54 protein-coding genes and 1 pseudogene (1 of these 55 cut by a window edge) are annotated in these 56,776 nt (G+C 60.4%); 38 read left to right on the forward strand and 17 right to left on the reverse strand.

All coding sequences use genetic code 11. The features are described from left to right. Window positions 1-1,902: pseudogene (locus tag QRN33_RS01350) on the reverse strand (hypothetical protein); the annotation flags it as partial. A gap of 429 nt (window positions 1,903-2,331) precedes the next feature. Between QRN33_RS01350 and QRN33_RS01355 the strand changes: the two are divergent. The 16 genes from QRN33_RS01355 (at window position 2,332) to QRN33_RS01430 (ending at window position 20,392) form a co-directional block, all read left to right on the forward strand. After that, entirely contained in the window at window positions 2,332-3,516 is a 1,185-nt protein-coding gene (locus tag QRN33_RS01355; RefSeq protein WP_285406308.1) for a beta-propeller fold lactonase family protein, read from the forward strand. Between the two features lie 519 nt (window positions 3,517-4,035). Next, window positions 4,036-5,049: a beta-propeller fold lactonase family protein gene (locus QRN33_RS01360; protein WP_285406311.1), complete on the forward strand. Its 1,014-nt coding sequence runs from the start codon at window positions 4,036-4,038 to the stop codon at window positions 5,047-5,049. 809 nt (window positions 5,050-5,858) lie between these two features. Continuing rightward, window positions 5,859-7,988 (forward strand): flagellar biosynthesis protein FlhA, encoded by a 2,130-nt coding sequence (flhA, locus tag QRN33_RS01365; RefSeq protein WP_064365467.1) that lies wholly within the window; start codon window positions 5,859-5,861, stop codon window positions 7,986-7,988. An 11-nt stretch (window positions 7,989-7,999) separates the two neighbouring features. Beyond that, window positions 8,000-9,340, forward strand: coding sequence for a flagellar biosynthesis GTPase FlhF (flhF, locus tag QRN33_RS01370; protein WP_042607545.1), 1,341 nt, complete (start codon window positions 8,000-8,002; stop codon window positions 9,338-9,340). Between the two features lie 116 nt (window positions 9,341-9,456). Beyond that, a complete protein-coding gene (fleN, locus tag QRN33_RS01375) occupies window positions 9,457-10,287 on the forward strand; it encodes a flagellar synthesis regulator FleN (protein WP_016771060.1) in 831 nt (276 codons plus the stop codon). Continuing rightward, window positions 10,284-11,024, forward strand: a complete 741-nt coding sequence (fliA, locus tag QRN33_RS01380; protein ID WP_016771059.1) for an RNA polymerase sigma factor FliA — start codon at window positions 10,284-10,286, stop codon at window positions 11,022-11,024. The genes fleN and fliA overlap by 4 nt, the downstream gene beginning before the upstream one ends. A 167-nt stretch (window positions 11,025-11,191) precedes the next feature. Then, complete coding sequence (locus QRN33_RS01385) at window positions 11,192-11,563, forward strand: chemotaxis response regulator CheY (protein WP_024012118.1); 372 nt, start codon at window positions 11,192-11,194, stop codon at window positions 11,561-11,563. A gap of 18 nt (window positions 11,564-11,581) precedes the next feature. Next, window positions 11,582-12,370 carry a protein phosphatase CheZ gene (locus tag QRN33_RS01390; protein ID WP_042607546.1) on the forward strand — a complete coding sequence of 263 codons (789 nt, stop codon included), beginning with the start codon at window positions 11,582-11,584 and terminating at the stop codon, window positions 12,368-12,370. 36 nt (window positions 12,371-12,406) lie between these two features. Next, window positions 12,407-14,680, forward strand: a complete 2,274-nt coding sequence (locus QRN33_RS01395; RefSeq protein WP_285406317.1) for a chemotaxis protein CheA — start codon at window positions 12,407-12,409, stop codon at window positions 14,678-14,680. 49 nt (window positions 14,681-14,729) lie between these two features. After that, window positions 14,730-15,860: a protein-glutamate methylesterase/protein-glutamine glutaminase gene (locus QRN33_RS01400; protein WP_064365465.1), complete on the forward strand. Its 1,131-nt coding sequence runs from the start codon at window positions 14,730-14,732 to the stop codon at window positions 15,858-15,860. After that, entirely contained in the window at window positions 15,860-16,600 is a 741-nt protein-coding gene (locus QRN33_RS01405; RefSeq protein ID WP_039763601.1) for a flagellar motor protein, read from the forward strand. The genes QRN33_RS01400 and QRN33_RS01405 overlap by 1 nt, the downstream gene beginning before the upstream one ends. Before the next feature lie 12 nt (window positions 16,601-16,612). Beyond that, window positions 16,613-17,506, forward strand: coding sequence for a flagellar motor protein MotD (gene motD, locus QRN33_RS01410; RefSeq protein WP_371919904.1), 894 nt, complete (start codon window positions 16,613-16,615; stop codon window positions 17,504-17,506). 43 nt (window positions 17,507-17,549) lie between these two features. After that, window positions 17,550-18,338 carry a ParA family protein gene (locus QRN33_RS01415; RefSeq protein ID WP_039763606.1) on the forward strand — a complete coding sequence of 263 codons (789 nt, stop codon included), beginning with the start codon at window positions 17,550-17,552 and terminating at the stop codon, window positions 18,336-18,338. Window positions 18,339-18,456: 118 nt separating this feature from the next. Next, entirely contained in the window at window positions 18,457-19,422 is a 966-nt protein-coding gene (locus tag QRN33_RS01420; RefSeq protein ID WP_285406326.1) for a CheW domain-containing protein, read from the forward strand. Window positions 19,423-19,512: 90 nt separating this feature from the next. Further along, window positions 19,513-19,998: a chemotaxis protein CheW gene (locus tag QRN33_RS01425; RefSeq protein WP_016771050.1), complete on the forward strand. Its 486-nt coding sequence runs from the start codon at window positions 19,513-19,515 to the stop codon at window positions 19,996-19,998. 1 nt (window position 19,999) lies between these two features. Continuing rightward, window positions 20,000-20,392, forward strand: coding sequence for a DUF2802 domain-containing protein (locus QRN33_RS01430; protein WP_064365462.1), 393 nt, complete (start codon window positions 20,000-20,002; stop codon window positions 20,390-20,392). Window positions 20,393-20,490: 98 nt separating this feature from the next. On the opposite strand, the gene QRN33_RS01435 is transcribed toward QRN33_RS01430, so the two are convergent. Both QRN33_RS01435 and fliK read right to left on the reverse strand, forming a co-directional pair. Next, window positions 20,491-20,820, reverse strand: a complete 330-nt coding sequence (locus QRN33_RS01435; protein ID WP_285406331.1) for an EscU/YscU/HrcU family type III secretion system export apparatus switch protein — start codon at window positions 20,818-20,820, stop codon at window positions 20,491-20,493. Further along, entirely contained in the window at window positions 20,817-22,391 is a 1,575-nt protein-coding gene (gene fliK, locus QRN33_RS01440) for a flagellar hook-length control protein FliK (protein ID WP_285406334.1), read from the reverse strand. Before fliK ends, QRN33_RS01435 begins: the two co-directional genes overlap by 4 nt. Before the next feature lie 197 nt (window positions 22,392-22,588). Between fliK and ccmA the strand changes: the two genes are divergently transcribed. The 12 genes from ccmA to QRN33_RS01500 all read left to right on the forward strand — a co-directional run bounded on the left by ccmA (window position 22,589) and on the right by QRN33_RS01500 (window position 30,747). Next, a complete protein-coding gene (gene ccmA / locus QRN33_RS01445) occupies window positions 22,589-23,224 on the forward strand; it encodes a cytochrome c biogenesis heme-transporting ATPase CcmA (protein WP_065617395.1) in 636 nt (211 codons plus the stop codon). After that, window positions 23,221-23,889, forward strand: coding sequence for a heme exporter protein CcmB (gene ccmB / locus QRN33_RS01450; RefSeq protein ID WP_039763615.1), 669 nt, complete (start codon window positions 23,221-23,223; stop codon window positions 23,887-23,889). The genes ccmA and ccmB overlap by 4 nt, the downstream gene beginning before the upstream one ends. A gap of 97 nt (window positions 23,890-23,986) precedes the next feature. Next, window positions 23,987-24,742: a heme ABC transporter permease gene (locus QRN33_RS01455; protein ID WP_038860475.1), complete on the forward strand. Its 756-nt coding sequence runs from the start codon at window positions 23,987-23,989 to the stop codon at window positions 24,740-24,742. Beyond that, window positions 24,739-24,915 carry a heme exporter protein CcmD gene (ccmD, locus tag QRN33_RS01460; RefSeq protein ID WP_039763617.1) on the forward strand — a complete coding sequence of 59 codons (177 nt, stop codon included), beginning with the start codon at window positions 24,739-24,741 and terminating at the stop codon, window positions 24,913-24,915. Before QRN33_RS01455 ends, ccmD begins: the two co-directional genes overlap by 4 nt. Further along, on the forward strand, window positions 24,912-25,367 hold the full coding sequence (gene ccmE / locus QRN33_RS01465; RefSeq protein ID WP_016771044.1) for a cytochrome c maturation protein CcmE: 456 nt from the start codon (window positions 24,912-24,914) through the stop codon (window positions 25,365-25,367). Before ccmD ends, ccmE begins: the two co-directional genes overlap by 4 nt. A 3-nt stretch (window positions 25,368-25,370) precedes the next feature. Further along, window positions 25,371-27,359, forward strand: coding sequence for a heme lyase CcmF/NrfE family subunit (locus QRN33_RS01470; protein WP_064365458.1), 1,989 nt, complete (start codon window positions 25,371-25,373; stop codon window positions 27,357-27,359). Beyond that, window positions 27,356-27,892 carry a DsbE family thiol:disulfide interchange protein gene (locus QRN33_RS01475; RefSeq protein ID WP_064365457.1) on the forward strand — a complete coding sequence of 179 codons (537 nt, stop codon included), beginning with the start codon at window positions 27,356-27,358 and terminating at the stop codon, window positions 27,890-27,892. Before QRN33_RS01470 ends, QRN33_RS01475 begins: the two co-directional genes overlap by 4 nt. Next, on the forward strand, window positions 27,889-28,359 hold the full coding sequence (locus QRN33_RS01480) for a cytochrome c-type biogenesis protein (RefSeq protein WP_064365456.1): 471 nt from the start codon (window positions 27,889-27,891) through the stop codon (window positions 28,357-28,359). The genes QRN33_RS01475 and QRN33_RS01480 overlap by 4 nt, the downstream gene beginning before the upstream one ends. Further along, window positions 28,356-29,555 carry a c-type cytochrome biogenesis protein CcmI gene (ccmI, locus tag QRN33_RS01485; protein WP_285406352.1) on the forward strand — a complete coding sequence of 400 codons (1,200 nt, stop codon included), beginning with the start codon at window positions 28,356-28,358 and terminating at the stop codon, window positions 29,553-29,555. The genes QRN33_RS01480 and ccmI overlap by 4 nt, the downstream gene beginning before the upstream one ends. Before the next feature lie 25 nt (window positions 29,556-29,580). Further along, window positions 29,581-29,985 carry a hypothetical protein gene (locus QRN33_RS01490; RefSeq protein WP_065617394.1) on the forward strand — a complete coding sequence of 135 codons (405 nt, stop codon included), beginning with the start codon at window positions 29,581-29,583 and terminating at the stop codon, window positions 29,983-29,985. Between the two features lie 145 nt (window positions 29,986-30,130). Beyond that, window positions 30,131-30,343 (forward strand): type II toxin-antitoxin system HicA family toxin, encoded by a 213-nt coding sequence (locus QRN33_RS01495; RefSeq protein WP_042607563.1) that lies wholly within the window; start codon window positions 30,131-30,133, stop codon window positions 30,341-30,343. Next, on the forward strand, window positions 30,343-30,747 hold the full coding sequence (locus QRN33_RS01500) for a type II toxin-antitoxin system HicB family antitoxin (protein WP_064365452.1): 405 nt from the start codon (window positions 30,343-30,345) through the stop codon (window positions 30,745-30,747). The genes QRN33_RS01495 and QRN33_RS01500 overlap by 1 nt, the downstream gene beginning before the upstream one ends. 112 nt (window positions 30,748-30,859) lie before the next feature. Here QRN33_RS01500 and QRN33_RS01505 read toward each other — a convergent pair whose 3' ends face one another. The 9 genes from QRN33_RS01505 to gcl form a co-directional block, all read right to left on the reverse strand. Further along, window positions 30,860-32,059, reverse strand: a complete 1,200-nt coding sequence (locus tag QRN33_RS01505; RefSeq protein WP_281921845.1) for an MFS transporter — start codon at window positions 32,057-32,059, stop codon at window positions 30,860-30,862. Between the two features lie 408 nt (window positions 32,060-32,467). Further along, a complete protein-coding gene (locus tag QRN33_RS01510) occupies window positions 32,468-33,466 on the reverse strand; it encodes a sulfate ABC transporter substrate-binding protein (RefSeq protein ID WP_042607566.1) in 999 nt (332 codons plus the stop codon). Window positions 33,467-33,641: 175 nt separating this feature from the next. Then, window positions 33,642-34,466, reverse strand: coding sequence for an ion transporter (locus QRN33_RS01515; protein WP_285406366.1), 825 nt, complete (start codon window positions 34,464-34,466; stop codon window positions 33,642-33,644). Between the two features lie 21 nt (window positions 34,467-34,487). Then, window positions 34,488-35,402 carry an urea transporter gene (locus QRN33_RS01520; RefSeq protein ID WP_285406369.1) on the reverse strand — a complete coding sequence of 305 codons (915 nt, stop codon included), beginning with the start codon at window positions 35,400-35,402 and terminating at the stop codon, window positions 34,488-34,490. A 145-nt stretch (window positions 35,403-35,547) separates the two neighbouring features. Then, window positions 35,548-36,963 (reverse strand): pyruvate kinase, encoded by a 1,416-nt coding sequence (pyk, locus tag QRN33_RS01525; RefSeq protein ID WP_065615110.1) that lies wholly within the window; start codon window positions 36,961-36,963, stop codon window positions 35,548-35,550. Continuing rightward, entirely contained in the window at window positions 36,960-38,234 is a 1,275-nt protein-coding gene (locus QRN33_RS01530; RefSeq protein ID WP_285406375.1) for a glycerate kinase type-2 family protein, read from the reverse strand. Before QRN33_RS01530 ends, pyk begins: the two co-directional genes overlap by 4 nt. Window positions 38,235-38,388: 154 nt before the next feature. After that, window positions 38,389-39,282: a 2-hydroxy-3-oxopropionate reductase gene (locus QRN33_RS01535; RefSeq protein WP_016771028.1), complete on the reverse strand. Its 894-nt coding sequence runs from the start codon at window positions 39,280-39,282 to the stop codon at window positions 38,389-38,391. Between the two features lie 160 nt (window positions 39,283-39,442). Continuing rightward, a complete protein-coding gene (gene hyi / locus QRN33_RS01540) occupies window positions 39,443-40,225 on the reverse strand; it encodes a hydroxypyruvate isomerase (protein ID WP_252875796.1) in 783 nt (260 codons plus the stop codon). Window positions 40,226-40,403: 178 nt separating this feature from the next. After that, complete coding sequence (gcl, locus tag QRN33_RS01545) at window positions 40,404-42,179, reverse strand: glyoxylate carboligase (RefSeq protein ID WP_041479607.1); 1,776 nt, start codon at window positions 42,177-42,179, stop codon at window positions 40,404-40,406. Window positions 42,180-42,447: 268 nt separating this feature from the next. On the opposite strand from gcl, the gene QRN33_RS01550 reads away from it, so the two are divergent. Beyond that, entirely contained in the window at window positions 42,448-42,900 is a 453-nt protein-coding gene (locus QRN33_RS01550) for a GlcG/HbpS family heme-binding protein (protein WP_285406383.1), read from the forward strand. A 201-nt stretch (window positions 42,901-43,101) separates the two neighbouring features. Next, window positions 43,102-43,560 carry an REP-associated tyrosine transposase gene (locus tag QRN33_RS01555; protein ID WP_285406385.1) on the forward strand — a complete coding sequence of 153 codons (459 nt, stop codon included), beginning with the start codon at window positions 43,102-43,104 and terminating at the stop codon, window positions 43,558-43,560. A gap of 101 nt (window positions 43,561-43,661) precedes the next feature. Here QRN33_RS01555 and QRN33_RS01560 read toward each other — a convergent pair whose 3' ends face one another. Continuing rightward, window positions 43,662-44,267 carry a TetR/AcrR family transcriptional regulator gene (locus tag QRN33_RS01560; RefSeq protein WP_042607576.1) on the reverse strand — a complete coding sequence of 202 codons (606 nt, stop codon included), beginning with the start codon at window positions 44,265-44,267 and terminating at the stop codon, window positions 43,662-43,664. A 135-nt stretch (window positions 44,268-44,402) separates the two neighbouring features. Between QRN33_RS01560 and QRN33_RS01565 the strand changes: the two genes are divergently transcribed. After that, window positions 44,403-45,317: a DUF808 domain-containing protein gene (locus QRN33_RS01565; RefSeq protein WP_285406389.1), complete on the forward strand. Its 915-nt coding sequence runs from the start codon at window positions 44,403-44,405 to the stop codon at window positions 45,315-45,317. Between the two features lie 174 nt (window positions 45,318-45,491). Here the strand turns inward: QRN33_RS01565 and QRN33_RS01570 are convergent, their stop codons facing one another. Both QRN33_RS01570 and mlaY read right to left on the reverse strand, forming a co-directional pair. Beyond that, on the reverse strand, window positions 45,492-46,280 hold the full coding sequence (locus QRN33_RS01570; protein WP_024012144.1) for an MlaA family lipoprotein: 789 nt from the start codon (window positions 46,278-46,280) through the stop codon (window positions 45,492-45,494). Further along, window positions 46,273-47,571 (reverse strand): lipid asymmetry maintenance lipase MlaY, encoded by a 1,299-nt coding sequence (mlaY, locus tag QRN33_RS01575; protein WP_064365440.1) that lies wholly within the window; start codon window positions 47,569-47,571, stop codon window positions 46,273-46,275. Before mlaY ends, QRN33_RS01570 begins: the two co-directional genes overlap by 8 nt. A 224-nt stretch (window positions 47,572-47,795) precedes the next feature. Between mlaY and QRN33_RS01580 the strand changes: the two genes are divergently transcribed. Next, window positions 47,796-48,164 (forward strand): hypothetical protein, encoded by a 369-nt coding sequence (locus QRN33_RS01580; protein WP_116659179.1) that lies wholly within the window; start codon window positions 47,796-47,798, stop codon window positions 48,162-48,164. 88 nt (window positions 48,165-48,252) lie between these two features. On the opposite strand, the gene QRN33_RS01585 is transcribed toward QRN33_RS01580, so the two are convergent. Next, on the reverse strand, window positions 48,253-49,848 hold the full coding sequence (locus QRN33_RS01585; protein ID WP_285406393.1) for a glycoside hydrolase family 17 protein: 1,596 nt from the start codon (window positions 49,846-49,848) through the stop codon (window positions 48,253-48,255). 297 nt (window positions 49,849-50,145) lie between these two features. On the opposite strand from QRN33_RS01585, the gene QRN33_RS01590 reads away from it, so the two are divergent. The 3 genes from QRN33_RS01590 (at window position 50,146) to QRN33_RS01600 (ending at window position 53,204) form a co-directional block, all read left to right on the forward strand. Then, on the forward strand, window positions 50,146-50,997 hold the full coding sequence (locus QRN33_RS01590) for a glycine betaine ABC transporter substrate-binding protein (RefSeq protein WP_042607581.1): 852 nt from the start codon (window positions 50,146-50,148) through the stop codon (window positions 50,995-50,997). A 240-nt stretch (window positions 50,998-51,237) separates the two neighbouring features. Then, window positions 51,238-51,549 carry a DUF485 domain-containing protein gene (locus tag QRN33_RS01595; protein ID WP_042607582.1) on the forward strand — a complete coding sequence of 104 codons (312 nt, stop codon included), beginning with the start codon at window positions 51,238-51,240 and terminating at the stop codon, window positions 51,547-51,549. Beyond that, window positions 51,546-53,204: a cation acetate symporter gene (locus QRN33_RS01600; RefSeq protein ID WP_064365437.1), complete on the forward strand. Its 1,659-nt coding sequence runs from the start codon at window positions 51,546-51,548 to the stop codon at window positions 53,202-53,204. The genes QRN33_RS01595 and QRN33_RS01600 overlap by 4 nt, the downstream gene beginning before the upstream one ends. Before the next feature lie 664 nt (window positions 53,205-53,868). Here the strand turns inward: QRN33_RS01600 and gltA are convergent. Further along, on the reverse strand, window positions 53,869-55,158 hold the full coding sequence (gene gltA / locus QRN33_RS01605; protein WP_042607584.1) for a citrate synthase: 1,290 nt from the start codon (window positions 55,156-55,158) through the stop codon (window positions 53,869-53,871). Window positions 55,159-55,522: 364 nt separating this feature from the next. Between gltA and sdhC the strand changes: the two genes are divergently transcribed. The 3 genes in view from sdhC to sdhA are tightly spaced (at most 3 nt apart) and all read left to right on the forward strand, a layout consistent with a single transcriptional unit that may run on beyond the window. Further along, complete coding sequence (sdhC, locus tag QRN33_RS01610) at window positions 55,523-55,897, forward strand: succinate dehydrogenase, cytochrome b556 subunit (protein WP_016773673.1); 375 nt, start codon at window positions 55,523-55,525, stop codon at window positions 55,895-55,897. Beyond that, a complete protein-coding gene (sdhD, locus tag QRN33_RS01615; protein WP_008049683.1) occupies window positions 55,891-56,259 on the forward strand; it encodes a succinate dehydrogenase, hydrophobic membrane anchor protein in 369 nt (122 codons plus the stop codon). Before sdhC ends, sdhD begins: the two co-directional genes overlap by 7 nt. Before the next feature lie 3 nt (window positions 56,260-56,262). Beyond that, a protein-coding gene (gene sdhA / locus QRN33_RS01620; protein WP_042607585.1) for a succinate dehydrogenase flavoprotein subunit crosses the window boundary here: on the forward strand, window positions 56,263-56,776 show its 5' portion. 1,259 nt of this gene lie beyond the right edge of the window; 514 of the gene's 1,773 nt are visible here — the first part of the coding sequence; it begins with the start codon at window positions 56,263-56,265; its stop codon lies off the right edge, out of view.

Here is a 56,776-nt window from a genome sequence, read left to right on the forward strand (position 1 = left end):
GTCGTTCGGGGCTTGCTTGATTTTCGGCTCTTTCAGATCCAGCGCCACGCCGACATCGAACTTCAACGGCTCGGCATAACTGGTCCTCCCATCGGCACGCTTGATTTCGTACCTGGCCACCACCGTCCCGCCTTCGTTGCCCTTGATCATCGCGGCCGGGATGGGGAACGGTACTTCCTTACCGGCGGTAAATTCGTTCAGCTTGATCGAGTCGGGATACTCACCGGTGATCGAGCCGACCCAGAACATGAACACTTCATCGCCTTTGACCGTTTCCGTGTAGATGACCGTCGCGGTAGTGCCGGGGGTGTCGGCGGGCAGGACGCCGTCCACCACGCCGGCCACCACCGGTTCGGGCAGTTCCCGGCGTGGTTTGCCGACTCGCAGGATGTCGGTGTGGATCGACTCGCGAATGGCGTGGGAGGCCTGGTACGCGTCCAGCTTGGCGAACGCCGCGCTCGGGATCAGGAGTTGGTAGTAGAACTCCGCCGTGCCGCCGTTGACCGGGGTCAGGTGGTTGCTGTCAATACTGTACGACAGCGGTTTGGCTGCGACGATGTCGTTGTGGGTGATGGGGCGCGTTGGCAGAGCAGGCAGGTACGGCTTCAGGCCGGAGGTGGTGCCGAGCATGATCGGCTGCAGGACATAGCCTTCGACGAAGGAGGTATCGAATGGAATGTCCATGAGTACCACGTCCAGCGGTGGGTTCAGGGCACCGGAATCCTCGTCCAGCATGATCGGTTCGGCCAGGCGCTGGACTTCGCCGATGGCGCGGATAAATTGGCCGTTGGATATCAGGTCGGCGCTGCCATCGGCTTTTTTCAGGCGGTAAGACACGGTGATCTGGGACTTGGCCAACTGACGCAGCACGGCATTGGGGGCCTTGGTTTCAACAACGCTCGGCACGCTGATCAACGGGAGGCCTTCTATTTCCAGATCAATCGGTGGACCTTCGACCGGCGTGCCCTTGATCTTGATGAACGGGATGTCACCGATTTTGAAGTTGGCCTTGTCTGTGGCGACCACTTGCACGGTGCCATCGGCGTCGCCCAATTGGTCGACGTCCAGCACGTCGTTTACTGCCTCCTTGAGCAACGGCGCGCCCAGCCGGGTCGCATGAACGGCCACCACCACACGCTGTTCAGGACTCCAGTCCTCGGAACGGTTGAAAACCTTGTCGTACACCTCGAACACCACGGCCACTCCGGGGATCCCTGGACCACCGGCATCACCCGCTTCACGGATGATATCTTCTTTGATTTTCACGATGATCGGCGCCGTGCCTTCGGCCTGCTCCTGAGTCAGTGGAGCACCGGGCACGAAGATTCCACCCCAACTCACGCGGCAAATATCGCCGGCCGCGGCGAAGGGATAGGGGGGTGTGCCGTCGGCCTTGCCAATGCTGATGTCCACGCCAGCGGCCACGTTGTTCTTGTGGATGCCGCCGTCAAGAATCTCCTGCGGAATGATCATGATCAGCCTGGAATGGCCGTCGTCACCGTTGTTATCGTGGCCACCCGGGCGCGTCAGCTTGACCAGCACCTGCATGACTTCGGACGGTTGATCTGTGCCGCCCAGCGGCTTGACGGAATAGGACACCGCAAACTCGCCGTCGACCATGTGCCGCGAAGGCACGAACATGCGCAGTTGCGTATCGACCTCATCCTTGAGGACGGTCTGGGTCAGCACGTTGTGCCCGGTGCCCCAAAATATCGTCAGCCTGTCGCCACTCGCCATATTTCCCCACGGCCCCGCCTCGCACCGCAGGCCGTGATACGGAAAGTTGTCCAGCGCGGCGGCGATGTTGATACCCCAGACATCGGGATCCTTCGACACCGGGTCCTTGCTGCGACCAGGGATGCCGAGTTCTGCGAGTAGCAGAGGTTTTTGGGGGGTGGACATGGAAACGGCTCCGACGGGAAGTGACGGAACGAGTTAACGCGCACTGGCGTGATTGCACACCTGTCAGACTTGACAGGTGTGCGGTGATATCCGACGAGCGGTCGCCTTCGGACGCTTAGCCCGAGAAAGCTTCGTCGGTTGCTAGCGCCTTACGGCGGTGACGGCGTCCATAGACCAGGGGCTTAAAGATGGTTGCGTGGAGCGGGGTGGGTAGAGGTAGTGGTCGAGGGCGCGGTCGGCGCTTGGTGGAGCTTTTTGAAGCTTTTTGGAGCGAGGGATTAATAGGGGGAGAGGAGACTCAAAGGGAGCGTCTCAACACCATTCGTCGGAAACCTGCCCCTACCTGTAATTTCTGACAGTAGCCAAACCTCCGGGTCGCGCGGGTAAATAAGGCGTCATCTCTATCAACCGCGACAGGAGTCTCACCCCATGACCGATCAAACACTCGCCTTCACCAATACGCCCTACAGCATCGCCCCGGCAGGCCGGCTCAAGAATATCGAGTTGCTTCTCACCAGCAGCGATAACGTCCCTGTTCCAAGCGCCAAGCTCAGCCTGACTCTGCCGGCCAACTTCGCTTACGCCGATGGCGGCAGTGGGCAGCGCGACTTCCTCACCGACGATGCCGGCAAGGTCAGCGTCAGCGGCGTCAAAGGTGTTCCCGCCCCCGGCGCTTACAGTCTGAGCGCTACCAGTGGCAGTGAGACCGCCAGCACCACCGTAACTGTAATGGGCCTGGGGCCGGTCGGTAGCATTCCGGTCGGGGTTAATCCACAACGGATCGCTGTCAGCCCGGACGGTACGCGCGTTTATGTGTGCAACTATTTTGGGAACACGGTCTCAGTAATTGATACCGCGACGAGCCGATTTCTGACGGATATCGCGGTCAACGATTCGCCGGGCGGGATTGTCGTCAGCCCGGACGGTGCACGCGCTTATACCCCTCACGAATCAAGCCAGACAGTTTCGGTGATTGATACGGCGACGAGCCGAGTCCTGACGTCTATTCCCGTCGACGAGGGCGCGCGCGAAATTGCCATTAGCCCGGACGGCACGCGCGTTTATGTCAGTAACTCCACTAGGGGCACGGTATCGGTGATCGATACGGCGGCGAACCGAGTTCTGACGAACATTCCGGTCGAGGCCAGGCTGGCAGGGATTGCCGTCAACCCGGGCGGTACCCGTGTTTATGTCTGCAGCAAAGCTGCTAGTGAGTCGGTATGGGTCATTGATACGGCAACGGATCGAGTCCTGACAAACATACCGGTCGGGGGCTCGCCGCGCATGATCACCGTCCGCCCGGACGGAGCCCGCGCTTATGTCTACTTGAACTCCGAGACGGTGGTGATTGACATAGCGACAGATCGAGTCCTGACGAGCATCAAGCACGGGGATGCTATAACCGGGATGGCCCTCAGCCCGGACGGTAGCCGCGCTTATGTATGTGAATATGACGGAAAGGTCTTGGTGATTGACACGGCGACGGATCGAATCCTGACGGAGATTGCGGTCGAGAGTATTCCGGCCGGGATTGCCCTGAGCCCAGACGGTACCCGCGCTTATGTCTGCATTTCCAATAGCACTGTCTCGGTGATCGATACGACGATGGTTTGAGTTCTAGCGACATAACGGTCGGCAACGGTCCGACCGGGTTCGCAATCAGCCCGGACGGTACCGGTACGAACGCTTCCGTGGCAGGGGGAGTAGGTGAAACCAAAAAACCGCTGTCCCGCTCAGGGGACTGCGGTTTTTTTATGCCTGAAGACATGGCTCGGCTGTCAGGTCGATTTCGCCTCGCTCCCACAGGAAACCTGTTTCGAATGTGGGAGCGAGCTTGCTCGAAGGAGCCGGCACTCTCACCCGAATAACTCAGCCGAACCGCATCACCCCGGCACCTCCAGATTATCCAGCACCCTTTTTCACATTAAACGTGTGCTGTCCCTGACCAAGCCTCGACGGCAATCGACCGATGTCACCGGACTTATGGCGTGCTGCGCAGGTTTCCCTTTCGTCTGAAAGCGCTTCTGACCTGTCAGGTTTTACAGGTGTGAGAAGCGTGCCTTTGCGTTTTGATTGCTGGGCGGTTTCGCACATTTGGTGCGCCTACCTTTGCGGTGGTCAAGGAGAGAGGAAATGAAAGGTAAAGATACAAAGAGTGCATTCGTAAGCTATGGCGAAAACCCTGACAGGAGCACTACCCAAAGTCTGAGTGCTATCAGCGGTGCTTGTGTCGCCAACACAGCCGCAACGGATACTGGGTCGATCGCTAGCATTCCGGTTGGGGGGCAACCTCAGTGGGTCGCTGTCAGCCCCGACGGCAGCCGTGTTTACGTAAGCAACGGTCGCGGCCATCAAGTCACGGTGATTGATGCGGCAACAAATCAAATCCTGACGAAAATCCCGAACCAGGGATTTCCACACAACATAGCCGTCAGCCTGGATGGGGCACGCGTGTATGTCAGCAATATCTACACCGCCAATGTCTCAGTGATTGACACGGCTACGTATCAAGTCCTGAAGACTGTTCCGATAGAAAATGTTCCATACGCAATAGCCGTCAGTCCGGATGGTCTCCGCGTCTATGTTGGCAATAATGAGGGCGACACCGTCTCGGTAATTGATGCAGCGACAGACCAACTCCTCAAGAACATCAAGGTCGTTAGATATGCTTCGGGAATAGCTTTGAGCCCGGATGGTACTCGCGCTTATGTCTGTGGACACGTAGATGATACGGTTTCCGTGGTTGATACGACTACGGAGCTGGTCCTGACAACAATCCCGGTTGGGACAACCCCGCGCATGATAGCCGTCAGCCCGGACGGAAGCCGTGCTTATGTCTGCCATAATCATATCTATACAGTCGCGGTGATCGATACGACGACATGCCAAGTACTGACGCGCATCCCTGTGGAAGGTCCCGGTGAGAGTATAGCTGTCAGCCCGGACGGTAACCGCGCCTATGTCTCCCATCCTGCGAGCAATTCGGTCTCGGTGATAGATACTGCTACCAATGGGGTATTGTTCACTCTCCCGGTCGGGCAGCCGTATGGGATCGCCGTAAGTCCGGACGGTAACCGAATTTATGTTTGTAGCCTATCCGGTGAGGCGGTGGTGGTCATTGCGGTGGGTAGTAGGGAACGCCACTAGTCTGTCTCAAATCACGCTTCGAGCGTTCCATGCAGAGCGTCACCAGTATCCGGTAAACCCTGTTTCATAGCTGAAGGTAGCCTTGAGCTGCCTTCAGCTCTAGTCGCTTCTGCCTTCGGTGTTCACGATATTCGATGCTTTGGACTAAAAGGACTAGGGACTAAAGGGGACAGATTTATGTTCTAAAAGCTGAAAATAAAGCTGTCCCCTTTTGTGTGCGGAATGGTTGGTGGCAGCTATGCGCGGGTCGCAGACCGGGACTCTAGAACCGGCAGACCCGAAGGTCTCCCACGTACAGCCGCCATAAAAAAACGGGTGTTGTGCGTCCAGAGATCGACGGGCTGCGAGACCCGATCGCTGATTGGTCAGCGACCGGACCACAATAGAATCCGACCCCAAAGCACAAAAGCCGGCGGATTCTGGCTTGCCTGTAGGCAATGGCGCCAAGGATTTGTAGCCTCAAAGGCGTGTCCTGAAGTGTCTTTTGAACTCCCCGGTTTAAAGGGCACTTTGTGCTGATTTCACTGGCCCCTTCGCGAGCAGGCTCGCTCCCACAGTCTGGAAGGCATTTCAATCTGACATCTGGAATGCGGTCCCCTGTAGGAGTGAGCCTGCTCGCGATAGCGGTCTGTCTGATGTGAATGCATTGACTGAAAAGTCCTCATCGCGAGCAGGCTCACTCCTACAGTGGTCGCGTTCAACACCCTGTCTGTTTCAATCAATCGCGAAAGTTGGAAAGCTTCTTGCAGTAGCCGCCCTGCGCCCGTTCGGGGCGTCAAAAGTTTGCTTTAAAGGAACGGGGAAAACCGGTGGATCGCACTCAGTTATTCAATACAGCACGCACCAACGTTGCCGACCTCAGTCGAGGCAATCTGGGCGTGCCGTTGTTGCTGCTGGTCATGCTGGCGATGATGATGTTGCCGGTGCCGCCGTTCCTGCTCGACGTCTTCTTTACCTTCAACATTGCCCTGTCGATCGTCGTCCTGCTGGTCTGCGTGTATGCGCTGCGCCCGCTGGATTTCGCTGTGTTTCCGACCATTCTGCTGGTGGCGACGCTGCTGCGGCTGGCGTTGAACGTGGCCTCGACGCGGGTGGTGATGCTCCACGGTCAGGACGGCCACGCCGCGGCCGGTAAGGTGATTCAGGCCTTCGGTGAGGTGGTGATCGGCGGTAACTACGTGGTCGGTATCGTGGTCTTCGCGATCCTGATGATCATCAACTTCGTCGTGGTGACCAAGGGTGCCGGGCGGATTTCCGAGGTGAGCGCGCGTTTCACCCTCGATGCGATGCCCGGCAAACAAATGGCGATTGACGCCGACCTCAACGCCGGCCTGATCGACCAGAACCAGGCCAAGGCGCGCCGTCAGGAAGTTGCCCAAGAGGCGGAGTTCTACGGCTCGATGGACGGTGCCAGCAAGTTCGTCCGCGGTGACGCCATCGCCGGTTTGCTGATTCTGTTCATCAACCTCATCGGCGGCATGGCCGTTGGTATCTTCCAGCACGGTATGAGCTTTGGCGACGCCGGCCGGGTTTACGCGTTGTTGACCATCGGTGACGGTTTGGTGGCGCAATTGCCATCACTGTTGTTATCGACAGCGGCGGCGATCATGGTGACCCGTGCTTCCGGCTCGGAAGACATGGGCAAGCAGATCAACCGCCAGATGTTCGCTTCGCCGAAAGCGCTGGCCGTGGCCGCTGGTCTGATGGCGGTGATGGGCCTGGTGCCGGGCATGCCGCACTTCTCCTTCCTGACCATGGCAGCGCTGGCCGCGGGCGGCGCATACCTGTTCTGGAAGAAGCAGAACGTCGCCAAGGTCGTGGCGCTGGAAGAGGTCAAGCGTCAGCAGGAGCTGCTGCCGTCGCCGGCTCGCGCCATGGAAACCAAAGAACTGGGCTGGGACGACGTCACGCCGATCGACATGATCGGTCTGGAAGTCGGCTATCGCCTGATCCCGTTGGTGGACCGCAATCAGGGTGGGCAATTGCTCGCGCGGATAAAGGGCGTGCGCAAGAAGCTCTCGCAGGACCTGGGCTTCCTGATGCCGACCGTGCACATCCGCGACAACCTCGATCTGGCGCCGAGCGCTTACCGCCTGACCCTGATGGGCGTGATTCTCGCCGAGGCCGAGATCTACCCGGATCGCGAACTGGCGATCAACCCCGGCCAGGTCTACGGCTCGCTCAACGGTATCAACGCCAAAGATCCGGCTTTCGGCCTCGAGGCGGTGTGGATCGAAATCAGCCAGCGCGCCCAGGCGCAATCGCTCGGTTACACCGTGGTTGACGCCAGCACCGTGGTCGCCACGCACTTGAACCAGATTCTGTACAAGCACTCCAGCGAGTTGATCGGCCACGAAGAAGTGCAGCAACTCATGCAATTGCTGGCCAAGAGCTCGCCGAAACTGGCTGAAGAGCTGGTGCCAGGCGTAGTTTCGCTGTCGCAGTTGCTCAAGGTCCTGCAAGCGCTGCTCGCCGAACACGTGCCGGTGCGCGACATTCGCAGCATCGCCGAAGCGATCGCTAACAACGCCGCCAAGAGTCAAGATACCGCCGCTCTGGTCGCCGCTGTGCGGGTCGGCGTATCCCGCGCCATCGTCCAAAGCATTGTAGGCACTGAGTCCGAGCTGCCTGTGATCACATTGGAACCAAGGTTGGAACAGATATTGCTCAATAGTCTGCAGAAGGCAGGACAAGGCTCGGAAGAGGGCGTTCTGCTGGAGCCAAGCATGGCCGAGAAGCTGCAACGTTCGTTGATCGAAGCGGCCCAGCGGCAGGAAATGCAAGGCCAACCGGTGATCCTGCTGGTAGCAGGCCCGATTCGCGCGATGCTCTCGCGCTTTGGCCGCCTCGCAGTCCCTGGGCTGCATGTGCTGGCCTACCAGGAAGTACCGGACAACAAGCAAGTGACCATCGTTGCGACAGTAGGGCCCAACGGCTGAGGTAGTGGTTTATGCAAGTTAAGCGTTTTTTCGCCGCCGATATGCGTCAGGCCATGAAGCTGGTTCGTGATGAGCTGGGCGCTGATGCCGCCATCATCGGCAACCGCCGCATCGCCGGCGGCGTCGAGTTGACGGCGGCACTGGATTACAAGTTGTCGGCGCTGGCGCCGCGGGTTCCGAACATGGAGCTCGAAGACGAACTGCGCAAGACCCAGTCGCGCATCGTCACCGCCCAGGCCGAACTGAGCCTGCGTGGCGAAGCCGACGGCAACACCAATCAGCAGTTGTTCGCCGGGCTGCCATTGACCGCAGGCCTGCCGCTGACCGCTGCCGAGCCGCTGAGCGAGCCAACCTACGCTGCCCCGGCGCGTCCGGCCGCAGCACCTGCGCAGGCCTCGGCGGGTGTCGATCCGCGTGCGCTGGATTCGATGCGTTTTGAATTGAACAGCCTGCGCGAGCTGATGGAAGTGCAGCTCGGCACCCTGGCCTGGAATCAGTTGCAAGGCAGCCGTCCAGCCCAGGCCAATCTGTATCGCCGTTTGCAGCGCATCGGCCTGTCGGGCCCGCTGTCGCGCGATCTGTTGGCGCTGATCACCGATATCGAAGAGCCGCGTCAGGCCTGGCGCATGCTGCTCGCGCATCTGGCGCGGATGATTGCCGTACCGGAAGTCGAGCCGCTGGAAGAGGGCGGTGTGATTGCCATGGTCGGCCCGGCCGGCATGGGCAAGACCACCACGCTGGCCAAGCTTGCCGCGCGTTATGTGCTCAAGTACGGCGCGCAGAACGTTGCGCTGGTGAGCATGGACAGCTTCCGCATCGGCGCGCAGGAACAACTGAAAACCCTCGGGCGCATTCTCAACGTGCCGGTGACCCACGTCGATCCGGGCCAGTCGCTGGTCCAGGCATTGGATCCACTGCTACGCAAACGCGTGGTTTTGATCGATACTGCCGGGCTGCAAGCCAGTGATCCGGCGTTGCGCATGCAGCTTGAGAGTCTGGCCGGGCGTGGCATTCGCTCGAAAAATTATCTGGTACTGGCAACCACCAGCCAGAAACAGGTTCTAACCGCCGCTTATCACAGTTACAAGCGTTGCGGGCTGGCCGGTTGCATCCTGACTAAACTGGATGAAACGGCCAGTCTCGGCGAAGTGTTGAGCCTGGCGATCAGTCATGAATTGCCGGTCGCGTACCTGACCGATGGCCCACGGATTCCGGATGATCTGCATCTGCCGCGCCGTCATCAACTGGTCAGCCGCGCCGTCAGCGTGCAAATGCAGGAAGAACCCAGCGAAGAAGCCATGGCTGACATGTTCGCTGATATCTATCACAGCCCGACCAAGCAGGTTGGCTGAGGTAATCATGAACAGTTTTTGTACCTACATCGATGGTCTGCCACGCATTGTTCCGATCGGGAACGCGCAGCCAGTAATGTGGCCTCCGTCTATGCAAGACAAGGTAAAGAAATAACATGGGCAGCATGCATCCCGTACAGGTGATCGCGGTGACCGGCGGCAAAGGTGGCGTCGGCAAGACTAACGTGTCAGTGAACTTGTCGCTGGCGCTGGCAGAGCTTGGCCGTCGGGTCATGCTGCTGGACGCCGACCTGGGCCTGGCCAACGTCGACGTTCTGCTGGGGCTGACGCCCAAGCGCACACTGGCCGACGTTATCGAAGGCCGTTGCGAACTGCGCGACGTGCTGTTGCAGGGCCCGGGCGGGATTCGCATCGTGCCGGCGGCCTCCGGCACGCAGAGCATGGTGCACCTGAGCCCGGCGCAACACGCCGGCCTGATCCAGGCGTTCAGCGACATCGGCGACAATCTCGACGTGCTGGTGATCGACACCGCTGCGGGCATTGGTGACTCGGTAGTCAGTTTCGTTCGCGCCGCGCAAGAGGTGTTGCTGGTGGTCTGCGACGAGCCGACTTCGATCACCGACGCTTACGCGCTGATCAAGTTGCTCAATCGCGACTACGGCATGAACCGCTTCCGCGTGCTGGCCAACATGGCGCAGAGCCCGCAGGAAGGGCGCAACCTGTTCGCCAAGTTGACCAAGGTCACGGATCGCTTCCTCGACGTCGCCCTACAATACGTCGGCGCCGTGCCGTATGACGAAAGCGTGCGCAAGGCGGTGCAGAAGCAGCGCGCCGTCTACGAAGCCTTTCCCCGTTCCAAGTGCGCGCTGGCCTTCAAGGCCATCGCCCAGAAGGTCGACACCTGGCCGCTGCCCGCCAACCCGCGCGGTCATCTGGAATTTTTCGTCGAGCGTCTCGTGCAGCAAACCGCAGGGCCTGTGATATGACCGCCAGTGGCATGAATCTTTACAAAAAGTCGGCGCGTGACGCGCAATACGAATTGATCGAGCGCTACGCGCCACTGGTCAAGCGCATTGCCTATCACTTGCTGGCACGCCTGCCGGCCAGCGTGCAGGTCGAAGACCTGATCCAGGCCGGGATGATCGGTTTGCTCGAAGTGTCGACCAAATACGACGCCAGCAAAGGCGCCAGTTTCGAAACGTACGCGGGCATTCGTATCCGCGGCGCGATGCTCGATGAAGTGCGCAAAGGGGACTGGGCGCCACGCTCGGTTCACCGCAATACCCGGATGGTCAGCGACGCGATTCGCTCGATTGAAGCTAAAACCGGCCGTGACGCTAAAGATCACGAGGTTGCGGCCGAACTCCAATTGAGTCTCGACGATTACTACGGGATTCTGAATGACACCTTGGGCAGTCGCCTGTTCAGTTTCGACGACCTGTTGCAGGACGGCGAACACGAAGGGCTGCACGAGGATGGCGCCAGTGCGCATATGGAGCCGTCACGCGATCTGGAAGATGAACGCTTCCAGGCGGCGCTGGCGGACGCGATTGCCAATTTGCCGGAGCGTGAGCGACTGGTGTTGGCGCTGTACTACGACGAAGAGCTGAACCTCAAGGAAATCGGTGAGGTCCTTGGCGTCAGTGAATCGCGGGTCAGCCAGTTACACAGCCAGTGCGCGGCCCGTTTGCGGGGGCGTTTGGGGGAGTGGCGAGCGCGCTGAAGGCAGTGTGGGGACACTGCGAAACGAGGCTGGTGCGGTGATGAGCGGCGCCGGTCTCGATCCGTTGTGCTCCAGACAAACTTTAAGTGCTGCGCCGATTGATTGAAGTGGCGCGTCCAGGTGCTGGGCGCGTTTAAGACTGCTTGGAGGTCGAATTGAACAAAGACATGAAAATCCTCATCGTTGATGACTTCTCAACGATGCGGCGGATCATCAAGAACCTGCTGCGCGATCTTGGGTTCACCAACACCGTCGAGGCCGACGATGGCACCACTGCCATTCCGGTGCTCAACAGCGGCAGCATCGACTTTCTGGTAACGGACTGGAACATGCCGGGCATGACCGGTATCGACCTGCTGCGTCACGTGCGTGCCGATGAAAAACTCAAGCACCTCCCGGTGTTGATGGTGACTGCCGAAGCCAAGCGCGAGCAGATCATCGAGGCCGCCCAGGCCGGTGTGAACGGTTACGTGGTCAAACCTTTCACGGCTCAAGCGTTGAAAGACAAAATCGAGAAGATTTTCGAACGCATCGGCTGATGAATGCGCGGGGGAGCTATGGAGCATAACGAATCTTCACAGGGCGATTTTGAATCGACCCTGAAAAAACACGCGGTCGAACTGGTCGAAAGCCTTGAAAAAGGCAGGTTCGGCGACGCGGTGCAACTGATCCATGAGCTCAATCAGACCCGTGACCGCGGCCTGTATCAGGAAGTGGGCAAGCTCACACGTGAACTGCACAGTGCGATCGTCAATTTCCAGATCGATCCGCACATGCCGCAGGCCGAGGAAGTGTCGCAAATCACCGACGCGACCGAACGCCTGGGCTACGTGGTCAAGCTGACGGAAGCCGCGGCCAACCGCACCATGGATCTGGTGGAAAGCGCCACGCCGGTGGTCAACAGTCTGGCTGATGAAGCGCAGACGTTGAGTGCCGATTGGGGTCGCTTCATGCGTCGCGAGGTCGGGGCTGAAGAGTTCCGCGAACTGGCGCGCCGGGTCGACGGTTTTCTGTCACGCAGCAGCACGGACAACCGTGCGGTGTCGAGCAACCTCAACGACATCCTGCTGGCTCAGGATTACCAGGATCTCACCGGTCAGGTGATCAAGCGCGTGACCCAACTGGTCACCGAAGTCGAAAGCAATCTGCTCAAACTCGTGCTCATGGCCAGTCAGGTCGACCGCTTTGCGGGCATCGAACATGACCGCGCCGCAATGCTCGCCGAAAAAGATCCACAAAAACATCTCTCGCAGGGTGAAGGTCCGCAGATTCATGCCGATAAACGAGAAGACGTTGTGTCCGGTCAGGACGATGTGGACGATTTGCTATCCAGCCTTGGATTTTGAAGTTAGGTTTTTAGACCTGTTAGGAGCACCCCATTAATGAGCTTCGGCGCCGATGAAGAGATCCTTCAGGATTTCCTGGTTGAGGCCGGCGAGATTCTTGAGCAACTGTCCGAACAACTGGTCGAGCTGGAAAGCCGCCCGGATGATGCAGATCTGCTCAATGCAATTTTTCGCGGTTTCCACACTGTAAAAGGGGGCGCCGGCTTCCTTCAGCTCAATGAGCTGGTGGAGTGCTGTCACATCGCCGAAAACGTGTTCGACATCCTCCGTAAGGGTGAGCGTCGCGTTGATGCAGAACTGATGGACGTTGTGCTCGAAGCACTGGACGCGGTGAACAGCATGTTCAGCGAAGTCCGTGAGCGTGCACCGATTACCGCCGCCACCCCGGAACTGCTGGCCGCGCTGGCGCGTCTGGCCGAGCCGCAATCGGCGGATGAAGCCGTGGCCGCACCGGTAGAAGTGGTGGAAGAGCCGGTCGCGGAAAACGCATCGGAAGACATCACCGACAACGAATTCGAACAACTGCTGGACTCGCTGAATGCCGTCAAGGCGCAAGCCGAGGCCCCGGCCGCTCCTGTGGCATCCGCGCCGGTTGCCGACACTGCGGCCAGCGATGAAATCACCGACGCCGAATTTGAATCGCTGCTCGATCAACTGCACGGCAAAGGCCAGTTCGCTGTCGATGCAGTCGCTCCGGCGCCAGCAGCAGCGGCTCCGGCCGCGCCTGCTGCGGGCGACAGCTCGGACATCACCGACGACGAATTCGAAGCGCTGCTCGATCAGTTGCACGGCAAGGGCAACTTCGCCGTTGACGCGCTGGAATCGGCGATCGCTTCGGCGCCGGCAGCCCCTGCTGCACCGGCCGCCGCTGCGGCCGGTAGCGACCTGATCAGCGATCACGAATTCGAATCGCTGCTCGACGAATTGCACGGCAAAGGCAAGTTTGACGCCGCTGCGGCGACTGCCGGCTCCGCATCAAGCGTCGCCACGCCAGCCGCGAAAGCTCCGGCCGCCGCTGCTGCGCCGAAACCTGCGGCCAAGCCTGAACCGAAAGCCGAGGCGCCGAAACCGGCCGCCGCTGCTGCTCCGGCTCCGGCCCGCGCGCCAGCCGCTGCACCGGCAGAAAAACCGGCCAGCGAAGCAGAAACTACCGTGCGCGTCGACACCGCGCGGCTCGACGAGATCATGAACATGGTCGGCGAGCTGGTGCTGGTGCGTAACCGTCTGGTGCGCCTGGGTCTCAACAGCGGCGACGAAGCCATGTCCAAGGCCGTGTCGAACCTCGACGTGGTCACCGCTGACCTGCAGACCGCCGTGATGAAGACGCGGATGCAGCCGATCAAGAAGGTCTTCGGGCGCTTCCCGCGTCTGGTTCGCGACCTCGCGCGGCAACTGAAGAAAGAGATCAACCTGGAACTGGTGGGTGAAGAAACCGACCTCGACAAAAACCTTGTCGAGGCTCTGGCCGACCCGCTGGTCCACTTGGTGCGCAACGCTGTCGACCACGGCATCGAGTCGCCGGAAGAACGCGAAGCGTCGGGCAAGGCCCGTGGCGGTCGCGTGGTGCTGGCGGCCGAGCAGGAAGGCGACCACATCCTGCTGTCGATCTCCGACGACGGTAAAGGCATGGACCCGAACGTCCTGCGTTCGATCGCGGTAAAACGCGGTGTGATGGACAAGGACGCAGCCGATCGCCTGAGCGATACCGAGTGCTACAACCTGATTTTCGCCCCGGGTTTCTCGACCAAGACCGAGATCTCCGACGTGTCCGGCCGTGGTGTCGGCATGGACGTGGTGAAGACCAAGATTTCCCAGCTCAACGGTTCGATCAACATCTACTCGACCAAGGGCCAGGGCTCGAAGATCGTCATCAAGGTGCCGCTGACGCTGGCGATCATGCCGACGCTGATGGTCATGCTCGGCAATCAGGCGTTCGCGTTCCCGCTGGTCAACGTCAACGAAATCTTCCACCTCGACCTGTCGACCACCAATGTCGTCGACGGTCAGGAAGTGGTGATCGTGCGCGACAAGGCGCTGCCATTGTTCTACCTCAAGCGCTGGTTGGTCAGCTCCGCCGCTCACGAAGAGCAGCGCGAAGGCCATGTGGTGATTCTTTCGGTGGGCACTCAGCGGATCGGCTTCGTCGTCGATCAACTGGTCGGCCAGGAAGAAGTGGTCATCAAGCCATTGGGCAAAATGCTCCAGGGCACTCCGGGCATGTCCGGCGCCACCATCACCGGTGACGGCCGCATTGCGCTGATTCTCGATGTTCCAAGCATGCTCAAGCGTTACGCCACAAAGCGTATTTGAATCCGGGACGGCGGCGCGATGACGCGCCGCTGCACCTAATGGAGTGTTTATGGCAGTCAAAGTCCTGGTGGTGGACGATTCGGGTTTTTTCCGCCGCCGCGTCTCGGAAATTCTTTCGGCGGATCCGAGCATCCAAGTGGTCGGCACGGCCACCAACGGTAAAGAGGCGATCGATCAGGCCATGGCCCTCAAGCCTGACGTGATCACCATGGACTACGAGATGCCGATGATGGACGGCATCACGGCGGTGCGGCACATCATGCAGCGCTGCCCGACCCCGGTGTTGATGTTCTCCTCGCTGACGCACGAAGGCGCCCGGGTCACCCTGGATGCGCTGGACGCCGGCGCGGTGGATTTCCTGCCGAAGAATTTCGAAGACATCTCGCGCAACCCCGAGAAGGTCAAGCAACTGCTGTGCGAAAAAGTCCACAGCATTTCGCGCAGCAATCGTCGTTTCAGTGCCTACAGCGCGCCGGCCCCCGCCGCTGCGCCAGCGCCGACGCCTGCCCCGGCAGCGTCGAGCTACAGCAGCCACAGCAGCCCTGTGCCGGCGCGTCCGGCGCCAGCGCCTGCTCGTGCATCCGCTGCCAGCGCTTCGTCGTCGGCCCCGAAACGCAAAGCCTACAAACTGGTTGCCATCGGCACCTCGACGGGCGGCCCGGTTGCGCTGCAACGCGTGCTGACGCAATTGCCGGCGAACTTCCCGGCGCCGATCGTGCTGATCCAGCACATGCCGGCAGCGTTCACCAAGGCCTTTGCCGAACGTCTCGACAAGCTCTGCCGCATCAGCGTCAAGGAAGCCGAGGATGGCGACATCCTGCGTCCGGGCCTGGCGCTGCTGGCGCCGGGTGGCAAGCAGATGATGATCGACGGCCGTGGCGCGGTGAAGATTCTGCCGGGTGACGAGCGTCTGAATTACAAGCCGTGCGTGGACATTACCTTCGGTTCGGCGGCGAAATCCTACGGCGACAAAGTTCTGGCAGTGGTCCTCACCGGCATGGGCGCCGACGGTCGCGAAGGCGCGCGTCTGCTCAAGCAGGGCGGCAGCTCGGTGTGGGCGCAAGATGAGGCAAGCTGCGTGATCTACGGCATGCCGATGGCCATCGTCAAAGCCGATCTGGCTGACGCCGTGTACGGTCTGGACGATATCGGCAAGCACATCGTCGAGGCGTGTATCTGATGGATGTTCTCAGCCTTATCGGCCTCATCATGGCGTTCGTCGCCATCATCGGCGGCAACTACCTTGAAGGCGGTCACCTTGGCGCGCTGGCCAACGGCCCGGCGGCGCTGATCGTGCTGGGCGGCACCGTCGGCGCCGCGCTGCTGCAATCGCCGATGAGCGCGTTCAAGCGCGCGATGCAGATTCTCGCCTGGATCTTCTTTCCGCCGCGTGTCGACCTGGCCGGCGGCATCGACCGCGTGGTCAATTGGAGCCTGACGGCGCGCAAGGAAGGCTTGCTCGGTCTCGAAGGCGTGGCCGACGCCGAACCCGACAGCTACTCGCGCAAGGGCCTGCAACTGCTGGTCGATGGCGCCGAGCCGGAAGCGATCCGGAGCATTCTCGAAGTGGATTTCTACACCCAGGAATCCCGTGATATCGAAGCGGCCAAGGTCTTCGAAAGCATGGGCGGCTACGCGCCGACCATCGGCATCATCGGTGCGGTGATGGGCCTCATCCACGTGATGGGCAACCTCGCCGATCCGTCGCAACTGGGTAACGGCATCGCCGTGGCTTTCGTCGCGACGATCTACGGCGTGGCCAGTGCCAACCTGATCCTCTTGCCGGTCGCGGCCAAGCTCAAGTCCATCGCGTTGCGGCAGTCGCGTTATCGCGAAATGTTGCTGGAAGGAATTCTGTCGATCGCCGAAGGTGAAAACCCGCGCTCTATCGAGCTGAAGCTTCAGGGCTTCATGGATTGATGGGGGATATGGATCATGGCTCGTCGCAGGCATCAGGAAGAACACGTTAACCACGAGCGCTGGCTCGTGTCCTACGCGGATTTCATCACTTTGCTGTTCGCGTTTTTCGTTGTGATGTACTCGATCTCGTCGATCAACGAAGGCAAGTACAAAGTCATCTCCGAAGCGCTGATCGGCGTGTTCACCGATTCCGATCGCTCGCTCAAACCGATTCCGATCGGCGACGAGCGGCCGAAGACCGTGACCCCGGCCAAGCCGCTGGTCAAGGATGCCGAGCAGGTCGACGCCGGTATCGCCGGGGCCAGCGATCCGCTGAAAAGCATCGCCGATGACATCAGTGCCGCGTTCGGTGACTTGATCAGCTCCAACCAGATGACCGTGCGCGGTAACGAGTTGTGGGTCGAGATCGAGCTCAATTCCAGCCTGTTGTTTGGCAGCGGCGACGCAATGCCGAGCGACATTGCCTTCAACATCATCGACAAGGTCGCAGCGATCCTGAAACCGTTCGACAACCCGATCCACGTTGAAGGCTTCACCGACGATCAACCGATCCGTACCGCGCAGTACCCGACCAACTGGGAGCTGTCCTCGGCGCGCTCGGCGAGCATCGTGCGCATGCTCGCCATGCAGGGTGTCAACCCTGGGCGTCTGGCGTCGGTGGGCTACGGTGAATTCCAGCCGGTGGCGAATAACGCCACGGTCGAAGGCCGGGCGAAGAACCGTCGCGTAGTGCTGGTGGTGTCGCGCAACCTCGATGTACGCCGCAGCCTCACCGGTACCGGAACCGCCAATGCGCAACCGGACGCGGCACTGAAGCGCGCTGGCACACAAACTGCACCGACCCCGGTCAAGACGCCGGGACGCGAGAGTGCCGTCAATTCTCCGTCGCCCGCATTAACACGCTGAAGCATGTCTCGGTCAATCAACCTGGCCGGGAGGAACGAACTGAATGAGAGTCTGGGCAGTCGCCAATCAAAAGGGTGGTGTCGGTAAAACCACATCCTCCATCGCTTTAGCCGGGTTGCTGGCCGAGGCGGGCAAGCGCGTGGTTGTGGTCGATCTCGACCCGCACGGCTCGATGACCAGCTATTTCGGTTACGACCCCGACAGCCTGGAACACAGCAACTACGACCTGTTTCTGCACAAGGGCAGCGTGCCGCAAGGCCTGCCGGGGCAGTTGCTGCTGTCGACCAGCGACGAACGCATTTCCCTGCTGCCGTCGAGCACTGCGCTGGCCACCCTTGAGCGGCAGTCGCCGGGGCAGAGTGGCCTGGGTCTGGTGATCGCCAAGAGTCTGGCGCAGCTGTGGCAGGACTTCGATTACGCGATCATCGACAGCCCGCCGTTGCTCGGCGTGTTGATGGTCAACGCCCTTGCGGCGAGCCAGCAACTGGTGATCCCGGTGCAGACCGAGCACCTGGCCGTGAAAGGTCTGGAGCGCATGGTCAACACCCTGGCGATGATCAATCGCTCGCGCAAACAGCCGCTGCCCTTCAGCATTGTGCCGACGCTGTTCGACCGCCGCACGCAGGCGTCGATGGGCACCTTGCGCGTGCTGCGTGACAAATTCCCCGAAGACATCTGGCACGGCTATATCCCGGTCGATACCCGTCTGCGCGACGCCAGCCGGGCGGGCGTCACGCCTTCGCAATTCGACGGCAAGAGCCGTGGCGTGCTGGCCTACCGCGCGCTGCTCAAGCACCTGCTCGCGCAGCAACTTGTTCCGCAGGTGGCCTGAACATGATCTTTATTCCTGTAGGAGCTGCCGAAGGCTGCGATCTTTTGATCTGGCCTGTCAGTGCTCCTGAAAAGATCAAAAGATCGCAGCCTTCGGCAGCTCCTACAGGGAGTCGCGCATGAACCGGCCGGTTAAGCTGACTTCACGTCCGCAACAGGCCTTGCAGTCCTATCTGGAAGACCTGCTGCTGGACCTGCCCGAAGACGTGCCGCCACCAGTCGAAGCGCAGCCGCCAGTCGTCGAACAGGCGCAGCCTGAAGTGATGGAAAGCGCCGAGGCCATGGACGAGTTCCAGGCGGCGGTGCTCGAAGAGCAGGCTCGCGACGCGCAGAAGTCTGTCGCTCCAATTGCCGCCCCGGCTGTTGCACCTGTAGCCAAGGCCCCGGTGGCGCTGATCGACGAACCGCGCGCGCCGCTGTCGACGCTGGCGCCGCTGCTGCAAACACAGTTATTGACCGTTCCGGAACCAGAACCAGAACCCGAGCCGGAGCCAGAACCGGCGCCGCCAGTGGCAGAGCCGCAGGTGCTGATTCCGCCACTGGTCGAAGTGCACCTGCCACCGAACAACCCGCCGCCACCGGTTGAACCCGATGGCCGTCCGGCCTGGGCTGCTGAAGCTTTCGAGTGTCTGTTGTTCGATGTCGCCGGGCTGACGCTGGCCGTGCCGCTGGTGTGCCTGGGGTCGATCTATTCGCTGGCCGGCCATGAGCTGACGCCGCTGTTCGGTCAGCCGGAGTGGTTCCTCGGAATTCTGCCGAGCCAGGCCGGCAACCTGAAGGTCCTGGACACCGCGCGCTGGGTCATGCCGGATCGTTACCGCGATGACTTCCGGCAGGGCCTGCAATACGTGATTTCGGTTCAGGGTTACGAGTGGGGGCTGGCGGTGCATCAGGTCAGTCGCTCGTTGCGCCTGGACCCGAATGAAATCAAATGGAGAAGTCATCGGGGTCAGCGGCCATGGCTCGCCGGCACGGTGATCGAGCACATGTGTGCATTGCTTGACGTATCCGCGCTGGCCGAGTTGATCGCCAGCGGCGGGGCAAAGCACTTGAGCGGCAACAAGCCGCTACATAAACCGACATAGCAGCCGACATAACAATCAGGCGATGGCATTTTTCAATGCCACCACACAGAACACACACCGCCCAGGGCGGTTTTTTCGAGGGGTCAGGGTATGAGTAGTCAGGCGTCGAATGCAAAAGGTTCTGAAGATCCGATCCTGCAATGGGTGACCTTCAAACTGGATAACGAAACCTACGGCATCAACGTGATGCGCGTGCAGGAAGTGCTGCGCTACACCGAGATCGCCCCGGTACCGGGTGCGCCGAGCTATGTGCTGGGCATCATCAACCTGCGCGGCAACGTGGTCACCGTGATCGACACCCGTCAGCGCTTCGGCCTGCACAGCGGCGAGATCAGCGACAACACCCGTATCGTCATCATCGAGGCCGACAAGCAAGTCGTCGGCATCATGGTCGACAGCGTCGCCGAAGTGGTTTACCTGCGTCAGTCGGAAATCGAAACCGCACCGAACGTCGGTAACGAAGAGTCGGCCAAGTTCATCCAGGGCGTGTGCAACAAGAACAACGAGCTGCTGATTCTGGTCGAGCTGGACAAGATGATGAGCGAAGAAGAATGGTCGGAACTGGAGAGCATCTGATTTGATTCTCGAGGTTGCGGTAATTGTTCTGTTCCTGTTCTGGGCCGGCACGCTGGCGATGTTCGTGTCGTACATCAAGGCGCAGCGGGTGATCGCTGCACAGCAGGCCCAGGGCGATGCGCTGCGTGATCAGCGCATCAAGGAACTGGCCAAACGCGTCGACGATTACCAGAACGGCAACGTGCGCATGGGCGAAGCCCTGCACGAGTTGCGCGCGGTGGTGAGCCCGTTGCCGGACAAGATCGTTGCACTGGAACAACGCGACCCGTCGAGCCTGTCATTCGCCCAGGCGGCGAAACTGGTGGGCATGGGCGCGAGCGTCGATGAACTGACTCAGTCGTGCGGCTTGACCCAGGCTGAGGCGGAGTTGATGCGCAAACTTCACAAGAACTAGAAGCAAGATCAAAAGATCGCAGCCTTCGGCAGCTCCTACATTGGATTCGCATTTCCCTGTAGGAGCTGCCGAAGGCTGCGATCTTTTGCTTTTGGGCTTTAATAATCGTCCCCGCGCGCGGTGATGTCCTTCTCGACCATCGGCGCGTTTGGGTCTTGTCCCTCGGGGGATTTGCCCTTCAGATTCCACGCAAACGCGATGATCTCGGCGATCGTGCGGTAGAGCTCTTCGGGGATGCTGTCGCCCAGTTCCATCCGCGCCAGCAGGCGCACCAGTTCGGCGTTCTCGTAGATCGGCACTTCGTAATCGCGGGCGATGCGCAGGATTTCTTCGGCCAGTTCATCGTCGCCCTTGGCGGTGAGGGTCGGGGCGTGGTTGCCGTCGTATTTGAGGGCGATGGCCTGGCGTGGGGCAGTGGAATCGTTCATGCGGTTTCGTCGACCCAGCGGTGTTCGAGGCGGGTTTGGTTGCCTTGCGGCGGGGTGCCGTGGTGGCAGTCGAGGTCGCCGACGTTGAGCCCGGAATCGAGCAAGCGCTGGCGCAGCGCAAACAGATTGTTTTCGATCAGGTCGGCGGTGTACGGCCGCTCGGCCCACAGCTGACTGGACAGGCTGCCGGCAATCAGTTGCGCCTGGATCTGCATCGGCCCGAGGGGTTCCAGATCGAAGGCCAGATCGACCCGCCACAGATGCTGTTTGGCTTCACGTTCGTCGCGGCGTTCGTGGGGTTGCGGTTCGCGCTCCGGCGCTTCTTCACGCTGAAACTTGACCTGCAGCGGCACGATGTCCTGCAAATTACGCATGGGAATTTCCAGCTGCCAGGTGCTGAGCAGGCGGCCGTCGTCGGTGACGCCAGTCTGTTCCAGGCTCGACAACTGATGGCTTTGCAGGCGCGACACCGCAGCGGCGGCGAGGCGCAGCAGTTGTTCGAGATCGCCTTCGCCTTCCAGTTTCGCCAGCAGCCGTTCGGGTAACGGAAAGCTGCTCGGCACCGGTTTAGCGCTGACCTGACCGAGGGTGCCCAAGGCATTTCGAACGAAACTCGGCAAGGCCTGCGCCAGGGTGTTGGCGGCGATGATCGCGTTGAAATTGGTGTTGCTCGGCAGGCCGGGGGTCAGTTGCGCGATCAGCTTGAGCAGGTCGGCCTTCATGTCGGGGGCAAGCGTCGGGTTTTGTCCGCCGAGCAATTTGGCTTCGAGGAACGCGCCGCTGTTGGCCAGGGCGAGTGCCACGCCTTTGGCCGTGCCCATTTGCTGCACGTCGGGCAGGCTGGCGAGCAGCTTGTCGACCACTGCGCGCAGATCGGCCGAGGTCTGATCGGTGGCCGGCGGCAGATTCTGCAGCAATTTCAGCAAGCCATCGAGCGAGCCCTGACGACTTTGCTGACCGAGCAATTGCTGACTGACCGCCAGTTGCTCCTGACGGCTGCTCAACGGCACGAATTTGAGGGTTTGCGCGTCCTGCACCTGCGCCGACAACAAGGTGCCGATGCGCAGCGGTTGCGGACTGTCGACGGTCAATGTGCTGCCGCTCAACGCAGTGTTGAGCAGGGTCACCATCGAACGGAACACCGCCGCTTGTCCTGGGGTTTGCGGCAGAGCCTGTGAGGTCACGACTTTGCCTTGCAGCAGGGTGCCGGCCGGCAACTGCGCGGTGTCGATGCGGGTGAGGGTGGCGACGCTGCTGGCAATCGCTTGCTGCACGGTGATTGCCAGATTCCCGGCCGATGGCTGGGTGATCGCCAGGTTGGTGCCCTGTGGCAACGGCAGATTGCTGCTGGCCTGCACGGTGGTCTGGCGACCGCTGTCGAGGGTCACTTTGAGCAGCAATTCAAAGGTCTGATCGGCCTGCTTGAGCGACAACACCTCGGCCTTGGCGCTTTGCCCCGCGCCTATCAAGCCCTCGACCGGCGTCAGCAGCTTGAGCAGTTCACCCATCTGCGGGCGAGCGCTCGCCGGCACGGTGGGCGGCAGCGGGAGGATGTTCATTTCGCCTGTCATACGCGGACACAACCTGAGGAAATTGCACTCTTGAGAGTAAGGCACGGCATGTATAATGCCGCGCGTCGTGCGCTTCGTTCAAAAAACCTAGCAATTGTTTGATCCAGCTCGCCAGATCGAGCGATCAAAGCATCTATGCTGCTTCTCTTTAACGGCCGCGCCAGAGCCGACTTGAACCGTATAAGGCCCGTGATCCCTTGACCAGTCCTGTCCTGCAAACCGTTGCCCTGGCGTGTGAACGCGATCTGCGGCTGCTGTTCGAACACCTCGAATTGCGCCTGGTCAGCGGTGACATGGTGCAGATCAGCGGTCCCAACGGCAGCGGCAAGACCAGTCTTTTACGTCTGCTCGCCGGTTTGATGCAACCCACCGATGGCCAGGTGCTGCTCAACGGGCAACCGCTGGCCGAGCAACGCAGCGAACTGGCGCGCAATCTGTTGTGGATCGGTCACGCCGCCGGGATCAAGGATCTGCTCACTCCCGAAGAAAACCTGTCGTGGCTCTGCGCCCTGCATCATCCCGCCGAGCGCGAGGCGATCTGGCAGGCACTGGCAGCGGTAGGATTGCGCGGTTTCGAAGACGTTCCCTGCCACAGTCTTTCCGCCGGTCAACAGCGCCGCGTAGCGCTGGCGCGGTTGTACCTGGACAGCCCGCCGTTGTGGATTCTCGACGAACCTTTCACGGCGCTGGACAAGCAGGGCGTCGCGCAACTGGAAGAACATCTGGCCGGGCATTGCGAGCGCGGCGGTCTCGTGGTCCTGACCACGCACCATACGCTGAGCCGCATGCCGGCCGGTTATCGCGACATCGATCTGGGGAAATGGGCGGTATGAGTGTCTTCGGCCTGCTGCTTGCCCGCGAATCGCGCCTGCTGTTCCGCCGCCCGGCGGAGCTGGCCAACCCGCTGATTTTCTTCGCCATCGTCATTGCACTGTTCCCGCTGGCCGTCGGCCCGGAAACTCAAGTCTTGCAAAACCTGTCCCCGGGGTTAGTCTGGGTGGCGGCGTTGTTGTCGGTCCTGCTTTCGCTGGACGGATTGTTTCGCAGTGATTTCGAAGATGGTTCGCTGGAGCAGTGGGTCCTTTCGTCGCACCCGCTGCCGCTATTGGTCCTGGCCAAGGTGCTGGCACACTGGCTGTTCTCCGGTCTGGCACTGGTCCTGCTGTCGCCATTGCTGGCGTTGATGCTCGGTTTGCCGGCCGCCTGTCTGCCGGTGCTGCTGCTGTCGTTGCTGCTGGGCACGCCGGTGCTGAGCCTGCTCGGCGCAGTCGGCGCGGCGCTGACGGTCGGCCTCAAGCGCGGCGGTCTGTTGCTGGCGCTGCTGATTCTGCCGTTGTACATCCCGGTGTTGATCCTTGGCAGCGGCGCGTTGCAGGCCGCGCTGCAAGGCATGCCGGCGACCGGATACCTGTTGTGGATGGCCAGCCTCACAGCGCTGGCGATCACCCTGACACCCTTTGCAATAGCCGCTGGCCTGAAGATCAGCGTCGGCGAATAATAATGAGGCCTGGTCAAAAATTGACCACTTCTTTCAGAAGAAAGGCATGACCCTCTGCCAGCTCGCGATGATGAGCGGCAACCGTGATGGAAACAGTATGAACTGGACCTGGTTTCACAAGCTCGGCTCGCCCAAGTGGTTCTACGGCATCAGCGGCAAGTTCCTGCCGTGGTTGAGCATCGCAGCGTTGCTGCTGATCGGCGTTGGTGTGGTCTGGGGGCTGGCGTTCGCGCCGCCGGATTATCAGCAAGGCAACAGCTTCCGCATCATCTACATTCACGTGCCTGCCGCGATGCTCGCCCAGTCGATCTACGTGATGCTCGCGGTGTGCGGCGTGGTCGGGCTGGTGTGGAAGATGAAACTGGCCGACGTCGCTCTGCAATGTGCTGCGCCGATCGGTGCGTGGATGACTGCGGTGGCGTTGGTTACCGGGGCGATCTGGGGCAAGCCGACCTGGGGCTCGTGGTGGGTCTGGGATGCACGCCTGACTTCGATGCTGATTCTGCTGTTCCTGTATTTCGGCGTGATCGCGCTGGGCAATGCCATCAGCAACCGCGACAGCGCCGCCAAGGCCTGCGCGGTGCTGGCGATCGTTGGGGTGATCAACATTCCGATCATCAAATACTCGGTGGAGTGGTGGAACACCCTGCATCAGGGCGCGACGTTCACCCTCACCGAAAAACCGGCGATGCCGGCGGAAATGTGGCTGCCGCTGCTGCTGACGGTGCTGGGCTTCTACTGCTTCTTCGGCGCTGTGCTGTTGCTGCGCATGCGCCTTGAAGTGCTCAAGCGCGAAGCCCGCGCCAGTTGGGTGAAAACCGAAGTGCAGCAGAGTCTGGAGGCGGCGCGATGAGTTTTGCTTCATTCGGCGACTTCCTCGCCATGGGCCATCACGGCCTGTATGTCTGGTCGGCCTATGGCATCTGTCTGGCGGTGCTGGCCCTCAACGTGGTGGCGCCGATTGCGGCGCGCAAGCGTTATCTGCAACAAGAGGCGCGTCGTCTGCGCCGGGAGAACGGCCAGTGAATGCGCTGCGCAAAAAACGTCTGATCATCATTCTGGCGATTCTGGTCGGAGTGGGCGCTGCTGTCGGCCTGGCCCTGAGCGCGCTGCAGGAAAACATCAATCTGTTTTACACGCCGACGCAGATCGCCAACGGTGAAGCGCCGCAGGACACGCGCATCCGCGCCGGCGGCATGGTCGAGGCCGGTTCGCTGCAACGATCCAAGGATTCGCTGGACGTCAAGTTCGTCGTCACCGATTTCAACAAGTCCGTGACCATCGCTTATCGCGGCATCCTCCCGGATCTGTTCCGCGAAGGGCAGGGCATCGTCGCCCTCGGCAAGCTCAACGCCGACGGCGTGGTGGTGGCCGATGAAGTGCTGGCCAAGCACGACGAGAAGTACATGCCGCCGGAAGTGACCAAAGCGCTGAAGGACAGCGGTCAATCCGCGCCGACGCCTGTGAAGGAGGGTTGATCGATGGCAGCCGCATTGTTTATTCCTGAACTGGGCCATCTGGCGATGATTCTCGCCCTGTGTTTTGCACTGGTCCAAGCGGTGGTGCCGATGCTCGGCGCGTGGCGCGGCGACCGTTTGTGGATGAGCCTGGCGCAACCGGCAGCGTGGGGTCAGTTTGCCTTTCTGCTGTTTGCCTTTGGCTGCCTGACCTACGCGTTCATGACCGACGATTTCTCCGTCGGCTATGTGGCGATGAACTCCAACAGCGCGCTGCCGTGGTACTACAAATTCAGCGCGGTGTGGGGCGCCCACGAAGGCTCGCTGCTGCTGTGGGCACTGATCCTCGGCGGCTGGACTTTCGCCGTGTCGGTGTTCTCCCGGCAGTTGCCGCAAGTCATGCTCGCTCGCGTGCTGGCGGTGATGGGCATGATCAGCACCGGTTTCCTGCTGTTCCTGATTCTTACCTCGAACCCGTTCTCGCGGATCCTGCCGCAGATCCCGGCGGACGGTCGCGACTTGAATCCGTTGCTGCAGGACATCGGCCTGATCGTGCATCCGCCGATGCTCTACATGGGTTATGTCGGTTTCTCCGTGGCGTTCGCATTTGCCATCGCCGCGCTGCTCGGCGGTCGTCTCGATGCGGCGTGGGCGCGCTGGTCGCGGCCGTGGACCATCGTCGCCTGGGCGTTCCTCGGCATCGGCATCACCCTCGGTTCGTGGTGGGCGTATTACGAACTCGGCTGGGGCGGCTGGTGGTTCTGGGACCCGGTGGAAAACGCCTCGTTCATGCCATGGCTGGTCGGCACTGCGTTGATCCACTCGCTGGCGGTCACCGAAAAACGCGGCGTGTTCAAGAGCTGGACGGTGTTGCTGGCGATCGCCGCGTTCTCGTTGAGCCTGCTCGGCACCTTCCTCGTCCGCTCGGGCGTGCTGACCTCGGTGCACGCGTTTGCCTCGGACCCCGAGCGCGGCGTGTTCATTCTGATTTTCCTGCTGTTCGTGGTGGGCGGTTCGCTGACCCTTTTCGCCCTGCGCGCGCCAGTGGTGAAAAGTCAGGTCGGCTTCAATCTGTGGTCACGTGAAACCTTGCTGCTGGGCAACAACCTGGTGTTGGTCGTCGCGGCGTCGATGATCCTCCTCGGCACTTTATATCCGCTGATTCTCGATGCCATCAGCGGCGCGAAGCTGTCGGTCGGCCCACCGTATTTCAATGCGCTGTTCATTCCGTTGATGGCGTTGCTGATGCTGGTCATGGCGGTCGGTGTGATCGTGCGCTGGAAGGACACGCCGGTGAAATGGCTGGCGAGCATGCTCACCCCGGTGCTGCTCGGCAGCGTCGCACTGGCCGTGGTGGCCGGTGTGGCCTATGGCGATTTCAACTGGGCGGTGATTGCGACGTTCCTGCTGGCCGCGTGGGTGCTGCTTGCCGGCGTGCGCGATCTGCTCGACAAGACCCGCCACAAAGGCCTGATCAAAGGCTTGCCGACGCTGACCCGCAGCTATTGGGGCATGCAGATCGCCCACCTCGGCATCGCTGTGTGCGCGCTGGGTGTGGTGTTGTCGAGCCAGAACAGTGCCGAGCGTGACCTGCGCCTGGCGCCGGGCGAGGCGATGGACCTGGCCGGCTATCAGTTCGTCTTCGAAGGCGCCAAACATTTCGAGGGGCCGAACTTTACCTCGGACAAAGGCACCATCCGCGTCATTCGCGACGGCCAGGAAATCAGCGTGCTGCATCCGGAAAAACGTCTATACACGGTGCAGAATTCGGTGATGACCGAAGCTGGCATCGATGCCGGTTTCACCCGCGATCTCTACGTCGCCCTCGGCGAGCCGCTGGATAACGGCGCCTGGGCCGTGCGCGTACACGTCAAACCGTTCGTGCGCTGGATCTGGTTCGGCGGCTTGCTCACCGGATTGGGTGGTTTGCTGGCGGCGCTGGATCGGCGTTATCGGGTCAAGGTGAAAAGCAAAGTGCGCGAAGCGCTGGGCATGACGGGAGCGGCGGCATGAGGCGTTGGTTAATGTTATTGCCGCTGGCGATTTTTCTGCTGGTGGCGGTGTTTCTTTATCGTGGCCTGTATCTCGATCCGGCGGAGTTGCCGTCGGCGATGATCAACAAGCCATTCCCGGAGTTTTCCCTGCCGAGCGTGCAGGGTGACAAGACGCTGACCAAGGCCGACATCCTCGGCAAACCGGCGCTGGTCAATGTCTGGGGCACCTGGTGCATTTCCTGCCGGGTCGAGCATCCGGTGCTGAACAAACTCGCCGAGCGCGGCGTGGTGATCTACGGCATCAACTACAAGGACACCAACGCCGATGCCTTGAAATGGCTGGCCGAGTTCCACAATCCGTACGCGCTGGATATTCGTGATGACGAAGGCTCGCTGGGCCTCAACCTCGGTGTCTACGGCGCGCCGGAAACCTTCTTCATCGATGCCAAGGGCGTCATCCGCGACAAGTTCGTCGGGGTGATCGACGAGCAGGTCTGGCGCGAGAAACTCGCGGCCAAATATCAGGCGCTGGTCGATGAGGCCACGCCATGAAGCGTTTTCTCGCAGCAGTGCTGTTGGGCTTGAGCCTGGCCGGTGTCGCGCAAGCGGCCATCGACACCTACGAGTTCGCCAACGAGGGCGACCGCGAGCGTTTCCGCGAACTGACCAAGGAACTGCGCTGCCCCAAGTGCCAGAACCAGGACATCGCCGACTCCAACGCGCCGATCGCCGCCGACCTGCGCAAAGAGATTTTCCGCATGCTCGGCGAGGGCAAGGACAATCAGCAGATCATCGACTTCATGGTCGATCGTTACGGTGATTTCGTCCGCTACAAACCGGCGCTCAATGCGAAGACCGCGCTGTTGTGGTTCGGCCCGGCCGGTCTGCTGCTCGGCGGTTTCGTAGTGATCGTGCTGATCGTGCGCAGGCGTCGCGGGCAACGTGCCGAAACCCCGTCATCGCTGTCAGCCGAAGAACGTCAGCGCCTCGACCAACTGTTGGATAAAAACCAAGAATGATTGATTTCTGGCTCGCCGCAGGGCTGTTGCTTCTGGTCGCCCTGAGTTTTCTGCTGATCCCGGTGCTGCGCGAACGCCGCGCCCAGCGCGAAGAAGATCGCACCGCGCTGAACGTCGCGCTGTATCAGGAGCGGGTTGCCGAACTGCAAGCGCAGCAGGCCGAAGGCGTGCTCGATGCCGCGCAACTGGACAGTGGCCGCGCGGAAGCTGCACGTGAATTGCTCGCCGACACCGAAGGCGTCACCGCACCGCGTGTCTCGCGCCTTGGCAAGCCGTTGCCGCTGCTGGCCGCCGTGTTGGTGCCGGTGCTGGGCCTTGGTCTGTACCTGCATTTCGGCGCCGCCGACAAAGTCGAACTGACCCGCGAATTCGCCCAGGCACCACAGTCGATGGAAGAGATGACCCAGCGTCTGGAGCGTGCGGTCGCCGCACAACCGGATTCCGCCGAAGGCCTGTATTTCCTTGGCCGTACCTACATGGCTCAAGACCGCCCGGCGGACGCGGCGAAGATGTTCGAACGCGCCGCCAACCTCGCCGGTCGCCAGCCGGAACTGCTTGGCCAGTGGGCGCAGGCGCAGTATTTCGCCGACGGTAAGAAATGGTCAGAGAAGATTCAGGCACTGACCGACGAAGCGCTGAAGGCCGACCCGAAAGAAGTCACCAGCCTCGGCCTGCTTGGCATCGCCGCGTTCGAAGGCGAGCGGTATCAAGAAGCAATCGACTACTGGAATCGCCTGCTCGCGCAACTGCCGCCGGAAGACAACTCGCGCACTGCGCTGCAAGGCGGCATCGAGCGTGCCGCCGAACGCCTGAAGGCCAGCGGTGGTCAGGTTGCCGAGGCTCCGGCGCCGAAAGCTGCGTTGCTGAAAGTCAGCGTTGATCTGGCCAGCGAACTCAAAGGCAAGGTGCAACCGGGCGACAGCGTGTTCATCTTCGCCCGCGCCACTTCTGGCCCACCGGCGCCGCTGGCGGCGAAACGCCTGACCGTCGCCGACCTGCCAGTGACCGTCGAACTGGGCGACGCCGATGCAATGATGCCGCAGTTGAAACTGTCCAACTTCCCTGAAGTCCAACTGGTTGCGCGCATCTCACGGGCCGGTCAACCGACTGCCGGGGAATGGATCGGTCGCAGCGGCCCCTTGGCCAGCAGCACCACTGCGCCACAAAAACTGACCATCGACAGCCCGGACCAGTAACCGGACCCAACAGGAAAGCACCGCCATGCACACCATCGCCCGCATCACAGTCCTCACACTGGCCCTGGGCTTGAGTGCATGTGCGGTACAACGCCCGGAACCGACCACCAGCCTGCCGCCGATTCCGCCGTCGCAACCGAGCCCGACCCCGTCGACCTCGCCGACCCCCGGCAAAAGCATCCCGGCCAAACCCGCCAAGCCGGTGCCACGCACCTCCGCCAGCTTCGCGCCGCCACCGGGCGGCAACAGCCACTGGGACCAGAAACTCGGCGTCTACGTCCTCGACGACCAGACCAACACCTTCTACCGCCAGCGCACCTACTACCGCTGGAACAACGGCTGGAGCCGCTCGGTCAGCCCCAACGGCCCGTGGGAAGACACCAATATCCACGGCGTACCGCCGGGGTTGGGCAAGCAGTTCGGGCAGTAAGAGAAACGGCGATCCTGGGATCGCCGTTTTTTTGCCGTTTGAATCACACCTTGTAAAACAACCCACCATCACCCCGTCCCATTCTGTGCTTGAGTAAAGATAACTCTAGAGTTATTTTTAGTGGGCCAGGCCGTGGAGGCGGTTGGTGCAGAGCAGGCTGTTGATGAAGGAGCTGGAGGAGGCTGGCTGGACGTTGGATCGGGTTGCCGGCAGTCATCACATTTTCACTCATCGTTACAACCCGAACACGATTGCCGTCCCGCATCCGAAAAAGGATTTACCACTGGGGACAGTCACAAGCATCAGGCGGCGCGCGGGGTTGTTCAGCCCGCCAACCCGTCATGAAGGAGATCCGTAATGCAATATCCCATCTGCATCGAGTGGGGTGACGAGAACACTGCCATCGGTATTCAAATCCCCGATATTCCCGGCGCAGTCACGGCCGGGGACAGCTTCGAAGAGGCTTACAACGCGGCCGTGGAAGTCGCGCATCTCATGCTGCAGGAGATCGCGGCGGCCGGGCAGGCGATTCCGATGCCGACTTCGGCAGCGGCGCATCGCAGCCATCCGGATTTTGCCGGGATGGGCTGGGGCATGCTCGAGCTGGATATCTCGCCGTATCTGGGCAAGACCGAGAAGGTCAACGTTACGCTGCCTGGCTATGTGATTCAGCGTATTGATCGCTATGTGCGCGAGCATAACGTCAAAAGCCGCTCCTCGTTCCTGGCGGATGCGGCGATGGAGAAACTGGTTCGGTATTGAGGGTCTACGCAATTGTGGGAGCGAGCCTGCTCGCGAAGGCGTCAGGTCAGGCACTGATCTGCGGCAGACACACCGCCTTCGCGAGCAGGCTCGCTCCCACTATGACATCGCGTCAGGACGCGACTTTTCGTTGCGCCAGAGAGGCGTTTTGCGATGCACTCAAAAACCGCAACAACGCCAACAACGGGAACACGCTGCCGACAATCACGATCCACAACCAGCCGCCATGCTCGTACACCGCGCTGGCTACCGACGAGCCGAAGGCGCCGCCGATGAAGATGCTGGTCATGTACAGCGCGTTCAAACGGCCGCGACTTTTCGCGTCCAGCGAGTACACCGCGCGCTGGCCGAGGACCATGTTCATCTGCACACAGAAGTCGAGGACCACGCCGGTCACGGCCAGGCCGATGACGCTATAGGCCGGGTGGATGAAGGCGGGCAGGAAGCTCAGGCTGGCGAAGAGCATGGCCAGCAGCGAGGCGATGCGTGTGTGGCCGGCATCGGCGAGGCGGCCACTGATTGGCGCGGCGATGGCACCGATGGCGCCCACGAGGGCGAATATGGCGATCTCGCTTTGCGACAGGCCATGGTTGCGCGCCAGTTCCAGCGGCACGGCGGTCCAGAACAGGCTGAACGTGGCAAACATGCAGCCCTGATAAAACGCCCGCTGACGCAGCACGGGTTGTTGGCGCAGCAGTGTCCACAGCGAGCCGATCAATTGGCCATAGGTGGCGCTGTGATCGGGCTGGCGCTTGGGTACGGTCAGTGCCAGCACCACGCTGATTGCCGCCATCAACGCTGCGGCGATCATGAACATGGCACGCCAGCCGAGGTGGTCGGCGACCACGCTCGACACCGGTCGCGCCAGCAGAATACCCAGCAGCAGACCGCCCATGATTCCGCCGACCACGCGGCCACGGGATTCTTCCGGCGCCAGATGCGCAGCCAGCGGAATCAGGATCTGCACCGACACCGAGCTGAAGCCGACCAGCAGCGAGATCAGCAGAAACACGTTGGGCTGCTCGGTAAACGCCGCGCCCAGCAGACTGGCGATCGCCACCAGCGTGGTGATGATCATCAGCCGCCGGTTTTCCAGCAGATCGCCCAGCGGCACCAGAAAGAACAGGCCCAGCGCGTAACCGATCTGGGTCAGCGAGACGATGAAACTGGCCGTGGTGTCGGAGAGGCCGATGTCCGGCGCGATCAGGCCGATGATCGGCTGTGCGTAGTAGATGTTGGCAACGATGGCGCCGCAGCAGAACGCGAACAGCAGGACCATGCCTCGGGTCATTGCGTGAGGAGTGGTGGTCATAGGGGATCTCGGGTGGGGCACAGGAAAGCGGAGAGGCTAATGGACAACGTGGACGGGCAGAAGACGTTTTCGGATGATAACTGTTATTACGTTGTGTAATGACTTCTGGATGGTTACGGGGGAAGGCTGGATGTGTTTGTTCATTCAACAAAAGCCCCTCACCCTAGCCCTCTCCCGGAGGGAGAGGGAACTGATTGGGGGATGCTTGGGATATGCGCCGACCTGAAGGTGCGACAGTGAATCCATGATCGTTCCAAACCATAATCCACTCGGTCCTTCAGGTCGATGTTTGACGCGAGACGGCTCGGTCGGCTCCCTCTCCCTCTGGGAGAGGGCTGGGGTGAGGGGCTTCTGGCTCAACAAAAAGGCGACCTTGGTGGGTCGCCTTTTGATTTTTCAGATCAAGCCTTACTGCCCGCTATAAATCTGATCAAACACCCCACCATCATTGAAGTGAGTCTTCTGCACCGTGCGCCAGTCACCAAAAGTCTTCTCCACCGAAAGGAAATCGACTTTCGGGAAACGGTCGGTGTACTTCGCCAGCACCGCCGGGTCACGTGGGCGCAGGTAGTTGGCTGCAGCGATTTCCTGACCTTCCGGCGACCACAGGTACTTCAGATATTCGTCTGCCGCAGCGCGCGAGCCTTTCTTGTCGACCACTTTGTCGACCACGGAAACCGGCGGCTCGGCTTCGGCGGAGACGCTTGGGTAGATCACTTCGAACTGATCGCGACCGAATTCGCGAGCGATCATTTCCGCTTCGTTTTCGAAGGTCACCAGCACATCGCCGATCTGGTTGGTCATGAACGTGGTGGTAGCGGCGCGGCCACCTGTATCCAACACTGGCGCCTGCTTGAACAGCTTGCCAACGAAGTCCTTGGCCTTGTTCTCGTCACCGCCATTCTTCAGCACATAACCCCAGGCCGACAGGTAGGTGTAACGGCCATTACCCGAGGTTTTCGGGTTGGGCACGATCACTTGCACGCCATCCTTGAGCAGGTCCGGCCAGTCTTTCAACGCTTTCGGGTTGCCCTTGCGAACGATGAACACCGTGGCTGATGTGAACGGAGCGCTGTTGTTCGGCAGGCGCGTGACCCAGTTGTCCGGCACCAGTTTGCCGTTGTCGGCGAGGGCGTTGATGTCGGTGGCCATGTTCATGGTGATGACGTCAGCCGGCAGGCCATCGATCACCGAGCGTGCCTGCTTGCTCGAGCCGCCGAAGGACATTTGTACGGTGATGTTTTCCTTGTGCTCGGCTTGCCAGTGTTTCTGGAACGCAGTGTTGTAGTCCTTGTAGAAATCGCGCATCACGTCGTAGGAAACGTTAAGCAGCGTCGGTGCTGCCTGGGCGATGTTGGCCAAGGCCAGGCCGGCGGCGAGAAGTGAGGCGCCAAAGAGTTTTTTCACTGCGCATTCCTTGTTGGTTATCGATGTAGGAGCTGCCGAAGGCTGCGATCTTTTGATCTTGAAAACAAAGTCAAAAAGATCGCAGCCTTCGGCAGCTCCTACAAGGGGTGATGTTCAATTGCCAGCGACTATAACGGGCCACGCATAGGCGCTTAAAGATTAAAAAGCTCTGTGCTTATTCCACTTTCTTGAACAGCTGGCTGCCGCAGCGCGAACAGAACGCCGCGTTCTGCTCGTGGGTCTTTTTCTGACACCCCGGGCAGTCATGTTGCAGCTGCTCGCCGCGCATGGCATTGGCCAGCTCAGCGGTAAAAATCCCCGTGGGCACAGCGATGATCGAATAACCGGTAATCATCACCAGCGAGGAAATCACCTGGCCCAGCGGCGTCTTCGGCACGATGTCGCCGAAACCCACAGTGGTCAAGGTCACGATCGCCCAATAGATGCCCTTGGGAATGCTGGTGAAACCATGTTCGGGCCCTTCGATCACGTACATCAGCGTGCCGAACACTGTCACCAGCGTGCATACGCTGACCAGAAACACGACGATTTTCTGCTTGCTGCCGCGCAGCGCCGACATCAGGTAGTTGGCCTGCTTGAGATAGGGGCTGAGTTTGAGCACGCGGAAAATCCGCAGCATCCGGATAATCCGGATGATCAGCAGGTACTGCGCATCGCTGTAATACAGCGCGAGGATGCCCGGGACGATCGCCAGCAGATCCACCAGCCCATAAAAGCTGAAGGCATAGCGCAGCGGCTTGGGCGAGCAGTACAGCCGCAGGATGTACTCACCGAGGAAGATCGCCGTGAAGCCCCACTCTATATAGGCCAGTACGTCGGCGTAATTGCGGTGAATGCTGTCGATACTGTCGAGCATCACGATCACCAGACTGGCGAGGATGATCAACAGCAGGATGCCGTCGAAGCGACGCCCGGCCGGGGTGTCGCTCTGGAAAATCATGACGTAGAGCCGTTCGCGCCAATTGTTGCTGCTGTCCATGAATAACGCCTGAATCGAAGATCAGCGCAGCCTAGGGTGATTGTCCTCGTGAGCGCAAGACTCATGCGCAAGCGACGCTTTGCCCAGCATCTGGATGCCGACGCGAATCAGCCAGCAGGCGAGGATGAACGGCGCGGTCAGCGTCGCCAGTCCCGCAGCAGCAAACAGCGGCGTCACCAACAGCGCCAGGACAATCCCGAGCAGTGGCAGCCACGGATGATGCCGTTGGGCGCTGAAGGCGAGGGCGGCGAGCAGGGCGTTGTAGCCACCGAGGCCGAGCAGCGCGGCGGATGTCTCGTGGTGCAGCAGACTGGAGCCGAGGCCGATCGCCGACGCCAACAGCGCCCAGCAGAAAGCGCGACGATCGGCGAGCAGCAAACCACTGGCGATCAATGCCCCGGCCAATGGATGGTCGAGGAACATCACCTGGCCGAATCCGCGCAGTTCAGCGGCCAGCACATTCGCCGTAGTCAGATCGATCAACGCCGCCGGCGCGGACGGTTCGGCGAACACCAGCAGCACCCAACCTATCGCCACGAACGGCGAGGTGTACGCCGGTATGGAACGGCTGCGATACACATGTTTGAGCCATTGCTGAGTGAGCATCGCGCTCAAGCCACCGGCCGCGAGAATCAGCGGCGGCAGCAGCGGCGACCAGGGGAAATACAGGCTCAACAGCAGACCGAGCAATACGCCGTTGTAGCTGAACAGCCCGGCCTGGCGATCAGGCTTGGCGTAGTTGCGCCGCTGCGCGGTGAGCAGACCGGCAACGCCACCGAGCAGCGCTCCGGCGAACAGCACCGGCGCCGTCAGCAGAATTGCCAACAGACACAGCAGGCCGCACAGCGGATGGCGCTGGAAGAAAATCTGACTGAAACCGTTGAGCAAAGCCTCGGCCCAGTCGGGGCAGTGGGTGTTGAAATGATTGGCAGGCATGGCATTTCTGAAAGTCAGGGAAAACCGAGGCGCCTGCTTCGCGAGCAGGCTCGCTCCCACATGGATCTGCGTCCAGTCTCGGTTCTGGGATCGACACAGAACCAATGTGGGAGCGAGCCTGCTCGCGAAGAGGCCGGTACAAGCGCTAGATCAAGGTCTCGATGCGCAGCGAATTGGTCGAGCCCGGCTGGCCGAACGGCACGCCGGCGGTGATCAGCAGCGTGTCGCCACGCTCGGCCATGCCTTGCGCCTGAGCAATCTCCAGCGCGGTCGAGCAGACTTCGTCGACCTGACGCAGGCGATCGTTGACCACCGAATGAATGCCCCAGGCCACGCTCAAGCGCCGCGCGGTTTGCAGGTTGGGCGTCAGATTGAGGATCGGTGCTTTCGGCCTCTCCCGCGATGCACGCAGCGTCGAGGCGCCCGACTCGCTGTAATTGACCAGCACCGCCACCGGCAGCACGTTGCTGATACGGCGGATCGCGCAGCTGATCGCATCGGAAACGGTCGCCTCGGCTTTCGGTCGGCTGACGTCGAGCTGGGTCTGATAATCCGGGCCGTTTTCCACCTGGCGGATGATCTTGCTCATCATCTGCACGGCTTCCAGCGGGTACTCGCCAGAGGCGGTTTCCGCTGAGAGCATCACTGCATCGGCGCCTTCGGCCACGGCGTTGGCGACGTCAGTCACCTCGGCACGGGTTGGGGCAGGGGAGAAGCGCATCGACTCGAGCATCTGCGTCGCCACCACCACCGGTTTACCCAGTGCGCGGCAGGTGGTGATGATGTTTTTCTGAATCTGCGGCACGCTTTCCGCTGGCACTTCCACGCCAAGATCCCCGCGCGCGACCATGATCGCGTCGCTCAGCTCAGCGATTTCACGCAATTGCTCGACCGCCGAAGGCTTCTCGATTTTTGCCATCAGAAACGCCTTGTCGCCGATCAATGCGCGGGCTTCGACGATGTCTTGCGGACGCTGCACGAACGACAGCGCCACCCAGTCCACGCCCAGCTCCAGACCGAAGCTCAGGTCGCGGCGATCCTTGGCGGTCAGCGGGCTGAGGTCGAGCACCGCTTGCGGCACATTCACGCCTTTGCGATCGGACAATTCGCCGCCGTTGAGCACCGTGGTGTCGATTGCATCGGCGTACTTGGTGACCACACGCAGGCGCAGTTTGCCGTCGTCGAGCAGCAGGTCCATGCCGGCTTCCAGTGCAGCAATGATCTCCGGATGCGGCAGGTTGACCCGGCGTTCATCGCCCGGTGTCGCATCGAGATCGAGACGGAACGCCTGACCGCGATGCAACTGCACCTTGCCGTCGGCGAACTTGCCGACGCGCAGTTTCGGCCCCTGCAGATCCATCAGAATGCCCAGCGGGTAGTTGAGCTGGCGCTCGACTTCACGGATCCACTGATAGCGCTTGGCGTGGTCGGCATGATCGCCGTGACTGAAGTTCAGGCGGAAGATGTTGACCCCGGCCTCGACCAGCTCGCGAATGTCGTCAATGCCATCGACCGCAGGGCCGAGGGTGGCGAGGATTTTGACCTTTTTATCAGGCGTCATGATTTGCAGTTCTCAAGGATCAGAATGGCGCGGAAGTCGTTGACGTTGGTGCGGGTCGGCTCAGTGACGATCAGCGCATCGAGCGACTGGAAGTAGCCATAGCCGTTGTTGTTATCCAGCTCGTCGCTGGCGTTCAAACCGAGGGCGGCTGCGCGGGCGTAGCTGTCCGGGGTCATGATCGCGCCGGCGTTGTCTTCCGAACCGTCGATGCCATCGGTGTCGCCGGCCAGCGCGTAGACGCCGGGCTGGCCCTTGAGGCTGTCGGTGAGGCTGAGCAGGAATTCAGCGTTACGTCCGCCCCGGCCGTTGCCACGCACGGTAACCGTGGTTTCGCCGCCGGAGAGAATCACGCAAGGTGCCGCCAGCGGCTGGCCGTGGTGGATGATCTGCCGGGCGATGCCAGCGTGGACTTTCGCCACTTCGCGGGACTCGCCCTCGAGGTCGCCGAGAATCAATGTGCTGAAACCGGCCTGACGGCACTTCACCGCCGCCGCATCCAATGATTGCTGCGGCCGGGCGATCAATTGGAAATGGCTGCGCGCCAGACTCGGGTCGCCGGGTTTTACGGTTTCCGATTCCGGACTCTGCAGCCAAGTGCGCACAGAGGCGGGGATGTCGATGCCGTAGCGCTTGATGATCGCCAATGCTTCGGCGGAGGTGCTCGGGTCGGCCACGGTCGGGCCGGAGGCGATGACCGTGGCGAGGTCGCCCGGTACGTCGGAAATCGCATAGGTGTAGACAGTCGCCGGCCAGCAGGCCTTGCCGAGGCGGCCACCCTTGATCGCCGAGAGGTGCTTGCGCACGCAGTTCATCTCGCCGATGGTCGCGCCGGATTTCAGCAAGGCTTTGTTGATCGCTTGTTTGTCAGCAAGGGTGATGCCTTCGGCCGGCAGGGCGAGCAGGGCAGAACCACCACCGGAGAGCAGAAAGATCACGCGATCGTCTTCGCTGAGGTTGCTGACCAGTTCGAGTACGCGTTTGGCCACGGCCAGGCCGGCCGCGTCCGGCACCGGGTGCGCGGCTTCGACCACTTCGATTTTTTCGCACGGAGCGCCGTGACCGTAGCGGGTCACCACCAGGCCGGTGACTTCACCCTCCCAGCAACGCTCGACCACTTGCGCCATGGCGGCAGCGGCTTTGCCGGCGCCGATGACGATGACTCGACCGCTGCGATCGGCAGGCAGATGGGCTTCGAGGACTTGGTTCGGATGGGCCGCGTCGATGGCTGTGGCAAACAGCTCGCGCAGCAGTTGTTGCGGATCGACCGACATGGCGGGCTCCCGGAATTCTTGTTATTCGAATGGGCGACTCAGATCCCTTGTGGGAGCGAGCCTGCTCGCGAACGCGGTATGTCAGCCAACATGGATGTTGAATGTGAAGTCGCTTTCGCGAGCAGGCTCGCTCCCACAGGGTTTTGTGCAGGCTTTATTTATTGTCGCGGATCGAGAAATTGGCCATGTGCTCAAGGCCCTTGATCAGCGCCGAGTGATCCCAATTGCTGCCACCGATGGCCGCGCAGGTGCTGAACACTTGCTGGGCGTTGGCGGTGTTCGGCAGATTGATGTTCAGCTCCTTGGCGCCTTGCAGGGCCAGGTTCAGGTCCTTCTGGTGCAGGCTGATGCGGAAGCCCGGGTCGAAGGTGCCTTTGATCATGCGCTCGCCGTGCACTTCGAGAATCTTCGAAGAGGCGAAACCACCCATCAGGGCTTCACGCACCTTGGCGGGATCGGCACCGTTTTTCGAGGCGAACAGCAGCGCTTCGGCAACGGCCTGGATGTTCAGGGCAACGATGATCTGGTTGGCGACCTTGGCGGTCTGGCCGTCGCCATTGCCACCGACCAGGGTGATATTTTTGCCCATGGCCTGGAACAGCGGCAGGGCGCGTTCGAAGGCATCGGCGTCGCCACCGACCATGATGCTCAGGGTCGCGGCTTTGGCACCGACTTCACCACCGGACACGGGAGCGTCGAGGTATTGCGCGCCTTTCTCGTTGATTTTCGCCGCGAAGGCTTTGGTGGCGGTCGGCGAGATCGAGCTCATGTCGATGACCACTTTGCCCTTGCCGATGCCGGCGGCAACGCCGTCGGCGCGGAACAGCACGTCATCGACCTGCGGGGTATCCGGGACCATGACGATGATGAATTCGGCTTCCTGCGCCACTTCGCGCGGGTTCGCCAGGGCAACGGCGCCAGCGGCGACCAGATCGGCCGGGGCCGCGTCGTGGTGTTGCGACAGGAACAGGCTGTGACCGGCTTTCTGCAGGTTCGCCGCCATTGGGTGGCCCATGATGCCGGTGCCGATGAATCCGATTTTAGCCATGAGAAAATCCTCTTGTTTTTGTCGTGCGCAAGCAAATAGGGGAGCTGCATTTCTGTAGGAGTGAGCCTGCTCGCGATAGCGGTTTGTCAGGCGAGATGGATATTGAATGTGCCAGCCTCATCGCGAGCAGGCTCACTCCTACAGAGGATTTGCTGTGTTCTCAGATTGCGTTGTGGGTTTTCAGCCAGCCGAGGCCAGCCTCGGTGGTGGTCAACGGCTTGTATTCGCAGCCGACCCAACCCTGATAACCGATGCGGTCGAGGTGTTCGAACAGGAAGCGGTAGTTGATCTCACCGGTGCCCGGCTCGTTGCGCCCCGGGTTGTCCGCCAGTTGCACATGGTTGATCTCGCCCAGGTGCGATTGCAGGGTGCGGGCCAGATCACCTTCCATGATCTGCATGTGATAGATGTCGTATTGCAGGAACAGATTGGCGCTGCCGACCTGCTCGCGAATCGACAGGGCTTGCGCCGTGTTGTTCAGGTAGAAACCGGGAATGTCGCGGGTATTGATCGCTTCCATCACCAGTTTGATGCCCGCCGCTTGCAGCTTGTCGGCGGCGTATTTGAGGTTGGCGACAAAGGTTTTTTCCACCGTGGCATCGTCAACGCCTTGCGGACGAATGCCGGCCAGGCAGTTGACCTGGGTGTTGCCCAGCACTTGTGCGTAGGCAATCGCCAGATCGACCCCGGCGCGGAATTCTTCGACCCGATCCGGCAGGCAGGCGATACCGCGCTCGCCCTTGGCCCAGTCACCGGCCGGCAGGTTGAACAGCACTTGGGTCAGACCGTTGGCCTCGAGTCTTGCCTTGATTTCGGCGGAGCTGAAGTCGTACGGGAACAGGTATTCCACGCCACTGAAACCGGCCTTGGCGGCGGCGTCGAAACGGGCAAGGAAATCCTGTTCGGTGAACAGCATGGACAGGTTGGCTGCGAAACGCGGCATGGTGGTCTCCTAAAAACTGATGAGGCACGGTAGATCAGACTGAACGCGATCAGTCCCCTCTCCTTGGGGAGAGGGCTAGGGTGAGGGGAGATCCTGAATCTGATCCCGATTGTACAAGCACCGCAAAACCTTTCCCTCACCCCAGCCCTCTCCCAGAGGGAGAGGGGGCTAAAAGCAATCAATCAAGCAACGAAATCGCCGTCGGCGCGTCGTTGCCGACCAGCGCCAGGTCTTCGAATTCGTTGACCGCGTTGATCTCGGTACCCATGGAGATGTTGGTCACACGCTCCAGGATGATCTCGACGATCACCGGCACCTTGAACTCTTCGATCATCTGTTCGGCCTTGCGCAGGGCAGGGGCGATTTCCGACGGTTCGAACACGCGCAGCGCCTTGCAGCCGAGGCCTTCAGCGACTGCGATGTGGTCAACCCCGTAACCGTTGAGTTCCGGCGCATTCAGGTTATCGAAGGACAGCTGCACGCAGTAGTCCATTTCGAACCCGCGCTGCGCCTGACGGATCAGGCCCAGGTACGAGTTGTTCACCACGACGTGGATGTACGGCAGTTTGAACTGAGCGCCGACCGCCAGTTCTTCGATCATGAACTGGAAATCATAGTCCCCCGACAGGGCCACGACTTTCCGGCTCGGATCGGCCTTGACCACGCCCAGCGCCGCCGGAATGGTCCAGCCCAACGGGCCGGCCTGGCCACAGTTGATCCAGTGACGCGGCTTGTAAACGTGCAGGAACTGCGCGCCGGCAATCTGCGACAGACCAATGGTGCTGACGTAGCAGGTGTCCTTGCCGAACACCTGATTCATTTCCTCGTAAACGCGCTGCGGTTTGACCGGCACGTTGTCGAAGTGGGTCTTGCGATGCAGGCTGGCCTTGCGCTGCTGGCAATCCTGCAGCCAGGCACTGCGGTTTTTCAGCTTGCCGGCGGCTTGCCATTCCCGCGCCACTTCGATGAACACGGTCAGCGCGGCGGCGGCGTCAGAGACGATGCCCAGATCCGGGGTGAAAACACGGCCGATCTGCGTGCCTTCGATGTCGACGTGAATGAACTTGCGACCTTCGGTGTACACGTCCACCGAACCGGTGTGACGGTTGGCCCAGCGGTTACCGATACCCAATACCACGTCGGATTTCAGCATCGTCGCGTTGCCGTAACGGTGCGACGTCTGCAGACCGACCATGCCGACCATCAGCGGGTGATCGTCAGGGATGGTGCCCCAGCCCATCAGGGTCGGGATGACCGGGATGCCGGTCAGTTCGGCGAACTCGACCAACAGATCGCTGGCGTCGGCATTGATGATGCCGCCACCGGCGACCAGCAACGGACGCTCGGCCTGATCCAGCAGCGCCAGAGCCTTCTCGACCTGTACGCGGGTCGCGGTCGGTTTGGCGAGGGGCAGCGGTTGGTAAGCGTCAATATCGAATTCGATCTCGGCCATCTGCACGTCGAATGGCAGGTCGATCAGCACTGGGCCCGGACGGCCGGAGCGCATTTCATAGAAAGCTTTCTGGAAGGCGTAAGGCACCTGGCCCGGTTCGAGCACCGTGGTCGCCCACTTGGTGACTGGCTTGACGATGCTGGTGATGTCGACAGCCTGGAAGTCTTCCTTGTGCATCCGGGCGCGGGGTGCTTGCCCTGTGATGCAGAGAATTGGAATCGAGTCGGCCGAGGCGCTGTAGAGCCCGGTGACCATGTCGGTACCGGCCGGGCCGGACGTGCCGATGCACACGCCGATGTTGCCGGCCTTGGTGCGGGTGTAGCCCTCGGCCATGTGCGAGGCGCCTTCAACGTGGCGAGCAAGGACGTGATCGATGCCACCGACCTTTTGCAAGGCGGAGTACAGCGGGTTGATCGCTGCGCCCGGGATGCCAAAAGCGGTATCAACCCCTTCGCGGCGCATCACCAGAACGGCGGCTTCGATTGCTCTCATTTTGCTCATGGTTTTGTGCCTCTTTACGTTTTGTAATTGTATACAAGTGGCTTTGCGCAGAGTGTATTCACGGCGGACGGCGCAGGTCAATCCATTTTCTCAAGCGGCTGTTTCATTCGTCGGAAGCCGCTTGTGCTGTGGCTTTTCGTCGCATGCGGCGCTTTTCGAGAATTATTGTATACAAAAAACTAACTCATTGTGTTCTATTTGTTGCATCGGACTGTGGCAGAAACGCGCAGTCCCACGACTTTCCCTATAACAAAATGAGGACGGCACCATGAGCGCTTTAACCTTGAAAGTCGCAGTCAACCTGGTCAGCGAAGCCATCAGTGCGGGGCGCGGCATCAACGCCGCGCCACTGACCATCGCGGTACTCGACACCGGCGGCCACCTGATCGCCCTGCAACGCGAAGACGGTGCCAGCCTGTTGCGCCCCGACATCGCCATCGGCAAAGCCTGGGGCGCCATCGCCCTGGGCAAAGGCTCACGCCTGCTCGCCCAGGACGCCCAACAACGTCCGGCCTTTTTTTCTTCGTTGAACAGCATGGGGCAGGGCAGCGTCGTGCCGGCACCGGGTGGTGTGTTGATTCGCAATCAGGCGGGTGAAGTGCTGGGCGCGATCGGGATCAGCGGGGATTTGTCGGATGTGGATGAGCAGGTGGCGATCAAAGCGGTGGAGGCGCTGGATCTGAGGGCGGATGGGGGGGGGGGTTGCTTGAATTTGCGGTGATTGAGCTATCGCCATCGCGAGCAGGCTCACTCCTACAGTGGATGTGGGTTCAGACACAAAATGTTGGAACGCCACAAAACCCCTGTAGGAGTGAGCCTGCTCGCGATAGCTATCTTCCGGACACATCCTGCCAACAGTCTGGCCACTCCATTAGCATCCCCGGTACTAGCCTCTTATGACTTGATCACAGGAGGCAAAGGAATGCCAGATCTACCTGCTGCACATAAATTGCGAGTCGGGCGCTATGCCGAAGTCAGCCGAATCTATCTGTTAACCAGCAACGCCCATGAACGAAGGCCGGTTTTCAAGGATTTTGCCTTGGGCAAGCTGGTCGCTGATCAATTCCAAAATGCCCAGGATTCCGGGCTTGTGAATTCGCTGGCTTGGGTCGTCATGCCTGATCATTTCCATTGGCTAATTGAATTACGACGAGGCTCATTGAGTGAGCTGATACAGAAAACCAAGTCGATGAGTACCAGATCCGTAAGACAGGCTACCGGAGATAACAATGTTCTCTGGCAGAGAGGTTTTCATGATCGGGCGTTGCGGCGGGAGGAGAACCTGGTGAAAGTGGCGCGGTATGTAGTAGCCAACCCATTGCGGGCCGGGCTGGTGGAAAAGCTTGGCGACTATCCGCTATGGGATGCGATTTGGGTTTGAGTGGGACCGTATCGCCTCGATCGCGAGCAGGCTCACTCCTACAGGGGAACGTATTCCAAATGTAGGAGTGAGCCTGCTCGCGATTGCGTCGCTGCGGTCTTTCAGTCCGGCTCACACCCTTTTAAAACCAACCGGATAATCGTCTGCGCGGCCGCTTCATAATCGGCTTCGTCGAGTTTGTCTTTCCCGGTCACGGCAGAAATCTGCCAGTCGAAGTCGGCGTAGGTCTGGGTGGCGGCCCAGATGCTGAACATCAGGTGGTTGGGGTCGATCGGGGCGATCTGGCCGCGGTCGATCCAGCTCTGGATGCAGGCGATGTTGTGCTTGGCCTGGGCGTTGAGCTGCTCGACCAGGTCGGCGCTCAGGTGCGGCGCGCCGTGCATGATTTCGCTTGCGAATACCTTGGAGGCGTAGGGCAGGTCGCGGGAGATGCGGATCTTCGAGCGGATGTAGCCGCTCAGCACTTCGCTCGGCACGCCATCCGGGTTGAACGGGGTCGAGGCCTGCAGAATCGGCTCGATGATGCTTTCCAGCACCTCGCGGTAGAGGTTTTCCTTGGATTTGAAGTAGTAGTAGACGTTGGGCTTGGGCAATCCCGCCTTGGCGGCGATGTCGCTGGTTTTGGTCGCCGCAAAGCCCTTGTCGGCAAACTCTTCGCTGGCGGCGCGCAGGATCAGTTCTTTGTTACGCTCGCGGATTGTGCTCATAAACCCGGTGGTTCCTTGCCTGTTCTGGCGGTGGCGCATGGTAGCACCGGCCTTGAGCGGCGCTCAACAATGCAGCCTGTGGCCGGCGGTCGCGTTATGCTTGGCAACACTCATACACAGAAGGAAACAGGATTCATGGCAGGAAGCAGTTTGCTGGTGCTGATCGATGACATCGCCACCGTTCTGGATGACGTTGCATTGATGACGAAAATGGCCGCCAAGAAGACTGCCGGCGTGCTCGGTGACGACCTGGCGCTCAACGCCCAGCAGGTCTCGGGCGTGCGCGCCGAGCGGGAAATTCCCGTGGTCTGGGCGGTGGCCAAGGGCTCGTTCGTCAACAAACTGATCCTCGTGCCGTCGGCGCTGGCAATCAGCGCCTTCGTGCCATGGCTGGTGACGCCGCTGTTGATGGTCGGCGGTGCGTACCTGTGCTTCGAGGGTTTCGAGAAACTTGCGCACAAGTTCCTGCACAGCAAAGAGGAAGACGAGGCTGGGCATGCGCAACTGACTGAAGCTGTGGCCGACCCGAGCACCGATCTGGTGGCGTACGAAAAGGACAAGATCAAAGGCGCGATCCGCACCGACTTCATTCTTTCGGCAGAAATCATCGCCATCACCCTCGGCACCGTGGCAGATGCCTCGCTGACCCAGCAAGTGGTTGTCATGTCCGGCATCGCCATCGTCATGACCGTCGGCGTTTACGGTTTGGTGGCGGGCATCGTCAAACTCGACGATCTGGGCCTGTGGCTGACGCAGAAACCCGGGCAGATGGCGAAAAAAATCGGCGGCGGCATTCTCAGCGCCGCGCCGTACATGATGAAAACCCTGTCGGTGGTCGGTACGGCGGCGATGTTCCTGGTCGGCGGCGGCATCCTGACTCATGGCGTGCCGGTGCTGCATCACTGGATCGAAGGTGTCGGCGCAGCGGCGGGCAGCGCCGGGTTCGCCGTGCCAATGCTGCTCAATGGTGTTGCGGGGATTATTGCCGGCGCCGTGGTGCTGGCGGTAGTGACTGTCGTGGGCAAGCTCTGGCGCGCAATCAAAGGCTGAATACAGCCCCCTGTAGGAGTGAGCCTGCTCGCGATAGCGGTTTGTCAGCCAGACAGGTGGTGACTGGTACACCGCTATCGCGAGCAGGCTCACTCCTACAATTTGATCTGTGTGATGCCATGAAAAAGGGCCATTCGACTCGCATCGAATGGCCCTTTTTTGTACCCGCCGAAATTACTCGGCGATCTGCAACTTGCGTGCTTCGGTGTAGACGTAGCGCACTTTCTCGTACTCGAACGGCGAGTTCATCTGGCCGTAGCGGAAGCTGGTCTGGTAGCGCTTGTCGATCGCACGCAGTGCCCAGACTTCCGGATGGTTGGAGCTGACTTCCGCGACATTGAGGAAGTTGATCGCAGTGTCGGCGGTGTAATCCACGGCAAGACCTGCAGTGTCGCGAATGTTCGACGGGCCGAAGATCGGCAGTACGAAGTAGGCGCCGCCCGGCACGCCATAGAAGCCCAGGGTCTGGCCGAAGTCTTCGTTCTGGCGCGGCAGGCCCATGGCGGTCGCCGGGTCCCACAGGCCGGCGATGCCGATCGTGGTGTTGAGCAGCAGGCGCGCGGTGGTTTCCATCGAGCGCTGGCCCTTGAACTGCAACAGGCTGTTGACCAGGTTCGGCACGTCACCAATGTTGTTGAAGAAGTTGCTCACCCCGGTCCGCACAAAGCTTGGCGTGATGTAGCGATAGCCATCGACCACCGGCAGGAACACCCACTGGTCGAAACGGTAGTTGAAGTGGTAGACCCGACGGTTCCACGATTCCAGCGGGTCATAGACGTTCAGCGCGTTGAGCGTCGAGCGCTCGAACTCGCGCTGGTCCAGGCCCGGGTTGAATTTGAGTTTGGTCAGCGGTTCCTTGAAACCGTCGCTGTCGACCACCACCGGTGCGTCGGCTTTACTGTTGTCGGCCTGGGCCACGCCTGCACAGAGGAACGCTGCAATCAGCAGGAGATATTTAGCCACGGAAGAACTCCAGCATGGCGTCGCTGTTGACGCGGTAGTTAAGGTTGCCGCAGTGGCCGCCCAGTGGATAAACGGTCAGGCGATCACCGAAGGTTTTACGCAGGAAGCCCAGGTCGCCAGGGCCGAGGATGACGTCGTCGGCGTTGTGCATCACGGCGATTTTCGGGCTGTCGTGCAGGTAATCCTTGAGCGCATACAGGCTGACCTGATCGATCAGTTGCAGCAGGCTGCCGCCGTCGGTGCGGGCGCGCCACATCGGAATGACCTGTTCGGTGATGTAGCAGTCGAAGTCGCATTGCAGCGCACGCTTGAGGAACGGCGTGAGGCTGGTGCCTTCGGTGATCGGGAATTTCGGCGGGGTGATCAGGCCGCGACGGTTGACCAGGTCCGAGGTGTAGGCAATGTCGGCGGCCGAGAAGCGGAACGACGTGCCGATGAGCATGGCCATCTGTTCGTTGGTCAGATGCTGCTTGGACTGCTGGAAGTCATACAGCAGCGCATCGTTGAGGTCGATGTAGCCTTTCTGCTGGAAGTAGCGGGTCAGTTTGGCCAGCACCAGCTCATAGAAAGTGGTGCTGTTGTTGATACCCTTGACCTCGGTCTGCACCAGCTTGTCGAGGTTGGTCACCGAGGTATAGAGATTGACCGGCGGGTTGAGCAGCAGGACTTTCTTGAAGTTGAAGCTGCGGCGGGTCTCGTCCAGATGCGCGACGAACGCGGCATCCAGGGCGCCGAGGCTGTAACCGGTCAGGTAGTACTCGGTGACCGGCAGTTTCGGATTCTGCGCCCGCACGGCCTGCATCACCCGGTACATGTCTTCGGCATCTTCCTTGGTCACGCCCGGGGTGGCGAAACGCGAAGCGGCGCTGATGAAGTCGAAACTGGTCGGCGAAGACAACTGCACGACGTGGTAGCCGGCCTTGTAATACAACTTCTTCAGGTATTCGTTGAGCGTGCTGTCAAAGCGCGCGCCGGTGCCGGCGATCAGGAAGATCAGCGGCGCCGGTTTGTCCTGGGTGGCGATGCGGTAGGTGAGTTTTTTGACTGCCCAGAAATTGTCCGGCAGCTGGAATTCACGCTCCGGGCGCAGGGTGAGGCTGCGATCCGACTGAGTGATGTCGTCGTCCAGCGGCAACTCCGGACGCAGGTCCGGTGGTGTCGTGGCGATCGTCGCCTCGAACGGGTTGGTCAGCGGGTAGCCATAACTGGCGGCGTCGATATCCACCGCCAGCGCGGACGCACTCAAAATTAGGCCGCTGAACAGCGCGGCGAAGCGCAAGGAACGGAGCATGACTAGATCCCTTAGAGGAAGGTGCCGATTGAAGTTCGCAGGCTATGACCACCGGCCAAGCGCCAAAGTGCCATGCTGCGGCACCAAACAGGCGGAATTCGGGGTAATAGTAGCTGGACGATACACGTTGCGAGGGCTCGCTGAACAGTTAACAGTTGTTAGTGCTTGCGAATGCCGGCCGGCAGATTAAGCTGGCCGCCGATTTCCGCAGATTGGAGTGCTCCATGTCCCGCCGCTTGCCCGTGATTGTGCTGCTCGTTTTGTTGCCGCTGTGGCTGGCCGCCAGTTATGCCGCGCGTTACGGGTTCATGGAAGACGGACAGTGGGTGGGCATCTGCGTCGACGAGGCCAGTCGCTGGGAATGCGCGGTGCGGTCGAACCTTGGGCTGATGATTCATTTCAAGGTGCTGGGCTGGGCGGCGGTAGGCGTAGCGCTGTTGGGATTTGTCGTGCCCGGACGGGCAGGGTGGTGGCTGGCGGTGCTGGCGCTGGTGTTCGGATTGCCGGCCCTGGCCTTGTACAACACGACGTTGGCGGTGCTTGCCGTAGTGATTGCCGGGTTGCGCTTGGTCAGATCCTCACGCAACGCGTGACAGAACAGATCGCAGCCTTCGGCAGCTCCTACAGTTGCATGTCGTACACCTGTAGGAGCTGCCGAAGGCTGCGATCTTTTGATCTTGCTCAGCCGTTGCGAACCCGCAGACAGCGCCACAACGCCACCACCATCAATCCACTGACCAGCGCCCATCCCCACGCCTGCTGATTCTGCAATCCTTCCTGATACAACTGCGGCACGATCCCCGCACCGACCATGAAAGTCAGCAACGCAATCTCCCGGCGCGGCACACTCACCGGGCGGCACAGGTACACCAGGGCTGGCAGCACGAACGCCATGCTGGCAAAACTGCGATAACGCGGATCGAAGACCATCTCCAGCATCATCACCGCCGCCGCAAAACCAGCCGCTGCGACCAGCCAGCCGGCGCGATGCTCGAGGAAATTAAAGGCTCGCGCGCGCCATCCGCTACGGGCACTCAACGTCAGCGCGGCATGGGCAAGCACCAACAGATTCAACCCGGTCAGCAAACCGACCCACAGCCATTCGCCGGCAAACCGTGTGGTCAAACGCGCCAGATCGCCCCAGGCTCCGATCGAGCAAGCAGCGACGGCGCCCAGCAGCGGCAGCAGCAGCGCCGAACGGGTGGACCGAACGCGGCCACCGAGGATTAGCGTGCCGAGCAGAATCACAGCACCGACCGCCAGCCATTCTTTCCAGTACGGCACATTGCTCACCGGCCCGGCGAGTACACCCTTGTCCTGGCGATCGGCATCGAACAGCCCCCAATAGCCGCCGACCGCGCCTTCACTGCCGCGCTTCCACGGTTGATCGAAGGCTTCGATCAGGTTGTAGCGCCAGCCTTCCTGCTCGGCCATCGCCACGAATCCACGAATGAATTTTGCCTCGTTGACCCGGCTCGGTACGGCGGTTTCGCGTTGACGGCCTTCGCTCGGCCAGCCGGTTTCACCGATCATCACGTCTTTGGGTGCGAACTTGTTGCCGAACACCTGACGCACATCCGCCACATGCCGCAGCGCCACGTCGATGTTCGACGGATCGTCTTCCCAGTACGGCAGCAGGTGAATGGTCAGGAAATCCACGGCCGGGGCCACTTCCGGGTGCTTGAGCCAGAATTCCCAGACGTCGGCGTAGGTCACCGGTTGCTTGACCTGGCTTTTGACCTTGTTGATCAGCCGCGCCAGTTGCGCTCCGGTGACCTCTTTGCGCAGCAGCGCCTCGTTACCGACGATCACCGCCGTCACCACGTCGGGGTTGGCGTTGGCGGATTTGATCAGCAGCTCGACTTCCTGCTCGGTATCCACGGGGTTGCTGTTGACCCAGGCGCCGATCATCAACTTCAGACCGTGCTTTCGCGCCAGATCGGGCAGAGCGTCGAGGCCGGTCATCGAATAGGTGCGGATACATTCGAAGCGCGTCGCCAGGAGCGCGAGGTCGGCGTCCATGCGCTCCGGGCGCAATTTGAACGGCACGTCGAACGGCGACTGGTCCTTGTCGAACGGCGTGTACGAGGCGCATTGCAGCTTGTGCGTCGGCGTTGCAGCGTCGGGCAGGATCACCGGTTGGCCGAGGCCGTACCAGAAACCGCCAAGGGCCAGCAGCCCGAGCAGGCAGGCGAACAGATAAGGCAGAAAAGGAAATCGGAACGTAGCGGACATGGTCGGGCCGAGTGGCTGCAAAGCGACGCATGTTACCTGCATTTATAGAGGGGCAGGGGGCTTGCAGGCGTTGTACATGCAAAGTTCGGGCGGATTGTCTGGCGTCAATTAATCTTGGTTGATTAATGGCTTTCTGATGTCGTTTCTCGTTGCCTTGAGGTCGCTGACAGAGCAGGTCGCCTGCCGCTTGAGGTTGATGATCAAACCATCAGTACCCTTTTTGAAAAATCGGCTGATGTTCGGTGTGTGAGGTCCGGCGTGATGGGGGCGCTGTGCACCATAACAATACGTTGACGATGTCCGGCATCCGTCGGGCGCAGCATTTCGGGGAAGTAAACGATGAAGATGCGACGACTTTTAGGCGCAGGTGCCGCTCTGGTGCTTGCGATGAGTTCCACTTTCGCCAACGCTGAAAAACAGACCCTGAACATCGGTTACGTTGACGGCTGGTCCGACAGCGTGGCGACCACCCACGTGGCGGCCGAAGTGATCAAACAGAAACTCGGTTATGACGTGAAGCTCCAAGCCGTCGCCACCGGGATCATGTGGCAGGGCGTAGCCACCGGCAAACTCGACGCCATGCTCTCGGCCTGGCTGCCCGTGACCCACGGTGACTACTGGACGAAAAACAAGGATCAGGTCGTCGATTACGGCCCGAACTTCAAGGACGCAAAAATCGGCCTGATCGTGCCTGAGTACGTCAAAGCCAAATCGATCGAAGACCTGAAAACCGACGACACCTTCAAAAACCGCATTGTCGGCATCGACGCCGGTTCAGGCGTGATGCTCAAGACCGATCAGGCGATCAAGGATTATGGTCTGGACAAGTACAGCCTCAAGGCCAGTTCCGGCGCCGGCATGATTGCCGAGCTGACCCGTGCCGAGAAGAAAAACGAATCCATCGCCGTCACCGGTTGGGTGCCGCACTGGATGTTCGCCAAGTGGAAACTGCGCTTCCTCGACGACCCGAAAGGCGTGTATGGCCAGGCTGAAACCGTCAACAGCATCGGCAGCAAAGGCCTGGAAGCCAAGGCACCGGAAGTGGCCAAGTTCCTGAAGAACTTCCAGTGGGCCTCGAAAGACGAAATCGGCGAAGTGATGCTGGCGATTCAGGACGGCGCCAAGCCTGATGCAGCGGCCAAGGACTGGGTGGCCAAACACCCGGATCGCGTGGCTGACTGGACCAAATAATTTAAATCCCGCCACACCCCTGTAGGAGTGAGCCTGCTCGCGATAGCGTTCCGTCAGTTGAGAGAAATGTCGACTGACACGACGCCATCGCGAGCAGGCTCACTCCTACAGTTGTTTTGAGTGTCCGGAAAATGGCAGAAGGATCATGGCCATCTACTACTAAGGTCGTCTGGAACCTCTCTCGCAGCCGCATACATTAGCTACGTTCCAACAATAATTTGTGCTGCGAGGATAAAAACAATGAACGACAGCATTTACCTCTCGATTCAAAACAGTCCCCGATTCAAGGAGCTGGTTCAGAAAAGGGAACGATTCGCCTGGATTCTCTCGGCAATCATGCTTGGGCTCTACTCCGCATTCATCCTGCTGATCGCCTACGGGCCGCACGTGCTCGGGGCGAAACTCAGTCCTGAATCGTCGATCACCTGGGGCATCCCGATCGGTGTCGGCCTGATTCTCTCGGCCTTCGTCCTGACTGGCATCTACGTGCGCCGCGCCAATGGCGAGTTCGACGACCTGAACAATGCGATTCTCAAGGAGGCTCAGCAATGATCCGGCGTCTACTGGCTCTTCTGAGCGTTGCCGCGTTCGCACCCGGCGCCTGGGCGGCTGACGCCCTGACCGGTGCGGTGGCCAAGCAACCGCTGAACATCCCGGCGATCCTGATGTTCGTGGCCTTCGTCGGCGCGACCCTGTACATCACTTACTGGGCGTCGAAGAAAAACAACTCGGCCGCCGACTACTACGCGGCTGGCGGCAAGATCACCGGTTTCCAGAACGGCCTGGCGATTGCCGGTGACTACATGTCGGCGGCGTCCTTCCTGGGCATTTCCGCGCTGGTGTTCACCTCCGGCTACGATGGCCTGATCTACTCGATCGGTTTCCTCGTTGGCTGGCCGATCATTCTGTTCCTGATCGCCGAGCGCCTGCGCAACCTGGGTAAATACACCTTTGCCGACGTCGCGTCCTACCGCCTCGGGCAAACCCAGATCCGCACGCTGTCCGCTTGCGGTTCGCTGGTGGTGGTGGCGTTCTACCTGATCGCGCAAATGGTCGGTGCCGGCAAGCTGATCCAGTTGCTGTTCGGCCTCGATTACCACGTTGCGGTGATTCTGGTCGGCGTACTGATGTGCATGTACGTGCTGTTCGGCGGCATGCTCGCGACCACTTGGGTGCAGATCATCAAGGCAGTGCTGCTGCTGTCCGGTGCTTCGTTCATGGCGCTGATGGTGATGAAGCACGTCGGCTTCGACTTCAACACGCTGTTCTCCGAGGCGATCAAGGTGCACGCCAAGGGTGAAGCGATCATGAGCCCGGGCGGTCTGGTCAAGGATCCGATCTCGGCGTTCTCCTTGGGTCTGGCGCTGATGTTCGGTACCGCTGGCCTGCCGCACATTCTGATGCGCTTCTTCACCGTGAGTGACGCCAAGGAAGCGCGCAAGAGCGTGCTGTACGCTACCGGTTTCATCGGCTACTTCTACATCCTGACCTTCATCATCGGCTTCGGCGCGATCCTGCTGGTCAGCACCAACCCGGCCTTTAAGGATGCAGCGGGGGCCTTGCTCGGCGGCAACAACATGGCGGCGGTGCACCTGGCCAACGCGGTCGGCGGCAGCATCTTCCTGGGCTTCATCTCGGCGGTGGCGTTCGCGACCATTCTCGCGGTGGTAGCCGGTCTGACGCTGGCAGGTGCCTCGGCGGTATCCCACGACCTGTACGCCAGTGTGATCAAGAAGGGCAAGGCCAACGAGAAGGATGAGATTCGCGTGTCGAAGATCACCACCATCGCCCTGGCAGTGCTGGCGATTGGTCTGGGCATTCTGTTCGAAAGCCAGAACATTGCGTTCATGGTGGGCCTGGCGTTCTCGATCGCGGCGAGCTGCAACTTCCCGGTACTGCTGCTTTCGATGTACTGGAAGAAGCTGACTACCCGTGGCGCGATGATTGGCGGCTGGCTGGGTCTGATCAGTGCCGTGGGCCTGATGATCCTTGGCCCGACCATCTGGGTGCAGATTCTGCATCACGAGAAGGCGATCTTCCCTTACGAGTATCCGGCGCTGTTTTCGATGATGATTGCGTTCATCGGGATCTGGTTCTTCTCGATCACTGACAAGTCGGCGGCTGCGGATAACGAGCGGGCGCTGTTCTTCCCGCAGTTTGTGCGTTCGCAGACCGGGTTGGGGGCGAGTGGGGCGGTTTCGCACTAAGAGATCAGCTGCAAGCTTCAAGCTTCAAGAAAACGCCCTGGTTGAGAGATTGGGGCGTTTTTTTGTGGGCGGTTATCGGTTGGTCTGGTGTGTATATCCGTTGCGATCAATCCCTCCACTCAGCTTTCCGACGTCGCCCGTGGATCAAGATCAAGAGCACTCGAGCTAACGCTCATTGTTGAGTGGTTAGAAGCGTCGCATGGCTTGAGATTTTCGGTGGATTCGCCCCTCACCCCAGCCCTCTCCCGAGGGAGAGGGGGCCGATCTGTGTGGTGTTCAAAACCTGCATTCGACTCGGTATCTCAGGTCGGCGTACTTCGCCTGTACAACTCGGTCAGTCCCCTCTCCCTCTGGGAGAGGGCTAGGGTGAGGTGCCCTTGATCCGGCTCTTGATCTTTTGCCCCTTCGGCAGGCTTCGTTACGGGATCGGTCCCGTAACGAAGGAACCCCGAGCTTTAGCGAGCGGGCCGTACGCCGGGGCAAAGCCTTTTGCTTACTTTTTGGCGTTTGAAAAGTGAGTCGCTGTAAGAGCGAAACCATAAGAAGCCGTTACCGCAGCAACAGATATGCCCCCAATCCAATGAACACCAACAGAAACAAAAACGGCCTCTATATAAGAGGCCGTTCCTGACACACCACTAACCCATCACAAAAAGAAAAAACCTTATTTGCGATCTTCCAGCGAGGTAATGTCACGCGACTCGTAACCCGTGTACAGCTGGCGCGGACGGCCAATCTTGTACGGGCTCGAGAGCATTTCCTTCCAGTGCGAAATCCAGCCGACAGTACGTGCCAGCGCGAAAATCACAGTGAACATGCTGGTCGGAATGCCGATCGCCTTGAGGATGATCCCCGAGTAGAAATCGACGTTCGGGTACAGCGAGCGCTCGATGAAGTACGGGTCGGTCAGGGCGATCTCTTCCAGGCGCATGGCCAGTTCGAGTTGCGGATCGTTGTTGATGCCCAGTTCCTTCAGCACTTCGTCGCAGGTCTGCTTCATGACAGTCGCGCGCGGGTCGCGGTTCTTGTAGACGCGGTGACCGAAGCCCATCAGCTTGAACGAATCGTTCTTGTCCTTGGCCTTGGCGATGAACTTGTCGATGTTCGACACATCGCCAATCTCGTCGAGCATGGTCAACACGGCTTCGTTCGCACCGCCGTGGGCAGGGCCCCACAGTGCGGCGATACCGGCGGCGATACAGGCGAACGGGTTGGCACCCGAGGAGCCGGCCAGACGCACGGTGGAGGTCGAAGCGTTCTGCTCGTGGTCGGCATGCAGGATGAAGATCCGGTCCATGGCCTTGGCGAGTACCGGGCTGATCGGTTTGATCTCGCACGGGGTGTTGAACATCATGTGCAGGAAGTTTTCCGCGTACGTCAGATCGTTGCGCGGGTACATCATGGGTTGGCCCATGGAGTACTTGTAAACCATCGCTGCCAGGGTCGGCATCTTCGCAACCAGACGGATCGCGGAGATTTCGCGATGCTGCGGGTTATTGATGTCCAGGGAGTCGTGGTAGAAGGCCGAGAGGGCGCCGACTACACCGCACATGACGGCCATCGGGTGGGCGTCGCGACGGAAGCCGTTGAAGAAGGTTTTCAGCTGCTCGTGAACCATGGTGTGGTTTTTCACGGTGCTGACGAACTGGGCCTTCTGTTCTGCGGTCGGCAGTTCGCCGTTGAGCAGCAGGTAGCAGGTTTCCAGGTAGTCCGACTTTTCAGCCAGCTGTTCGATCGGGTAGCCGCGGTGCAACAGAATGCCGTTGTCGCCGTCGATATAGGTAATTTTCGATTCGCACGAAGCGGTCGACATGAAACCCGGGTCGAAAGTGAAGCGGCCCGTGGCCGTCAGGCCCCGAACATCGATTACATCGGGACCAACGGTGCCGGTTAAAATGGGCAGCTCGACGGGGGCTGCGCCCTCGATGATCAACTGCGCTTTTTTGTCAGCCATGTGGCCTCCTATTTATGCTTGAACCATCAGACAGACCCCCCACGCAGGGCCCGCACCACTATAGTGAGATAAATTCGAATGTCAATTTGCCTAAAGTCTTGCTCCAGAAGGCTTTAAGCCGACTTTTTCCTCGAAATTGCCTGCCATTTACGCCTTTTATGCAACTTGTGCAATCCGCTATTGGGGGTAGGTGAACGCGTTGTCATTAGTAGCCTAACTGTCTATACTCGGCCACCGACCGCCAAGGGCTTTTGGGCTTGCTTTCATTGGGGGTCGCATCCCTGGGTGGTGGTTACCTGACCAGTGCACTCCCCAACAACTTTGCCCTGATTGTTAGGGGCTCTTCAGTGTGAAAAAAAAAGCCGTGAAAAGCCAACGACCTGTAAACCTAGACCTAAGGACCATCAAACTCCCAGTCACTGCTTACACGTCCATTCTTCACCGTATCTCCGGTGTCATCCTCTTCGTGTGCCTTGCCATCATGCTTTACGCATTGGACAAGTCGCTGAGCTCCGAGGAAGGCTTCGGTCAGGTGAAAGCGTGTCTGACCAGTCCGCTAGCCAAGCTAGTGATTTGGGGCATCCTGTCCGCTCTGCTGTATCACCTGGTAGCCGGTGTGCGCCACTTGATCATGGACATGGGCATCGGTGAGACGCTGGAAGGCGGCAAACTGGGCTCGAAAATCGTTATCGCCGTTTCCGTGGTGGTAATCGTTCTGGCAGGAGTCTGGATATGGTAACTAACGTCACTAACCTGTCGCGTTCGGGCCTCTATGACTGGATGGCACAGCGTGTGTCTGCGGTCGTTCTCGCGGCTTACTTCATCTTTCTGATCGGATACATCGTCGCCAATCCAGGCCTCGAGTATGCCCAGTGGCATGAACTGTTCGCTCACAACGGAATGCGTATTTTCAGCCTGCTGGCCCTTGTTGCTCTGGGCGCTCACGCCTGGGTCGGCATGTGGACCATCGCGACCGACTACCTGACGCCGATGGCGTTCGGCAAGTCCGCAACGGCGATACGTTTCCTTTTCCAGGCAGTATGCGGCGTTGCGATGTTCGCTTACTTCGTCTGGGGTGTGCAGATTCTCTGGGGTATCTGATTCATGGCTAACATTCCAACGATTTCTTTCGACGCCATCATCATTGGTGGTGGCGGTGCCGGCATGCGCGCTGCGCTGCAGCTGGCACAGGGCGGCCACAAGACTGCGGTGATCACCAAGGTTTTCCCGACCCGTTCGCACACTGTTTCCGCTCAGGGCGGCATCACTTGCGCCATCGCTTCCGCCGACCCGAACGATGACTGGCGCTGGCACATGTACGATACCGTCAAGGGTTCCGACTACATCGGTGACCAGGACGCTATCGAATACATGTGTCAGGAAGGCCCGGCTGCCGTGTTCGAGCTGGACCACATGGGTCTGCCGTTCTCGCGTACCGAGCAAGGCCGCATCTATCAGCGTCCGTTCGGTGGCCAGTCCAAGGACTACGGCAAGGGCGGTCAGGCTGCACGTACCTGCGCTGCGTCCGACCGTACCGGTCACGCGCTGCTGCACACCCTTTATCAGGGCAACCTGAAAGCCGGTACCACGTTCCTCAACGAGTACTACGCTGTCGATC

The sequence above is a fragment of the Pseudomonas sp. FR229a genome (assembly GCF_030209115.1).
In the GTDB taxonomy this organism is placed as follows: Bacteria; Pseudomonadota; Gammaproteobacteria; order Pseudomonadales; family Pseudomonadaceae; genus Aquipseudomonas; species Aquipseudomonas moraviensis_A.

Excerpts from the sequence above, each read along its gene's own strand:
- ccmI (WP_285406352.1), top strand. The coding sequence starts at position 28,356 with ATGATTGATTTCTGGCTCGCCGCAGGGCTGTTGCTTCTGGTCGCCCTG.
- QRN33_RS01470 (WP_064365458.1), top strand. The coding sequence starts at position 25,371 with ATGGCAGCCGCATTGTTTATTCCTGAACTGGGCCATCTGGCGATGATT.
- ccmD (WP_039763617.1), top strand. The coding sequence starts at position 24,739 with ATGAGTTTTGCTTCATTCGGCGACTTCCTCGCCATGGGCCATCACGGC.
- QRN33_RS01565 (WP_285406389.1), top strand. The coding sequence starts at position 44,403 with ATGGCAGGAAGCAGTTTGCTGGTGCTGATCGATGACATCGCCACCGTT.
- gltA (WP_042607584.1), bottom strand. The coding sequence starts at position 55,158 with ATGGCTGACAAAAAAGCGCAGTTGATCATCGAGGGCGCAGCCCCCGTC.
- QRN33_RS01400 (WP_064365465.1), top strand. The coding sequence starts at position 14,730 with ATGGCAGTCAAAGTCCTGGTGGTGGACGATTCGGGTTTTTTCCGCCGC.
- QRN33_RS01500 (WP_064365452.1), top strand. The coding sequence starts at position 30,343 with ATGCAATATCCCATCTGCATCGAGTGGGGTGACGAGAACACTGCCATC.
- QRN33_RS01385 (WP_024012118.1), top strand. The coding sequence starts at position 11,192 with ATGAAAATCCTCATCGTTGATGACTTCTCAACGATGCGGCGGATCATC.
- QRN33_RS01560 (WP_042607576.1), bottom strand. The coding sequence starts at position 44,267 with ATGAGCACAATCCGCGAGCGTAACAAAGAACTGATCCTGCGCGCCGCC.
- QRN33_RS01505 (WP_281921845.1), bottom strand. The coding sequence starts at position 32,059 with ATGACCACCACTCCTCACGCAATGACCCGAGGCATGGTCCTGCTGTTC.
- fliK (WP_285406334.1), bottom strand. The coding sequence starts at position 22,391 with ATGACAGGCGAAATGAACATCCTCCCGCTGCCGCCCACCGTGCCGGCG.
- QRN33_RS01520 (WP_285406369.1), bottom strand. The coding sequence starts at position 35,402 with ATGCCTGCCAATCATTTCAACACCCACTGCCCCGACTGGGCCGAGGCT.
- QRN33_RS01395 (WP_285406317.1), top strand. The coding sequence starts at position 12,407 with ATGAGCTTCGGCGCCGATGAAGAGATCCTTCAGGATTTCCTGGTTGAG.
- QRN33_RS01585 (WP_285406393.1), bottom strand. The coding sequence starts at position 49,848 with ATGCAGGTAACATGCGTCGCTTTGCAGCCACTCGGCCCGACCATGTCC.
- QRN33_RS01425 (WP_016771050.1), top strand. The coding sequence starts at position 19,513 with ATGAGTAGTCAGGCGTCGAATGCAAAAGGTTCTGAAGATCCGATCCTG.
- QRN33_RS01480 (WP_064365456.1), top strand. The coding sequence starts at position 27,889 with ATGAAGCGTTTTCTCGCAGCAGTGCTGTTGGGCTTGAGCCTGGCCGGT.
- QRN33_RS01535 (WP_016771028.1), bottom strand. The coding sequence starts at position 39,282 with ATGGCTAAAATCGGATTCATCGGCACCGGCATCATGGGCCACCCAATG.
- QRN33_RS01515 (WP_285406366.1), bottom strand. The coding sequence starts at position 34,466 with ATGGACAGCAGCAACAATTGGCGCGAACGGCTCTACGTCATGATTTTC.
- gcl (WP_041479607.1), bottom strand. The coding sequence starts at position 42,179 with ATGAGCAAAATGAGAGCAATCGAAGCCGCCGTTCTGGTGATGCGCCGC.
- QRN33_RS01600 (WP_064365437.1), top strand. The coding sequence starts at position 51,546 with ATGATCCGGCGTCTACTGGCTCTTCTGAGCGTTGCCGCGTTCGCACCC.
- QRN33_RS01355 (WP_285406308.1), top strand. The coding sequence starts at position 2,332 with ATGACCGATCAAACACTCGCCTTCACCAATACGCCCTACAGCATCGCC.
- fleN (WP_016771060.1), top strand. The coding sequence starts at position 9,457 with ATGGGCAGCATGCATCCCGTACAGGTGATCGCGGTGACCGGCGGCAAA.
- QRN33_RS01580 (WP_116659179.1), top strand. The coding sequence starts at position 47,796 with ATGTCCCGCCGCTTGCCCGTGATTGTGCTGCTCGTTTTGTTGCCGCTG.
- QRN33_RS01420 (WP_285406326.1), top strand. The coding sequence starts at position 18,457 with ATGAACCGGCCGGTTAAGCTGACTTCACGTCCGCAACAGGCCTTGCAG.
- QRN33_RS01435 (WP_285406331.1), bottom strand. The coding sequence starts at position 20,820 with ATGAACGATTCCACTGCCCCACGCCAGGCCATCGCCCTCAAATACGAC.
- QRN33_RS01360 (WP_285406311.1), top strand. The coding sequence starts at position 4,036 with ATGAAAGGTAAAGATACAAAGAGTGCATTCGTAAGCTATGGCGAAAAC.
- hyi (WP_252875796.1), bottom strand. The coding sequence starts at position 40,225 with ATGCCGCGTTTCGCAGCCAACCTGTCCATGCTGTTCACCGAACAGGAT.
- QRN33_RS01415 (WP_039763606.1), top strand. The coding sequence starts at position 17,550 with ATGAGAGTCTGGGCAGTCGCCAATCAAAAGGGTGGTGTCGGTAAAACC.
- mlaY (WP_064365440.1), bottom strand. The coding sequence starts at position 47,571 with ATGCTCCGTTCCTTGCGCTTCGCCGCGCTGTTCAGCGGCCTAATTTTG.
- QRN33_RS01555 (WP_285406385.1), top strand. The coding sequence starts at position 43,102 with ATGCCAGATCTACCTGCTGCACATAAATTGCGAGTCGGGCGCTATGCC.
- pyk (WP_065615110.1), bottom strand. The coding sequence starts at position 36,963 with ATGACGCCTGATAAAAAGGTCAAAATCCTCGCCACCCTCGGCCCTGCG.
- QRN33_RS01550 (WP_285406383.1), top strand. The coding sequence starts at position 42,448 with ATGAGCGCTTTAACCTTGAAAGTCGCAGTCAACCTGGTCAGCGAAGCC.
- sdhD (WP_008049683.1), top strand. The coding sequence starts at position 55,891 with ATGGTAACTAACGTCACTAACCTGTCGCGTTCGGGCCTCTATGACTGG.
- QRN33_RS01405 (WP_039763601.1), top strand. The coding sequence starts at position 15,860 with ATGGATGTTCTCAGCCTTATCGGCCTCATCATGGCGTTCGTCGCCATC.
- QRN33_RS01590 (WP_042607581.1), top strand. The coding sequence starts at position 50,146 with ATGAAGATGCGACGACTTTTAGGCGCAGGTGCCGCTCTGGTGCTTGCG.
- ccmB (WP_039763615.1), top strand. The coding sequence starts at position 23,221 with ATGAGTGTCTTCGGCCTGCTGCTTGCCCGCGAATCGCGCCTGCTGTTC.
- QRN33_RS01595 (WP_042607582.1), top strand. The coding sequence starts at position 51,238 with ATGAACGACAGCATTTACCTCTCGATTCAAAACAGTCCCCGATTCAAG.
- QRN33_RS01475 (WP_064365457.1), top strand. The coding sequence starts at position 27,356 with ATGAGGCGTTGGTTAATGTTATTGCCGCTGGCGATTTTTCTGCTGGTG.
- QRN33_RS01455 (WP_038860475.1), top strand. The coding sequence starts at position 23,987 with ATGAACTGGACCTGGTTTCACAAGCTCGGCTCGCCCAAGTGGTTCTAC.
- flhF (WP_042607545.1), top strand. The coding sequence starts at position 8,000 with ATGCAAGTTAAGCGTTTTTTCGCCGCCGATATGCGTCAGGCCATGAAG.
- fliA (WP_016771059.1), top strand. The coding sequence starts at position 10,284 with ATGACCGCCAGTGGCATGAATCTTTACAAAAAGTCGGCGCGTGACGCG.
- QRN33_RS01390 (WP_042607546.1), top strand. The coding sequence starts at position 11,582 with ATGGAGCATAACGAATCTTCACAGGGCGATTTTGAATCGACCCTGAAA.
- QRN33_RS01530 (WP_285406375.1), bottom strand. The coding sequence starts at position 38,234 with ATGTCGGTCGATCCGCAACAACTGCTGCGCGAGCTGTTTGCCACAGCC.
- QRN33_RS01490 (WP_065617394.1), top strand. The coding sequence starts at position 29,581 with ATGCACACCATCGCCCGCATCACAGTCCTCACACTGGCCCTGGGCTTG.